Raw genomic sequence first — 47,617 nt, 5'->3', positions numbered from 1 at the left:
GCTTTAACTTTCCCTCTCACGGGAGGGGGCGGGCCGGAGGGGCCGGTTGTGTGGACGTAAAGCGTCAGCAGTCCACACAACCGGCCCCGGAGGCCCGTCACCGCACCCGACAACAACCCAGCCCGCCGCAGGCGCAACGGCGAACAACACCCGCGGCGGGACAGACAGGTACGTGGGAGGCGCCGCAAAGCGCACAACGGCGAGCGAGCCCCGCGGCGGGAAAGCCGGGTACGTGGGCGGCACCGCAAAGCGCAGCGGAATGTTCGCCGCCCCGAAAGATCCACGTGGCTCGCTCCACGCACGGTGCGTCGACAACAGCCGTATGCGTGTCGTCATCGTCACCGAATCCTTCCCGCCCGATGTCAACGGCGTCGCCCACTGCGCCCTGGAAACCGCCCGCCACCTCGTCCGCCGCGGGCACGACCCGCTCGTCGTCGCGCCGCTCGGTGGCGCCGCGCCCGGAGCCGGTACGCACGACAGCCCCTGCCCCGTCGTACGGGTGCCGTCGATGCCGCTGCCCGGTTACCCGCAGGTGCGGATCGCGCTCCCCGGACGAAGGCTGTCCGCGGCGCTGGCCGGTCACCGGCCCGATCTGGTGCACCTCGCCAGCCCCTTCGTCCTCGGCGCCCGCGGCATGGCCGCCGCGGCCCGTCTGCGGGTGCCCGCGATCGCCGTCTACCAGACGGACCTGGGCCGCTACGCCCGCACCTACCTCGGCGGCGGCACCGCCACCGCCTGGCGGCGGCTGCGCGCCGTGCACGGGGCCGCCGACCGCACCCTCGCGCCCTCCAGCGCCGCGCTGCTCGACCTGACCGAGCACGGCGTGCCCCGCGTCCACCTCTGGCCGCGCGGCGTGGACTCCACCCGCTTCCACCCCGGGCGCCGCGACGCGGTGCTGCGCAGCTCGCTCACCGCCGGACGGGAGCTGCTGGTGGGGTACGTGGGGCGGCTCGCGCCGGAGAAGGACGTCCGGCTGCTGGCCGAGACCTCCCGGCTGCCGGGCGTCCGCACCGTCGTCATCGGCGAGGGCCCCAGCGCCGCCGGACTGCGCGCCGCCCTCCCGGAGGTCCGCTTCCTCGGCCGCCGCACCGGTGACGAACTCGCCCGGCTCTACGCCTCCCTGGACGTCTTCGTGCACACCGGGCCCTACGAGACCTTCTGCCAGACCGTGCAGGAGGCGATGGCCTCGGGCGTGCCCGTCGTCGCGCCGCGGGCCGGCGGACCGGTCGATCTGGTCGACCACGGCCGTACCGGGCTCCTGGTCACCCCCGGCGACGGCGGCGCGTTCCGGGACGCGGTGCGCTTGCTGGCGGGCAGTGCCGAACTGCGCGTGCGGTACGGCGCCGCGGCCCGCCGGGCCGTCGCGGACCGCACCTGGGAAGCGGTCGGCGACCAGCTTCTGGGCCACTACGAGGACGTGCTCGCCGACCGGACGGCGGTGGCGGTGTGAACCGGCGGCCGGCCCGCACGACGGGCCTGCGGATCGTACGGATCGCCAACTTCGTCACCCCGGCCTCCGGCGGGCTGCGCACCGCGCTCGCCGCGCTCGGCGCCGGCTACCGGGCCGCCGGGCACGAACCGGTGCTCATCGTGCCCGGGCCGCCCGGCGACGACCGGGCGCACGAGGAACTCACCGCGCAGGGGCGGGTGTTCACCCTGCCCGGGACCGCGCTGCCCGGCAGCGGCGGCTACCGGATGCTGACCGACCGCCGCCGGGTGCAGCGGCTGCTGGCGGCGCTGGCCCCCGACCGGCTGGAGGTCTCGGACCGTACGACGCTGCGCTGGACGGGCGAGTGGGCCCGCCGGGCCCGGGTCCCCGCGGTGATGGTCTCGCACGAGAGCGTGGACGGGGTGCTGCACACCTGGGGCGTGCCGCGGCCGCTCGCCCGGGCCGCCGCGGACCGGCTCAACCGCCGTACCGCGTACGCCTACAGCCGGGTGGTGTGCACCACCGAGTGGGCGGCCGCGGAGTTCACCCGGGCCGGCGCGCGCAACGTCGTACGCGCCCCGCTCGGGGTCGATCTGGCCGCCTGGCACCCGGACTGCGGCAGCGCCGAGCTGCGCCGCCGATGCGCGGGCCGGGCTGGGGTGCTGCTGCTGATGTGCTCCCGGCTCTCCCAGGAGAAGCGGCCCGGGCGGGCCCTGGACGCGCTCGCCGAGCTGCGCCGGCGCGGCATCGACGCGGCGCTGGTGGTGGTCGGTGACGGGCCGCTGCGGGCCCGGCTGGCCGCCCGCGCGCGGGCCGAACGGCTGCCCGCGGCGTTCCTGGGCCACCTCGCCGACCGCGACCGGCTGGCCGCCCTGCAGGCCAGTGCCGATCTCGCGCTGGCGCCCGGGCCCGCCGAGACGTTCGGGCTGGCCGCTCTGGAGGCGCTGGCCTGCGGCACCCCGGTGGTCGCCAGCGCGGCCTCGGCGCTGGCCGGGCTCGTCGGCGGCGGGGGCGACACCGCGCTCGACGACGGGCCGTCCTTCGCCGACGCCGTCCAGCGGGTACTGGCCCGGCCCGAGGCGGCCCGGCGCGCCGCGGCCCGCCGGCAGGCCGAGGGCTACGGCTGGCAGCCGGCCGTGGACGCCTTCCTGGCGGCGCACGACGCCGACGTGCCGCTGGCCCGGCCCGCCACCGCCGTACCGGCCGCGCCGCATCCGGCGGGCCCCCGGGGCGGGTGGTGACGGTGCGGTCCACCACGGGGCCGATGCCCGGGCAGCCGCCCACCGGGAGGCCGTCCGCGGCACAGCCGCGAGCGGCCCTGGGCGGGGAACCCGTCCGCTTCGTCGCGCTCGGCGATTCGCTGACCGAGGGGCTGGGCGATCCCCTGCCGGGCGGGGGCTGGCGCGGCTGGGCGGTGCTGCTCGCCGCGGCGCTGGGGGAGCGGCCGGAGAGCGTGGAGCTGGTGAACCTGGCGGTCAGCGGAGCGCTGGCGGCGGACGTGGCCGAACGGCAGCTGCCCGCCGCGCGGGCGCACCGGCCGCGGTTCGCGTCGCTGGTCGTCGGCGCCAACGACACCCTGCGCGCCGCCTTCGCCATCGAGCGGGTCGCGGCCGCACTGGACCGGGCGTACGGCGCGCTGAGCGGCGACGGGACCGTGGTCCTGACGGCCTGTCTGCCCGATCCGGGCCGGATGCTGGGCCTGCCCGCGCCGCTGGCCCGGCCACTGGCCCGGCGGATGCGGGCGGTCAACGCCGTCGTCCACGCGCTCGCCGTCCGCCACGGGGGCGTGCACCTGCATCTGGCCGAGCACCCCTGGGTGACCGACCGCGCCTCCTGGAGCGTGGACCGGCTGCACCCCAGCGAACGCGGCCACCGGTTGCTGGCCCGCGGCTTCCACGCGCAGCTCGCCGCCGCCGGCCTGCCCGTGGGCCCGCCGCCCGCGCTCACCCTCGACGGCCGGGCGCCGACCCGTACCGGCTCCGCCCTGTGGATGGCCACCAAGGGCACCCGCTGGGTCGTCGCCCGCTGCACCGACCTGCTGCCCGGTCTGCTCGCCCTCGCGGCCCGGGAGTACCGGCACTCCCTCGCGGGCACCGGGCGCCTCCTGGACGCCGCGGCCGACCGGACCACGCGGGCCGCGCTCGCCGCCCTCCCCGGGCCGAAAGCCGCCGCGACCGCGCACGGCGCTGCGACAATGACGGGATGACGACCGGACGCTGGGAGTTCTGGATCGACCGGGGTGGCACCTTCACGGACGTCGTCGGCAGACGCCCGGACGGGCGGCTGGTCACCGGGAAACTGCTCTCGCACCACCCCGAGCGCTACCGGGACGCCGCGGTGGCCGGCATCCGGATGATGCTCGGCCTGGGCCCGGACGAACCGGTGCCCGCCGAGCGGGTCTCCGTCGTCAAGATGGGCACCACCGTCGCCACCAACGCCCTCCTGGAGCGCAAGGGCGAACCGACCGTGCTGCTCATCACCGAGGGCTTCCGCGACGCGCTGCGGATCGCCTACCAGAACCGCCCGCGGATCTTCGACCGCCGGATCGTTCTGCCCGAGGCGCTCTACGACCGGGTGATCGAGGTGCCGGAGCGGATCGGGGCGCACGGCGACGTGGTCCGGCCGCTGGAGGCCGGCCGGGTCCGCGAGGCGCTGCGGGAGGCCCGCGCCGACGGGCTGAGCAGCGCCGCCGTCGTCCTCATGCACGGCTACCGCCACCCCGACCACGAGCAGGCCGTCGCCGAGCTGGCCCGGGAGGCCGGCTTCCCCCAGGTCAGCTGCTCGCACGAGGTCAGCCCGCTGATGAAGCTGGTGCCGCGCGGCGACACCACCGTCGTCGACGCCTACCTCTCGCCGATCCTGGCCCGTTACGTCGACGAGATCGCCGCCCAGCTCCCGGGCATCCGGCTGATGTTCATGCAGTCCAACGGCGGGCTGCGCCAGGCCGCGCACTTCCGCGGGAAGGACGCGGTGCTCTCCGGCCCCGCGGGCGGCGTGGTCGGCATGGTCCGTACGGCCGCCGAGGCCGGTGACGGCCACGACCGGGTGATCGGCTTCGACATGGGCGGCACCTCCACCGATGTGTCGCACTACGCCGGTGAGTTCGAGCGGGTCTTCGGCAACGAGGTCGCCGGCGTCCGGATGCGCGCCCCGATGATGAACATCCACACCGTCGCGGCCGGCGGCGGCTCCGTGCTGCACTTCGACGGGCGCCGCTACCGGGTCGGCCCCGACTCGGCCGGCGCCGACCCGGGACCGGCCTGCTACCGGCGCGGCGGCCCGCTGACCGTCACCGACGCCAATGTGATGCTCGGCCGCATCCAGCCGGCCCACTTCCCCGCGGTGTTCGGCACCGACGGCGACCGGCCGCTGGACGACGAGGCGGTCCGGGAGCGCTTCACGGAGCTGGCCGCCCGGGCCGCCGCCGAGACCGGGGACGACCGCGGCCCCGAGGAGGTCGCCGCCGGGTTCCTGGACATCGCCGTGCTCAACATGGCCAACGCGGTCAAGAAGATCTCCGTCCAGCGCGGCCACGACGTCACCCGCTACGCCCTCACCAGTTTCGGCGGCGCCGGCGGCCAGCACGCCTGCGCGGTCGCCGACGCCCTGGGCATCAACACGGTCCTCGTCCCGCCGCTGGCCGGCGTGCTCTCGGCGTACGGCATCGGGGTCGCGGACGCCACCGCGATGCGCGAACAGGCCGTCGAGGCGGAGTTCTCCGACCCCGCCGCGCTCGACCACGTCCACGAGGTGTGCGCCGCGCTCGCCGACCAGACCCGCCGAGAACTCCTCGACGACGGGGTGCCGGACGCGTCGATCACCACCCGTGCCCGGGTGCTGGTCCGCTACGCCGGGACCGACTCCCCCCTCGGCGTCCCGCTCGGCGACGCCGCGGCGATGGCCGAGGAGTTCGTCCGGGCGCACCGCGAGCGGTACGCCTTCACCATGGACAAGCCGCTGGTTGCCGAGGCGGTGTCGGTCGAGGCGCGCGGGGAGTCCGGCGGCGCCCGCGGCTACGAGGCACGAACCGGCGGCCGGGAAGGGGAGTTGGCGCCCGCGGCGACGGTGCGGATGTACGCCGGCGGACGCTGGCGGGACACCGGCCTGTACCGGCGGACCGAACTGCGGCCCGGTGACGTCCTCACCGGCCCGGCGATCGTCGCCGAGGCCGACGCCACCACCGTCGTCGACCCCGACTGGCAGGCGGAGATGGGCGACCGCGGGCACCTGCTGCTGACCCGTACCCGCCCGCGCGGCGACCGGGTCGCGGTCGGCACCGAGGCCGACCCGGTGATGCTGGAGGTCTTCAACAGCCTCTTCATGGCCATCGCCGAGCAGATGGGCGTCCGGCTGGAGAACACCGCGCACTCCGTCAACATCAAGGAGCGGCTGGACTTCTCCTGCGCGCTGTTCGACGCCGAGGGCAATCTGATCGCCAACGCCCCGCACATCCCCGTGCATCTGGGCTCGATGGGGGAGTCCATCAAGGAGGTGCTCCGGCGGCGCCGGGGCGATCTGCGACCGGGCGACGTCTACGCGATCAACGACCCGTACCACGGCGGCACCCACCTGCCGGACGTCACGGTCGTCACGCCCGTCTTCGACGCCGACGGCGACGACCTGCTGTTCCTGGTGGCCTCCCGCGGCCACCACGCCGAGATCGGCGGCATCACCCCCGGCTCGATGCCGGCGTTCAGCACCACCATCCACGAGGAGGGCATCCTCTTCGACAACTGGCTGCTGGTGCGGGACGGGACGCTGCGCGAGCGCGAGACCCGTGAGCTGCTCACCTCCGGCCCGTACCCGTCCCGTTCGCCGGACGCCAACCTCGCCGATCTGCGCGCCCAGATCGCCGCGAACGAGAAGGGCATCCAGGAACTCCGCAGGATGACCGACCAGTTCGGCCTGGATGTCGTACGGGCCTACATGGGCCACGTCCAGGACAACGCCGAGGAATCGGTCCGCCGGATCATCGCCCGGCTGTCGGACGGCAGCTACCGCTACGAGACCGACAGCGGCGCGGAGATCCGGGTCGCGCTGACCGTCGACCGGGACGCCCGCAGCGCCGTGCTGGACTTCGCCGGCACCTCGCCCCAGCAGCCCGGCAACGCCAACGCGCCCACCTCGGTGGTGATGGCCGCGGTGCTGTACGTCTTCCGCACCCTGGTCGCCGAGGACATCCCGCTCAACAGCGGCTGCCTCAAGCCCGTCGAGGTCCGCATCCCCGAGGGCTCGATGCTGGCCCCCGTCTTCCCGGCGGCCACCGTCGCGGGCAACGTGGAGACCTCCCAGGCGGTCACCGGCGCGCTCTACGCCGCGCTGGGCATCCAGGCCGAGGGCTCCGGCACGATGAACAACCTCACCTTCGGCAACGACCGGGTGCAGTACTACGAGACCGTGGCCAGCGGTTCGGGCGCCGGCGACGGCTTCCACGGCGCGGACGCCGTGCAGACCCACATGACCAACTCCCGGCTGACCGACCCCGAGGTCCTGGAGTGGCGCTACCCGGTCCGGGTCGACGCCTTCGCGATCCGCGACGGCAGCGGCGGCCGCGGACGCTGGCACGGCGGCTGCGGTGTCGAGCGCCGGCTGCGCTTCCTGGAACCGGTCACCCTCGCCCTGCTCACCCACCACCGCCGCGTCCCGCCGTACGGCATGGCGGGCGGCGCCCCGGGCGCGCTGGGCGCCAACCTCATCGAACGTGCCGATGGCAGCTGCGAGGAGCTCCGGGGCTGCGACGCGGCGGACGCCGGGGTGGACGACGTACTGGTGCTGCGGACGCCCGGTGGCGGGGGCTACGGGGAGCCGTGACACGTGCCGGCCGTGGACACCGGGGTGCCCACGGCCGGCACGTGCGCCGGTTCGGCCGGCCGCTACTCCTCCTCCGCCGCGCGGCGGCACGCCTCGAAGGCGACCACCGCGGGGACGTAGTCGCGCCGCAGCTCGAAGTAGCAGGCCCGCGCGGCCTCGGGGCCGCCCTCGGCCCCGAGGTGACAGGCCCGCTCCACGACCTCGGGGTTCGCGCCGGGGTGCTGTTCCAGGACGGTGTAGAAGCAGGCCTGCGGGGTCGCGTGGGCGGCCGGGGCGACGGCCACGACGCCGCCGAGGGCGAGGGCGAGACCGCTGAGCGCGGCGGCGAGGCGCGGGACGAGACGCATGGTGGTGACGGTTCCTTCCGTGCGGAAGCCCGAGTCGGTCACTCGGTGCGGTTGATCCGCTACGGAACGTGCCCAGCGGTGTCCCCGGCAACGCGGGCGGAGGCGGGGCACCGGGCGCGAACGGCCGGCGCACCGTGCCCACTTCGGGTGGCGGTGTGCGCCGGCGTCACCCGGAGTGCGCCGCCCGGGCCGGCCGCCGGCCGAGGCGCACGAACCGGACCGGGGTGCCCGGCACCGCCTGCGCCGCCGGGGCCAGGAAACGCTCGGGCACCACGCCGATGACGGGGTATCCGCCGGTCGTGGGGTGGTCGTGCAGGAAGAGCACCGGCAGGCCGTTCGGCGGGACCTGCAGGGCGCCCAACGGCATGCCCTCGCTGGGGAGTTCACCGGTCCGGGCGCGTTCCAGCGGCGGGCCCTCGGTGCGCAGCCCGATGCGGTTGCTGGCCGCCGAGACCGTGAAGCGCCCGGTGGTCAGGGTGCGCAGCCCGGCCCGGGTGAACCAGGCGTCGCGCGGGCCGGGCAGGAACGGCAGGACCAGTTCGCTCACCGGGCCCGGGTGCGGGACGGCGTCCGCGGCGGCGGGCGGGCCGTACGGGGCGCCCAGCGGGAGCACCGCGCCGTCGGTGAGCGGATCGGGGCCGAGGCCGGAGAGCAGGTCGGCGGCGCGGCTGCCGAGCACCTCCTCGGTGTCGATCCCGCCCGCGAAGGCGAGGTGGGAGCGCAGCCCGTGCACGGCCGGTCCGGCGTCCAGGACGGCGCCCGCCGGGACGCGCACCGGGGCGCCCCAGGGGGCGGGACGGCCGTCGACGGTCACCGGGCAGGGCGCGCCGGTGACCGCGACCGTGGTGGCCGTCCGCACCCGTACGGCACAGCCGGTCAGCGTCGTCTCCAGGGTGGCGGCCGTCTCGGGGTTGCCGACCAGGCGGTTGGCGAGGCGGTGCGCGGGCGCGTCCAGGGCGCCGGCCCGCGGCACCCCGAGGTGGGCGTGACCGGGGCGGCCGAGGTCCTGCACGGTGGTGAGCGCACCGGCCCGGACCACCGCGAGGGCACGGTCGGTCATCGGGCGGTCTCCAGCGGGACGAAGCGGACGCGGGTGCCGGGGGTGAGCAGCGCGGCCGGTTCCCGGCGCGCGTCCCACAGCACGGCGTCGGTGGTGCCGATCAGCTGCCAGCCGCCGGGGGAGGAGCGCGGATAGACCCCGGTGTACGGGCCGGCCAGGGCGACCGAGCCGACCGGGACCTTGGTCCGGGGGGTGTCCCGGCGCGGCACGTGCAGCGGCTCGGGCAGCCCGGTCAGATAGCCGAAGCCGGGCGCGAAGCCGCAGAAGGCGACGTGGAAGGTCGTGCCGGAGTGCCGGCGGACGACCTCGTCGGGGGTGGTGTCCCACAGGGCGGCGACGTCGGCGAGGTCGGGGCCGTCGTAGCGGACCGGGATCTCGACGGCCGGGCGGTCGTCGGCGGGGCGCGGCGGGACGTCCCAGGTGGCGAGTTCGGCGATCAGTCCGCGGGGGTCGGCCAGGCCGTCGAGGAAGACCGTGCGGGCGGCCGGCACGATCTCTCCGACCGGTGGCAGGGTGCCGTCGGCGGCCCGGCGCAGCAGCTCTGCGTGGAGCGCGCCGACCTCCTCGGCGCTGTCCAGCTCGATCAGCAGGCCGTGTTCGCCGACCGGCAGCGGCCTCATACGAAGCTCCGGACGCGCACCCCGGCCGCGGCCAGCTCGGACCGGACGCGCCGGGCCAGGCCGGCGGCACCCGGGGTGTCGCCGTGCAGGCACAGCGAGCGGGCGGTGATCTCCACCCGGTGGCCGTCGATCGCGGTGACCGCGCGGTCCCGGGCCATGCCCAGGGCGCGCTTGACGACCTCGTCGGGGTCGTGGACGACCGCGCCCGGCTCGCGGCGCGGGACGAGGGTGCCGGCGGCGGTGTAGGCGCGGTCCGCGAACGCCTCGCCGACCACCGGCAGTCCGGCCTGCCGGGCGGCCTCGTGCAGCCGGGAGCCGGGCAGTCCGAGGACCGGCAGCCCGCCGCCCGCGGTCCGGATTCCGGCGATCACCGCACCGGCCTGCTCCGCGTCGTGGACGCAGCGGTTGTAGAGCGCGCCGTGCGGCTTGACGTAGCCGACCCGGGCGCCGGCCGCCCGCGCGAAGACCTCCAGGGCGCCGATCTGGTAGGCGATCTCGTCGGCGAGTTCGTCCGGCGGGACGTCCATCGCGCGGCGGCCGAAGCCGGCCAGGTCGCGGTAGGAGACCTGGGCGCCGATGACCACCCCGCGCTCGGCGGCCAGCGCGCAGACCCGGCGCATCGTGGCCGGGTCGCCGGCGTGGAAGCCGCAGGCGACGTTGGCGCTGGTCACCACGGAGAGCAGGGCCTCGTCGTCGGTGAGCTGCCAGCGGCCGAAGCCCTCGCCGAGGTCGGCGTTGAGGTCGATGACGGGGGCGTCGCCGGGGGTGTCCGCCGCGTCGCTCATGTCGCTCCGTTCCAGGGTGCTCGGTGCCGGCCGGGCGGGCCGGGGGCGGCCCGGTTGCGGGCGGGGGAGGGACGGCAGGGGCGAACCGGTCGGCCCGTATCCGTAGTGACTCTCCCCCGAGGGCACTCGAGCCGACCGGCATCGGGGGACAACGTAGAGGATCGTTGAACGATCCGACAAGAGGTGTGCGGGCTCCGGAAGAGGTTCCGTTGTCTTGTCCCCGGATCTGGGATTGACTTCCGTCCACACGACGCCCGGACGGCCCGGACGGCCACCGGGCACGGCACGAGAGCGGGGAGCCAGATGGCCGGCGGAGTGGCGAAGAACGATCAGCGGCGGCTCGCCGAGGTCGCGGGGCTGGAACGGGACCGGGCCCTGCTGGGCCGCGCCAGTACGGCGGAGCGGGTCGCCGACATCCTGCGCGACCGGATCACCGAGGGGTACTTCCCGCCCGGCGCCCGGCTGTCGGAGGAGAGCATCGGCGGCGCGCTGGGCGTCTCCCGCAACACCCTGCGCGAGGCCTTCCGGCTGCTGACGCACGAGCGGCTGCTGGTGCACGAGCTCAACCGGGGGGTGTTCGTGCGGGTGGTGACGGTCGAGGACCTGGACGACATCTACCGGGTGCGCACGCTCGTCGAGTGCGCGGCGGTACGCAGCCTGGGGGAGGGGCCCCACGACGAACGGACGACCGCGGCCGTCGCCGCGATCGAGGCGGCCGTGCGGGCCGGTGAGGCCGCCTCCCACGACCGCGCGTGGCAGGACCTGTCGACCGCCAACATCCGCTTCCACCAGGGCATCGTGGCGCTGGCCGGCAGCCCGCGCACCGACGAGCTGATGCGCGGCGTGCTGGCCGAACTGCGGCTGGTCTTCCACGTCATGGCCGATCCCCGGCGGTTCCACGCGCCCTATCTGACCCGGAACCGGCAGATCGTGGAAGCCCTGCAGGCCGGCGACGCGGCCGAGGCCGAACGGCTGCTGCTGTCCTACCTGGAGGACTCGCGCAGCCAGTTGTCGGGCGCGTACGCCCAGCACATCGCCCGGGACTGACCCGCGATCCGAGGTTCGCCCGCGCAGACCCCTTGTCGGATCGTTGAACAATCGCCTAGCCTCCGCTGCAATCTCTTCACCCCTCTCCCGGACCCCTCGTGGTCCCGTACGCGGAAGGCGGATCCATGATCGTGCTCCTCGGCGTGCTCGTGGTCGTGATCGGCTTCGCCACGAAACGCAATCCGCTCCTGGTCGTCGCGGTGGCCGGCATCGCCACCGGCCTCCTGGGCGGACTGTCCCCCGGCAAGGTCCTCGCCGCCTTCGGCGAGGGCTTCGCCGGCAGCCGGGCGGTGACCATCTTCGCGATCACCCTCCCGGTCATCGGCCTCCTGGAGCGCTACGGCCTCCAGGAACGCGCCCGCACCCTCATCGCCCGCTTCGGCCGGCTCACCACCGGCCGGTTCCTCGCGCTCTACCTGGGCCTGCGGCAGATCGGCGCCGCCGTCGGACTGACCAACGTCTTCGGACACGCCCAGACCGTCCGCCCGCTCGCCGTCCCGATGGCCGAGGGCGCCGCCGAGCGCAAGTACGGCGGGCTGCCCGAACGGACCCGGGAGAAGGTCCGGTCGTTCTCCGCCAGCGCGGACAACGTCGGCCTGTTCTTCGGCGAGGACGTCTTCCTCGCGGTCGGCTCGATCCTGCTGATCACCGGCTTCGTCAACACCACCTACGGCACCCACCTCGAACCGCTGCAGCTCGCGCTGTGGGCCATCCCCACCGCGGTGTGCGCCTTCCTGGTCCACGGCTGGCGACTGCTGCGCCTGGACCGCCAGTTGGAGCGCGAACTCGGCACCGCCCCCGTCCCGTCCGGCACCGCAGTGGAGGCAGCCCAGTGATCAAGGCGGAGTGGTTCTACTGGCTGGTCGGCCTCAGCTTCCTGGTGATGGCCGCCCAGATGCTCACCGACCGCAGCAACCCCAAGCGGTACGGCACCGGCGCCTTCTGGGGCCTGATCGGCGCCGGCTTCGTCTACAGCAGCTGGGTCGTCACCAAGCAGGCGCCCGCCGAGCCGCTCGGCGTCGCCGTCCTCGTGATGGCCTGCCTGGCCGGCTTCGGCTTCACCGGACGCGGCACCCCGCGCACCACCACCCCCGAGGAGCGCACGGCCAGCGCGGCCCGGCTCGGCAACAAGCTCTTCGTCCCCGCGCTCACCATCCCGGCCGTCGCCATGGCCTGCGCCATCGGCGTCAAGCACCTCTCCATAGGCGGCGAACCGGTCCTCCAGGAGGGCAGCGAAACCATCCTGGGCCTGGGCATCGGCGCCGTCGCCGCCCTCGTCGTCGGCATGGTGATGCTGCGCGAGAAGCGGATCACGGTGCCCGTCCAGGCCGGCCGCTCCATGCTGGAGGCGATGGGCTGGGCGATGCTGCTGCCGCAGATGCTGGCCACACTCGGCGCGATCTTCCAGGTCTCCGGCGTCGGCGACCGGGTCGGCGAACTCACCACCTCCGTCCTGCCCAAGGACTCCCTGTACCTCGCCATCGCCCTGTACTGCGTGGGCATGTTCGCCTTCACCATCGTCATGGGCAACGCCTTCGCCGCCTTCCCCGTGATGACCGCGGCCGTCGGCTGGCCCGTGCTCATCGGGCACTTCCACGGCAATCCCGCCGCCGTCCTGGCCATCGGTATGCTCGCCGGCTTCTGCGGCACGCTCGTGACGCCCATGGCCGCCAACTTCAACATCGTCCCGGCCGCCCTGCTGGAACTGAAGGACCAGTACGGGCCCATCAAGGCCCAACTGCCCACCGCCGGCGTCCTGCTCGGCTGCAACATCGTGATCATGGCCCTGTTCGCCTTCTGAACCGGCCCGCCCCCGCCGCGGCACGGCGCCCCCACCGCCGTGCCCGCGCCGTCCCCCCTCCGACCATCCGCACCGAGGACGACCGTATGACCCGGGTACTGCTGACCGGATTCGCCCCCTTCGACGGGGAGACCGTCAACCCCTCCTGGCAGGCGGTACGCGCCGCCGCGGCCGAACCGCCGCCCGGAATCGAGGCCTCCGCCGTCGAACTGCCCTGCGTCTACGGGGCGTCGGTGGCCGTGCTGCGCGCCGCGATCGACGAGACCCGCCCCGAGATAGTCCTCTGCGTCGGCCAGGCCGGCGGCCGCCCCGACATCACCGTCGAACGCGTCGCCCTCAACGTCGACGACGCCCGCATCCCCGACGCCACCGGCGCCGAACCCGTCGACGAACCGGTGGTGCCCGGCGGCCCCGCCGCCTACTTCTCCACCCTGCCCATCAAGGCCTGCGTGGAGGCGGTACGCGCCGCCGGCCTGCCCGCCTCGGTCTCCAACACGGCCGGCACCTTCGTCTGCAACCACGTCTTCTACGGCCTCGCCCACCTCATCGCCACCGAACTCACCGGCGTGCGCGGCGGATTCGTGCACGTCCCCTACGCCCCCGAGCAGGTCACCGACCGCGCCCAGCCGTCCCTCCCGGTCGACGCGGTCGCCCGGGCGCTGCGGGAGATCACCGCCACCGCGGCCCGCACCCGCACCGACCTCCGCATCGCCGGCGGAGCCACCCATTGAGCACCGCCACCGGCACCCACGCCACCGAACTCGCCGCCCACGCCGAGCGGTTCGCCGATCTGGCCCGGGCCAACGTGACCCGCGCCTACCCGAACGCCCCGATGCACCTGCTCACCGGCCCCGAGGACCTGGTGCCGCCCCGCACCCACCACCCCGCCTTCCACGGCTCGTACGACTGGCACTCCGCGGTCCACATGCACTGGCTGCTGGTCCGGCTGCTGCGCCGCTGCCCCCGGCGCGTCCCCCGCGCGGCGGTGACCGACGTCCTCGACGCCCACCTCACCCCCGCCCACCTCGCCGCGGAAGCCGCCTATCTGCGCGCCCACCCGTCCTTCGAGCGGCCTACGGCTGGGCCTGGCTGCTGGCCCTCACCGCCGAATGCCGGGCGCTCGGCGGCGCCGAGGGAGAACGCTGGGCCGCCGCACTGGCGCCCGCGGCCGAAACCGTCGACGCCCTGCTGCGCGCCTGGCTGCCGCGCGCCACCTACCCCGTCCGCCACGGCACCCACACCAACAGCGCCTTCGCGCTCGGCCTGGTCCTGGACAGCGCCGCCGCGGCCGGCCGCCCCGCGCTGGCCGGGCCGGTCGCCCGTACGCTCCGCCGCTGGTTCACCGACGACCACACCGCGCCCGCCCACTGGGAGCCCTCCGGACAGGACTTCCTCTCCCCGGCGTTCAGCGAGGCCGAGGCGATGGCCCGGGTCCTGCCGGGCCCGGAATTCGCCGCCTGGCTGGGCCGCTTCCTGCCCGGCCTCGACCGGCGCGCCCCGGCCGCGCTGCTCGGCCCGCCCACCGTCTCCGACCCCGCCGACCCCCAGATCGGCCACCTCATCGGCCTCTCGCTGAGCCGGGCGGCCGCACTGCGCCGGATCGCCGCCGCGCTGCCCGACGGTGATCCGCGCCGCCCGGTCCTCACCGCCGCGGCCCGCGACCACCTGGTCGCCGGCCTCCCGCACACCGTCACCGGAGACTTCACCGCCGACCACTGGCTCGCCACCTTCGCCGTCCTCGCCCTGGACGGACCGCCGGCCGGTGACGGACCTTTCGGGACGTGACCGGCAAAGGGACCTGACGCCCGGCCGCGGCCGGGCACGCCGTAAACTGGCCGACCGGCCGAAGCACCGCCCGCCCGCGGTCCGTCAAGGGATCCGGCAGCCGTTCCACCCATGAGCGGATCCGCGCCGTTTCGTCCGTTGTCAGTGCGAGCGCCTACTCTGTGCGACGTGACTTTTCCCGCCCAGGGGCCCGCTGCGCCCCAGCTCAACGGGGTGAACCGCCCCGCGCCGGGCCCGGCCGCCGACGAAGGCCTGGCCCGCCGGCTGCGTGCCCTGGCCTGCACCGCGCCGCTGCACGACCTCGACGCGCGCAAGGCCAACCTCGCGGGCGAGTACGGCGTCTACGCCATGGCGGAGGTGGCGCTCGCCGTCATCGACCTGGTCACGCTCAACATGGACTTCGACACCGGCGCCGACCACGAGGAAATAGTGGCCAAGGTGCTCCCCAGGGTCGCCGCCCAGACCCCCGGCCGCCCCACCGCCGAACACGAGCGGGTGGCCCGCTGGGTGCTGGAGAACCTCATCAACGTCGGCAGCGTCGACCGCGGTTTCCGCGCCGTCTACGGCACCTTCACCACCGACGGTGAGTACATCCGCCGTGACTACGACTTCAAGCTCATCGAAGAGGTCCCCGGCGCCGGCGGCACCGTCTACCTCCGCGCCACCGACGAAGCGGTCAACGTCCTGGTCGGCGCGCTCGACACCGATGTCACCAGCGCCCAGATCGCCGCCGAGGTCAAGCTGGAGGTGCTGATCAGCCGCGGCCGGCTGGCCGACGCCCAGCTCGCCGCCGAACAGGCCCGCTACCGCACCGTCCAGTACGCCGAGACCCTCCGCCGGACCCTGGACGCCACCCGGCGCAACGTCCGCGCGGTCGACTGGCTGGAAACCGTCCCCGACATGATCAACGAGGCGCTCGACCACGTCGCGGACCGCTACCGCCACGAGAACGCCATCCTCACCAACATCCGCAAGGCCCGCGACGAGACCGAGGAGCCCGAGCACAAGCGGCGCGCCGCCGAGCTGGTCGACATCGTCAAGGACTGCATCCGCCGCCACACCCAGCTCCAGTCGCGGCTGCTGGAGGCCGGCCCGCTCTTCCGCGCCGAACAGGACCGGCAGGCGTTCGCCACCCCCGTCGCCCGGGCCGGCCTCGACCTGTACGGCCAGCTCGTCGCCCCCGTCCTGCCGCTCCCCGTCGAGCAGGCCACCCGCGTCACCGACGCCTTCTTCGCGCACGGCACCGGCCTGCGCACCCCCGCCGCCGTCCGCGTCGGCGACCTCGTCGAGGTGCTGCTCACCCCGCCCGTCGAACGCGAGCACCTCGGCGCCGAGATGCCCGAGCCCGACCTGGTGGCCACGCCCGACGACAGCCGCTTCAGCGAGGCCCAGCTCGATGCCGCGATGGCCCTGCTCGACCTGCCGCCGGACGCGCCCCGCCGGCTCTCCGGCCTGCTCGCCGAGGCCCGCCGCGGCGACCCCGAACTCCCCTACCTCGTCGCCCTGCTGGCGGTGCACGCCGCCAGCCCCCCGGTCGGCACCGCCTACCGCCAGGGCGAACAGCAGCTGCTGTTCGCCGTCGACGACGGCACCGAGCTGGCCGACCCCGAGTTCGGCGGCGCCGACCTCATCGTCGGCACGGCCCTGCTGGACGCCGCGGGCATGGCCGCCGACCGCTCGGAGGTCGCCTGATGACGCCCGCGACCCCGCCCGCACCGCCCCCGACCGTCCCCCGCAAGGAGCTTGTCCCGTGACCCCGTACGACGCCGACGAGACGCCGCAGCCGGACCTGGCGTCCCCGCCCGGCGACCCGGACCGGGGCGCGCCCGCCGCCGACGGCGCACCGGCCGGGCAGACCACCGGCCACGCCCCCGTCACCCCGGCCGACGCCGCGGACGCCGCGCGGCTGGTCTCCTTCGGACTCCAGCCCAAGCTGCTGCCCGCCCGCGACGCCGACTACGGCGAACTCCTGCGCCGCTACCGCGACGACCCCGCCTTCGCCCGGCTCGCCGACGCCGTCGCCACCGGCCTCGGCCTGGTCGTCCTGGAGGTCTCCACCCGCGCCGGCATGGCCGTCACCGCCGCCGAGGACTCCGTCTTCGCGGTCCGCATGGGCGACTACGCCCGCCGCGCCTCCGCCGACTCCGCCGACCGCTTCCTGCACGGCCTGGCCCACCTCGCGGTCGCCGCGCTCGCCTTCCCGCGCCCCGAGGACCTCGCCGCCGACGGCTACATCGGCCGGATCACCGTCAACGGCGTCGACGCCTTCGTCCGGCAGGCCTGCCGCCGCCTGGAGGAGCGCGCCGAGCAGCAGGGGGAGAACACCGACCCGGCCACCGACGCCCCCGGCCTGGAATCCGCCTGGCGGATCTACGCGCGGCGCAGCGCCACCGGCGCCACCAAGGACGCCCGGCGGCTGGCCGGTTCGACCACCGGCATCATCGCCAAGGCCGTCACCTTCCTCGTCGACTCCGGCTTCCTGCAGCGCACCGGCGACGACGCCGGCGGCGCCTACCGCACCACCGCCCGCTATCAGCTCCAGGTCCGCGACATGGCCGGCAGCGCCGCCATGGCCGAGCTCCTGGACCTGGGCATCGTCCCGGTCGCCGACGGCAGCGCCTCGCTGCTGCCCGGCGAGGACACCGACGCCCTCGACCTGGTCGCGGACGCCGGCCTGCCGTTCCACTCCGGCTGACCGACCGCCCCGCCCGCCCCCGCCGCCTCCCGCCACGACAACGAAAGTCCGCCATGTACGAGCTGTCCCGGGTCCGTCTCTACTCCATCGGGCCCGCCGGTGCGCGCTACGCCGACACCGTGCTGGACCTGCGCGGAGTCGGCGCGCCCGTGCCCCGACCGGCCCCGGCCCAGGCGGACTTCTTCGAGGACGAGCCGGTCGGCCCGCCGCGCCGGCCGGCCCCCGCGGGCGTGCTCTTCCTGGAGAACGGCGGCGGCAAGTCCGTCCTGCTCAAGCTGATCTTCTCGGTGATGCTGCCCGGCCACCGCAACACCCTCGGCGGCGCCAGCTCCGGCGTGCTGCGCAAGTTCCTGCTCGCCGACGACTGCGGCCACGTCGCCCTGGAGTGGCAGCACGTCCTCACCGGCGAGTCCGTCGTCGTCGGCAAGGTCAGCGAATGGCGCGGCCGGCAGGTCTCCAACGACCCCCGCAAGTTCGCCGAGGCGTGGTACAGCTTCCGGCCCGGCCCCGGCATGAGCCTGGACTCGCTGCCGGTCGCCGAGGCCACCGTCGTCCGGCCCCGCCAGGAGGGCGCCGAGGGCAGCTCCGGCGCCCAGGGCCGCCGCCGCACGATGAAGGGCTTCCGCGACGTCCTCACCGAGGCCGGGAAGAACTACCCCAATCTGGACGTGGTCTGGGAGGAGGTCCACGAGCGCTGGAACGAACACCTCGGCGAGCTGGGCCTGGACCCGGAACTCTTCCGCTACCAGCGCGAGATGAACGCCGACGAGGGCGAGGCGGCCGGCCTCTTCGCGGTGAAGAACGACTCCGACTTCACCGACCTGCTGCTGCGCGCGGTCACCGACACCCGGGACACCGACGGCCTCGCCGACCTCGTGCACGGCTTCGCCCACAAGCTCGGCCGGCGCGCCGAGCTCACCGCCGAACGCGACTTCACCGCCGGCTCCCTCGACCTCCTCTCCCGCATCGCCGACGCCGCCGAACAGCGCGAACGCGCCCGCGAGGTACACGCCGGCGCCGAGCGCCGCACCCGTGCCCTGGCCCAGCGGCTGCACGCCCGCGGCACCGAGGAGCGCGGCCGCGCCGCCGAGCTGGCCGAGCAGGTCGCCACCGCGGCGCACCGCGTCACCGACGCCGAGCGGGTCCGCGAGCGCCGCGCCCTGGTCTCCGCCGAACTCGCCTACCGGCACGCCTCGCTGGCGCTGGCCGCCGCCGAGAAGGGCGCCGCCGCCCAGCGCCGCGAGCTCAACGACGCCCGTACGCTGCACAGCGCCTGGCAGGCCGCCGAGACCGCGCTGCGGCACCGCGCCGCCGCCGACCGCTCCGCCCGGGTCGCCGCCGCCATCCGCGAGGCCGAGCGGGACGCCGCGCCCGCGCTCGCCGCCCGCGCCACCGCCGCCGCCGACCTCGTGCGCGCCCTGCACGCCGCGGCCGAGGCCGGCGAGCGGGTCGCCAACGAGGAGGAGGAGCGCTCCGCCGCCCTCCAGGAGGCCGGCGAGTCCGCGCACCGCGACGCGACCGCCGCCGCCACCCACGCCCAGCGTGCCCGCAGCGAGGCCGACCACCTCCGGCAGCGGCTCGCCGAGGTCGCCGAGGAGACCGCGGAGGCCGTCCGGGCCGGCTGGCTGGACGACGCGGCCCCGGACGCCGACCCGGCCCGCGCCGCGCTCGCCGCCTCGGACGCCGAGAAGGCCGCCGTCGAGTCCTGGGACGTGGCCCGGGAGGCGGCCGGCCAGGCCACCGACCGGGCCCGCGAGGCGACCGCCCGGCACTCCGCCGCCGAACTCGCCGCGGCCCGCGCCGAGGACGCCGCCGAGGCCGCCGAGCGCGCCTTCGACGCCGAGCGCCGGGCCGCCGAGTCGATCGGCGCCGAACCGCGGCTGGCCGACCTGCTCGGACTCCCGTCGGCCGAGGGCCGCACCGCCGGCGTGCCCGGGCCCCGTACGGCCGGTGGCGCCGCCGAGCCGGGCACCCCGCGCCGCCCGGCCGGCACCGGCCCGCTGACCGCCGAGGAGCTGGACCGCAACGCCGACGCGCTCCAGGAACTGCTGGAGGGCGGCGTCGCCGCCGCCGAGCGGCAGCTGTTCGAGCTGCGGACCGCCGCCGCCGACGACGCCCGCATCCTCGGCGCCCTCGGTGACGGGGGCCTGCTGCCGCCCGGACCGGACGTGCTGGCCACCGTCGAGTACCTCGGCGAACACGGCGTGCCCGCGCTGCCCGGCTGGCGCTACCTCGCCCAGGCCGTCGACCCGGCCGACCACGCCCGGGTGCTGGCCGCCCGCCCCGAGCTCGTCGACGGCGTGATCATCACGGACCCGGATTCGCACGCCCGGGCCCGCGAGGTGCTCGGCCAGGCCGCGCTGCTGCCCCGCTCCGCCGTCGCGGTCGGCACCGCCGCCGCGCTGCTCGCCCCCACCCCCGCCGACGACGAGCGGGACCCGGCCGTCCACAGCGTCTTCCTCGTCACACCGAACCCGGCGATGCACGACGAGTCCGCCGCCGACGAGGAGCGGCAGGCGCTGCGGGCCCGCGCCATAGAGCGCGACGAGGAGATCCGGGCGCTGGCCGCCCGGCTCGCCGGCGACCGCGCGCTCGCCGCCCGGCTCGGCTCCTGGCGCACCGGCTGCCCGGCCGGCCGGCTCGCCGAGCTCGCCGACGCCGCGGAGCAGACCCGCGCGGCCGCCGAGGCGGCCGCCGCCGAGCTGGCCGAGGCCCGTACGGCCCGGGCCGAGGCCGACGAGACGGCCGCCGAGGCCACCCGGGTGCGGGACGAGCGGCAGGACGACGCGCAGCGCGCCCGCCGCGCCGCCGATCTGCTGGCCGGGCTCGCCCACCGGCTGCGCGAGCGCGCCTCCTGGCAGTCCCGGCTGCGCGAACTCGCCGACGAGGCCGCGGAGTTCGAGGCCCGCGCCGAGGAGTGCGTGGACCGCGCCCGGGCCGCCGACGAGGACCGCCGGGCCGCCCAGCGGGCCGCCGACGACGCCCGCCGGACGGCCCGTGCGCTGCGCGCCGAGCGCGCCGAGATCGCCGGCGTCCCGGACGACCTGGGCGAGGCGCCCGAGGCCCCGAGCACCTCGCTGCCCGCGCTGCGCGAGGCCTACCGCGCCGCCTCCCAGCTCTACGAGAAGGTCGGTGTCGGCGCGGACCTGCGCGCCGAGCAGGCCCGCGCCGAGGGCGACGAATCCGCCGCGCTGGCCGAGCTGAACCGCCTCACCAACAAGGTCCGTACCCGCGCCGAGGCGCTCCTGGAGAGCCCGGACGCCGCCGACGGCCCGTCCCGGCAGGCCGCCGCGGCCCGCGCCGAATCGTTGGTGCAGATGCTGGAGAGCCGTGCCTCGGCCGCCAGTGAGCAGCTCGGCCGGCTCCGCGGCGAGGCCGAGCGGCTCGCGCCGACGGACGGCGAGGCGCACACCGAACTCCCCGACGAGCTGGTGCCCGCCGACGCCGACCGCGCCAAGGAGCTGCTGCGCACCGCGTCCGGCGAACTGGCCACCGCCACCGATGCGCTGGCCACCGCCCGGACCGAGCACGAGGACCTGCTGCGGTCCCACCGCGCCGCCGAGGACGCGGCCGGCGGCTTCGACGAGACCGCCGCCCTGCTGCGCGATCTGCTGCGGGACCACCAGGACACCGAGGAGGGGGCACCGGCGCCGATCGAGCCGTACGCCGGCTCCCTCGACGCCGCCCGGCAGGCCGCCGCCGAGTCCCGCCGCTCGCTGCGCGGCTGCGCCGCCGATCTGTCCGCCGCGGAGTCCGCGGTCCGCGAGGCCGCCGACATCCTCGTCCGGCACGCCAACTCCACCCGCTACGAACAGGTCCGCACCCCGGCCCGGCAGCAGATCCGCGAACTGCCCGCCGCGGCCCTGCCGGACCACGCCGCCAAATGGGCCGAGGCGTTCGCGCCCCGGCTGCGGGTGCTCACCGACGAGCTGGCCCAGCTGGAGCGCAACCGCGACTCCATCGTCGACCGGCTGCGCGGGCTGGTCGAGTCCTCGCTCACCACGCTCCGTTCGGCCCAGCGGCTGTCCCGGCTCCCGGAGGGGCTGGGGGAGTGGTCCGGCCAGGAGTTCCTGCGGATCCGCTTCGAGGACCCCGACCAGGCCACCCTCACCGAGCGGCTGGGCGAGGTCATCGACGAGGCGACCCGCGCGGCCGTGAAGAAGAACAGCGATCTGCGCCGGGACGGGATGTCCCTGCTGCTGCGCGGGGTGAGCGCCGCGCTGCAGCCGCGCGGGGTCGCGGTGGAGATCCTCAAGCCGGACGCGGTGCTGCGCGCCGAGCGGGTGCCGGTCGGGCAGATGGGCGACGTCTTCTCCGGCGGCCAGCTGCTGACCGCCGCGATCGCCCTGTACTGCACGATGGCGGCGCTGCGCAGCAACGACCGGGGACGGGACAAGCAGCGGCACGCCGGCACGCTGTTCCTGGACAACCCCATCGGTCGCGCCAACGCCACCTATCTGCTGGAGCTGCAGCGGGCGGTCGCCGATGCGCTGGGCGTCCAGCTGCTGTACACCACCGGTCTGTTCGACACCACCGCGCTCGCCGAGTTCCCGCTGGTCATCCGGTTGCGCAACGACGCGGACCTGCGGGCGGGGCTGAAGTACATCAGCGTCGAGGAGCATCTGCGGCCGGGCCTGCCGCAGCCCGACCCGTCGGGCGAGGTGGTGCACGGCCAGATCACGGCGACGCGGATGTACCGCCGCCCGGAGGAGCCGGCCGCCGAGGAGGGCGCGGACGCCGGGTGACCGGCGGGGGCTGCGGTCGGTGCGCCACGGTCACGGCACCGCCACCGGCCGCGGTACCTCCCCGCGCCGTATCCCACCGACCGCCGCTCTGAGGCCGTCGAGGGCCCGGTTCACCCCGGGTAGCCCATGCGCCGGGAGAGTTCGACGGCCGCCTTCACGGACCGCTCGGCCAGCTCCGGCAGCAGCCCGCGCGCCATCCGGTACGCCGGGCCGGAGACGCCGATCGCGCCGATCACCGCGCCGTCGTGCGCCCGCACCGGCGCCGCCACCGCGTTCAGCCCGATCTCCAACTCCTCGCCGGTGCAGGCGAAGCCGTCCTCCCGCGCGGCCGTCAGCTGTGCGCGCAGGGCGGCCGCGGTGGTGAGCGTGTGCTCGGTGAAGCGCGGCAGCTTCCGGGTCACCAGGCTCTCCCGGCGCTCGCTCGGCAGATGTGCCAGCAGCACCTTGCCGCTCGCGGTGGCGTGCAACGGGGTGCGGCGGCCCAGCCAGTTGTACGCGGTGACCGCTGCCGCGCCCCTGGCCTGCATGATGTTGACCGCGGCATCGCCGTCCAGCACCGCGATGTTGGCGGTCTCCCCGGTGTCGTCGGCCAGTGCCCGGCACACCGGCTGGCCCTCCTGCGAGATGTCCAGCCGGATCGCGGCGGCGCCGGCCAGCCGCAGCACCCCGGACCCGAGGTAGTACTTGCCGCGTTCCTTCTCCTGCTCCACCAGCCCGCGGCCCTCCAGCACCCCGAGGATCCGGAAGGCGGTCGACTTGTGGACGCCCAGCTCCTCGGCGATCTCGGTCACCCCGGCCTCGCCGAGCTTGGCGAGGATCTCCAGCACGCTCACCGCACGTTCCACGGACTGGACGGAACCCGCCCCGCCGCGCCGCTCCTCGGACCGTTCGTCCGAGGTCCCGCTCGTATTCGACATGGGTCTTCGTTCACCACCCGGTGGCCCCCGAGGGGTCGCGCGAGGGCATCTTCCGAGAAGCCCTTGACGGCCCGCTCCACGCCTTGGATTCTGTTGCGCATCGCGCTCTGCGATGCGTTATTCAGAACACATGATACCGATCAGCGCGAGGGGGGCCAGATGATTCCCGTCTGCCGCACCGAGGACCTGCCCGAGGGCGAATCCGTACGGATCGAGATCGACGAGACCACGCCGGCCATCGCGGTCTTCCACACCGAGGAAGGCTTCTACGCCGTCGACGACACCTGCAGCCACCAGGACGCGTCGCTCTCCGAGGGCTGGGCCGAGGGCTGCTTCGTCGAATGCCCGCTGCACGCCGCGCTGTTCGACCTGCGCACCGGCGCCCCGACCTGCCTGCCGGCCCGTCACCCGGTACGCACCCACGAGGTCGGCGTCATCGACGGGATGATCCACGTCCGGCCGGCCGTCAGGGAAGAGGCGGTGGCATAACGGCCTCGCGGGCCGGCCGGGCCGCGGCGCTCGCTCAGGCGGCCGCCCGGTCCGCCGGCGCCGGCCGCTCCCGCCGCTGCCGGCGGCGCGCCTGCCGCCGCTCGCGCCGCAGTTCCCGGGCCGTACTGCTCGGCTGCGACCGCACGCCGTGGCGCTGCACCCAGACCTGACGGGTCACCCAGACGTCCAGCACCGCCCAGGTGGCGACCACCGTGCCGGCGACCGTGCCGAGGACCGCGGGGAACGCCAGCCAGGACCCCGACAGCGTGCACAGGAACGCCACCATGGCCTGGATCAGGGTGACCGCCACGATGATGACGGCGCGCACCGCGGCGGTCCGCACCGGCTCCGCCATCCGGGGCCGGGCCGCCGGCTCCTCCTGCCACAACGGCTCCCTGCCGGTGTCCATGACCGTGTCACACTCCCCGCATTCACCCCGCGCGTCCGCTCCTTGCCGAGTGCCCGGGTTCCACCGGAAGATTCCCCGCTGCCGGACCCGTCCACCCCCATGGTGCACGCACGGAAGCACCGCGGGGTTCCCCGGGGTAGAGCAAAACCGGCCAACCGCCCCACCGTGCCCTCCGGTGCCGGTACGCGCTCCCGGCTCACAAATACGGGCGGGTTGTCCGGGAATCGGCGGACAACTCGGGACGACCCTGCCGTGGGCCGCGCCACGGGGCCTGGAGAGCCCTTCGGGTTGGTCCCCCGACAGTAGTAGGCTCGCGCCGTTTGTTGACGGAACACCACCCCCGTGCGCCGGGGTTGACGTAGGGGAGGCCATGCGCTTTCGCGGGAAGTCGGTCCGCCGGAAGATCGTGGCGTTGCTGCTCGTACCGCTGGTGTCCCTGACGACGATGTGGGCGGTCACCACCTATGTCACCGGCCGCTCGGCCAACCAGCTGCTGGACGTCGGCAACGTCGTGAAGAACCTGGGCTATCCCGTCGAGGACGTCATCCAGGCCCTGCAGCGCGAGCGCCGGCAGAGCCTGCTCTACCTCGCCGACCGCCGCGGCGCCGACGCGCTGAGTGAACTCCACACCCGGACCCGGGTCACCGACGTCCTGGTCGCCCGGCTCCGCCACGACGCCGCCGGCCGCGATGTCCGCGAGGACCTGAACGCCGGCGTCGGCGACCGGATGACCACCCTCCTCAAGGGCCTGTCCTCGCTCCGCTCGCTGCGCACCCAGGTCGAGGACAACACCGTCACCCGCGACGAGGCCATGGAGTCCTACGACGCCCTGGTCGATCCCGGTTACGACTTCCTCGCCGCGGTGCACGCCCTGGACAACGTCGAGATGGACAAGCAGGGCCGGGCCCTGGTCAACGTCACCCGCGCCCGCGAGGCCCTGGCCCGCGAGGACGCCCTGATGTCCGCGGTGCTCGCCTCCGGCAGCATGAGCCGGCGCGATGTGCGCGAGCTGTCCGACCGGGTCGCCGAGCGCCGGGTCCTCTACGGCACCAACCTGCCCCTGCTGCCCTCCCGGGACCGCGGCCTCTACGAGGACTACTGGCGCTCCGCCACCGCCCGTGAACTCACCTCCTACGAGGACCGGGTGATCGCCGCCGGCGACCGGGCCGGGCCGGACGCGGTCAACGCCGAACGCTGGAACACCACCGCCCGGAAGGTGCTCGGCGACCTCGCCAGGATGGGCAAGGAGGCCGGCGACCGCTACCAGGAGCGGGTCGCGCCGGCCGCCACCAGCATCGTGGTCAAGGCGGTCGCCGCCGGCGTCCTCGGCTTCGTCGCCCTGCTGGTCTCGGTCATCGTCTCCTTCCGCATCGGTCGCCGGCACGTCCGGGACCTGACCCGGCTGCGCAAGACCGCCCACGAGGTGTCCGGCGTGCGGCTGCCGAGCGTGATGCGCCGGCTGGCCGCCGGGGAACAGGTCGACGTGGAGACCGAGGCACCCCGGCTCGAATTCGGCCCGGACGAGACCGGTCAGGTCGGGCAGGCGCTCAACACCCTGCAGCGGGCCGCCATCGAGGCCGCCGTCAAACAGGCCGAGATGCGCCGCGGGGTCTCCGAGGTGTTCGTCAACCTCGCCCGCCGCAGCCAGGTGCTGCTGCACCGCCAGCTGACGCTGCTGGACGCCATGGAGCGGCGCACCGAGGACACCGACGAGCTCGCCGACCTCTTCCGGCTCGACCACCTCACCACCCGTATGCGGCGGCACGCCGAGGGCCTGGTGATCCTCTCCGGTGCGGCACCCTCCCGGCAGTGGCGCAAACCGATCCAGCTGATGGACGTGGTGCGCGCGGCGGTCGCCGAGGTGGAGGACTACGAGCGCGTCGAGGTGCGCCGGCTGCCCCGGCTCGCGGTGGACGGCCCGGCCGTCTCCGACCTCACCCACCTGATAGCCGAACTCCTGGAGAACGCCACCGTCTTCTCACCGCCGCACACCGCCGTCCAGGTGCTCGGCGAGCGGGTCGCCAACGGCTACACCCTGGAGATCCACGACCGCGGTCTGGGCATGCCCCCCGACCAGCTGCTGGAGGCCAACCTCCGGCTCGCCGAGACCCCCGAGTTCGAGCTGTCCGACACCGACCGGCTCGGCCTGTTCGTGGTCAGCCGGCTCGCCCAGCGCCAGGACGTCCGGGTCACCCTGCAGCCCTCGCCGTACGGCGGCACCACGGCCGTGGTCTTCCTCCCCGGCGCGATCCTCACGGAGACCGGGGACGCGGGCGGCGGCCGGGAGGGCGGCGGACCGCTCGCCGGCGTCCCGGTGGACGACGAACTCGACCACGCCGCGGGGAAGTTGGCCGCCCTCTCACAGGTGCCGGTGCCGCTCCCCCCGAGGGACCGGCGGGGCCTCGTCGACGGGCCGGTCGAACTGGAACCGCCGCTGCGACCGGAGGAGCTCGGCCCGCTCGACGACGAGGACGCCCTCTTCGGCGGCCCGCGCCGGGGCCGCGAGCGCGGACCGCGCGCCGGGATCGCCCCCGTACCGCCGGTCCCCGACGGCGAGCAGCACCAGCAGACCCGCGACCAGGCGCCCGGCGGCGGGCTCGCCCCGCTGCCGCGCCGCCCCCGCCCGCCGGTGCTGGTCTCCGACCACGGCAGAACGGTCGACGACCGGGACCGGGACCGGGAGCGCGAGCGCGACCGGGACGAGGACCGGGATCGGGAGCGGCACCGCGACCGGGGCCGGGACGAGCGGCCCGCCGCCCGGGGCTCCGCCGAGGAATCCGCGGACGGCCCCGACGACGCCGCGCCGCCCGGCGAGGCACCCCCGGCCACCACGTCCACCGGGCTGCCCCGCCGGGTGCGGCAGGCCAGCCTCGCCCCGCAGCTCAAGGCCGACGGGGGCGGCCGGCCCGGACCGGAGCGGCCGGCCACGCCGGCCGCGGACGACGACCGCGACGCCGAGGCGGTACGCGCCCGGATGGCCTCGCTCCAGCGCGGCTGGCAGCGCGGCCGCCGCCACAACAGCGAGGAGGACGAGGCCCGCGCGGAGGGCACACCCCACGACGCGCACGACCCCGGCGGGACACCGGCCGCCGCGGACACCACAGATCCGGATGCCCAGGACGGCGCCCCGCAGGACGGCACCGGCCCGGGCACCACAGCACCACCAGGAACCACATCGGGAGGGGACGGTCCATGACCGAACCGCAGGCAGCAGCGTTCACCACACCGGGCTCGGCGAAGGGATCCGGCGAGCTGAACTGGCTCCTGGACGACCTGGTCGAGCGGGTCGGCGCGATCCGCAAGGCACTCGTCCTCTCCAGCGACGGGCTCGCCACCGGGGCCTCGAAGGACCTCACGCGGGAGGACGGCGAGCACCTGGCCGCGGTCGCCTCCGGCTTCCACAGCCTCGCCAAGGGCGTCGGCCGGCACTTCGGCGCGGGACACGTCCGGCAGACCATGGTCGAACTGGACGAGGCGTTCCTGTTCGTCAGCGCGGCCGGCGACGGCAGCTGTCTGGCCGTCCTGGCCGACGCGGACTCCGACGTCGGGCTGATCGCCTACGAGATGACCCTGCTGGTCAAGCGCGTGGGTACGCACCTGGGCACGCTGCCCCGGTCCGGTCCGGCCAGCTGAGCCAGACGACGGTGACACCATGAGCGATCAGGACGGCCGGGCGGCGCGCGACCGGGAGGCGGCCCGCTGGTTCGACGACGAAGCGGGTCCCGTCGTCCGGCCGTACGCCATGACCCGCGGGCGCACCCGGACCGCCGCGGAGGGGCGCCTCGACCTGATCGCGCAGGTGATCGCCGAGAGCCGCGCGGCGGAGACGGTCGAGGACCAGACGCTGTCGCCGGAGCACGTCGAGATCGTCGAGTGGTGCCGCGACGCGCCGCTGTCGGTCGCCGAACTCGCGGCCGAGCTCGACCTGCCGGTCGGTGTCGTCCGGGTGCTGATCGGCGATCTGCTCGACGCCGCCCTGGTCCGGGTCAGCCGGCCGGTGCCGCCGGCCGAACTGCCGGACGAGCAGGTGCTGCGCGAGGTGATCGACGGTCTGCGGGCGCTGTGACCGGCCGGGACGTCAGCCGTCGCCGTCGCCCTGCTCCGTGTGGCGCGGCGGCGGCCACTGCTCACCGGCCCGGCCCGGCTCCAGCCGGGCGAGCGCCTCGGTCAGCTGGGCGACCACCTGCTGGATCTGCCGGTGGGTGGTGCTCCGCTCGGTGACGACCGCGGCGAGCAGCAGCGCGGTCAGCGCGGTGATCCCGTTGAACGCCTGCAGGGTGACCATGTTCGTGAACAGGTCGTGGTGCGCGAACGGCCCCGAGCCCTCGGCGGCCGCCACGATCGCCACCGTCGAGACCAGCAGCGCGCACGGCGCCGCACCGGCCCGCTCGAAGCGGAACGCGGCCCAGATCAGGCACGGCGAGACGAGGAAGAGCAGGTTCATCGAGCTGCTCACGGCGAACTCGGTGACGGCGAAGGTGCAGACCCCGAGCAGCACCCCCTCCGCCCACCGGTAGGGGCGGAAGCGGCCCCGGGGCGGCCACCGGAGCGTGCTCAACAGCAGCAGCACCGGCGTGACCACCAGCACCCCCATCGCGTCGCCGGTCCACCACACCGCCCAGGTGGGCCAGAAGTTCGCGCCGGTCAGCGCCCCGGAGAGGACCAGGACCCCGCTGCCGACGGTGGCGCTCACCAGCATCCCGGTCAGCGCGCCGAGGCCCACCAGCGACACCGCGTCGCGCAGCCGGTCCATCCGGGTGTGGAAATCCACCCGGCGCAGCAGCCGATGGGCGAGCAGCGGACCGAGCGTGTTGCCCGCCACGATGGCGCACACGACGAGGAACGACGGCCCCAGAGACACATTGACCAGGAACGCGCCCAGGGCGATGCCCGGCCACACCCGCGGCCCGAACAGCAGCAGCGCGGTCAGGGCGATCCCGGTCGGCGGCCACAGCGGGGTGACCTGCCCGCGGACCAGTTCCTGCAGCAGACCGAGCCGGGCACCGCCGTAGTAGACCCCCGCGGTGGCCAGGATCTGCACGGCGAGCGCCCGGTGCCCCGCCCCGGCCGCGAGCATCCGCCCGGCCACGCTGCCGGGTCCGCTCGGCGTCCGCCCGTCCACCGCGCCCGCTTACCCGTAGGGGCCGCCGTCGTGACGGAGCACCAGTACGGCGGCGTCGTCGGTGTGGCCGGTCAGATCGGCGACCGCGACCACCTGGGCGGCGAGGTCGTCGGCCGCGGCCCCGTACGCCGCTCCGACGATGCCGGTCACCCGGGCCAGCCCCTGCTCGATCGGAAACCTCGGGCCCTCCACCACCCCGTCGGTGAGCAGGACGAACGCCCCGGGCCGGTCCAGCCGGCGGCGGGTGACCGGGTAGCGCTCGTCGGGGAAGACCCCCAGCGGCAGCCCGCCCGGGTCGGTGAGCACCTCCGCACCGGCGGCGGTGCCCCAGATCGCGGGCAGATGCCCGGCCCGGGCGCCGGCGAGCTCGCCGCACGTCGGCTCGAACCGCAGGAAGGCGCAGGTCGCCAGGAGGTCGGAGCTCATCGACAGCAACAGGTTGTTGGCCCGCTCCAGGACGTCGCCGGGGTCGGTGGTGGCGCCCGCGACCGCGCGCAGGCCGGTGCGGACCTGGCCCATGAAGGCGGCGGCCTCCACGTCGTGGCCCTGGACGTCGCCGATGACGAAGCCGAGCGAGCCGTCCGGCAGGGCGAACGCGTCGTACCAGTCCCCGCCGATGTCCAGCCCGGTCTGCGCCGGCACGTAGCGGGCCGCGGTGGTCAGCCCCCGCAGGCCCGGGAGCTCCGGCGGGAGCATGTGCCGTTGCAGCTCCACGGCCAGTGCCACCCGTGCCTGCTGCAGCTTGATCCGTTCCATGACCTGGCCGGTGAGCCGGCCGAGGAGGCCCAGCAGTTCCTCGGGCGACGGCCCGGTGCCGCGGCGTCGGTTCATCGCGCACTCCGCTCCGGACGCGGCTCGCGTCTGTTCTCACCCTACGCCCGGCCCGCCGGGCACCGCCGAGCCTTGTTGAGCAATGGTCAACAGCGGGTTAGGCTCGGTGATCAGTTGTTCCGTTGCCATCGCGGCCGTGCTCAGCCGTCACCGCAGCCGGCCGCCACCGGACGAGAGGCACCGCCATGGCCACCGACGCCACCCCGGCCCCGGCCCCCTTCGAGCGCCTGGAGATCCAGGTCGGGCCGCACACCCATGACGCCCTGGCCTGCGGGCCCGCCGACGGGGACCTCGTCCTGCTGCTGCACGGCTGGCCGGAGTTCGCCGACTCCTGGAGCGAGGTGCTGCCCGCTCTCGGCGCGGCCGGCTACCGGGCCGTCGCCGTCGACCAGCGCGGCTACGCCCCCGGCGCCCGCCCGCCCCGGATCGCCGACTACGCCGTCCCCGAACTCGTCGCCGACGCCCTCGCGTTCGCCGACTCCCAGGGCGCCGGCCGCTTCCACCTGGTCTCCCACGACTGGGGCGGCATGGTCGCCTGGGCGCTGGCCGGCGCCCACCCCGAGCGGCTGAAGTCCCTCAGCGTGCTGGCCACCCCGCACCCGGAGGCCCTCAACCGGGCCGCCGCCGAGGACCCGACACAGCATCACCGGCTCGACTACGTCCGCTTCTTCCGCCGCGACGACGGCGCCGCCGAGGCCGCCCTGCTCGCCGACGACGCGGCCCGGCTGCGCGCCGTCTACGGCGGCAAGGTCCCCGAGGCGCTCGTCGACGGCAACGTCCGCCGGCTCTCCGCACCGGGCGCGCTCACCGCCACCCTCAACTGGTACCGCGCCCCGGAGACCGTCATCTCGGTGCCGGCCGGCCGGATCGCCGTGCCCACCCTCTTCCTGTGGGGCAGCGAGGACGTCGCCCTGGGCCGGGGCGCGGCCGAGTCGACGGGGGAGTGGGTGGACGGCCCCTACCGCTTCGAGGCCCTTCAGGGCGCCAGCCACTGGCTCCCCGAAGAGGTCCCCGGGCTCGTCACCCCCGCGATCCTCGACCACCTCGCCCGGCACGCCTGACGGCGGGCCGGGCCGCCGCGGCCACGCGGACCCGGCCCGGCACCGCCGTACACTGCGGGCATGTCCGGCAAGCGAGGCACCCGACTCACCCCCGACCAGCGCCGGGAGCAACTGGTCGGCATCGGGCTGGAGATGCTCGCCGACCGGGCCCTGGACGAACTGTCCACCGACGAGGTCGCCCGGCGCGCCGGCATCTCCCGCGGGCTGCTCTTCCACTACTTCGACTCCAAGCGCGACTTCTACCGCGCCGTGGTCCGCGCCGAGTGCGACCGCTTCACCGCCGCCACCGAACCGGACGCCGGCCTGGAGCCGGTCGCCTGGATGCGCGCCTTCATCGCCGGCTTCGTGTCCTACGTCCTGGAGCACCGGCAGGTCTACCTCGCCCTGGTCCGCGGCGCGGCGGGCAGCCATCCCGCGGTCGCCGACCTCGTCGACGGGACCCGCGCCACCATCGCCCGCCGGGTCCGCGACGGGCAGCGGCGGCTCGGCCTGCCCCAGGCCCCGCGGCTGGAGGTCGCCACCCGCGCCTGGATGGCGTTCGCCGAAGAGGCCGCCATCACCTGGCAGATGGCGGAGCACGGCACCGAGGAGGAGCTCTGCGCCTTCATCGAGGCCGGCCATGTGAGCCTGCTGGGCCTCCTCGACCGGCCGCAGACCCTCGCCCCGCGCTGAACGGCCGCGCCGGCGGCCGTGTCCCAAGCGTGACGGATCTCAAGTGGGCGCCGCGCCGAGCACGTTGTACGGTGCCTGTGCGCCTGCTGCCCGCTCCCCACCACGCCCGGGGGCACAGACGTGAGCACCGCCCGCACACCCGGCAATTCAGGAGAAGGTACCCATGGTCTTCGGGCGTTCCGACCGTCGTCAGCAGACCGCCGCCGCCGATCCGGTGACGCTCAAGATCCTGGTGGCGGGCGGCTTCGGGGTCGGCAAGACCACACTGGTCGGCGCCGTCAGCGAGATCAAACCGCTGCGCACCGAGGAGCGGCTGACCGAGGCCGGCCGCCCGGTCGACGACCTCCACGGGGTGGAGGCCAAGAGCACCACCACCGTCGCCATGGACTTCGGGCGGATCACCGTCAACGACCAGCTGGTGCTCTACCTCTTCGGCACCCCCGGACAGGACCGCTTCTGGTTCCTCTGGGACGAACTCGCCCGCGGTGCGCTGGGCGCGGTCGTCCTCGCCGACACCCGCCGGCTCGCCGACAGCTTCGCCGCGATCGACTACTTCGAGCGCCGCGGACTGCCCTTCACCGTCGCCGTCAACTGCTTCGACGGCGCCGACCGCTACCCGCCCGAGGCGGTCCGCGACGCCCTGGACCTCGATCCCGACGTGCCGGTGATGCTCTGCGACGCCCGGGAGCGGGACTCGGCCCGGGACGTGCTGATCGCCGTCGTCGAGCACGCGATGCGGACCCGCGGCCGGCGCCCGGAGCCCGCACTGCCCTGACCGGGGAGCCAGGGCACGGGTACGGCCCGCACCCCGCCGTCCGGGGCCCGGGCCGTACGTCCGCCGCCCGCCGCTACGACGCCGCCGAGCCGTCCTCGGTCAGCCAGCCGAAGCTCCGCTCCACCGCCCGCCGCCAGTTGGCGTACTCGCGGTCCCGGACCGCACCGTCCATCCGCGGCACCCACTCGGTGTCGCGCTTCCAGTGGCTCCGCAGCTCGTCCAGGTCCTGCCAGACACCGGTGGCCAGGCCCGCCGCGTAGGCCGCGCCCAGACAGGTGGTCTCCGAGATCACCGGCCGGATCACCGGCACGCCCAGCACATCCGCCTGATGCTGCATCAGCAGCTTGTTGGCGGTCATCCCGCCGTCCACCTTCAGCTGGGTGATCCGCACCCCGGAGTCCTGGAACATCGCGTCCACCACCTCCCGGGTCTGCCAGCTGGTCGCCTCCAGGACGGCGCGGGCCAGATGCGCCTTGGTGACGAAACCGGTCAGACCCGTGATCACCCCGCGGGCGTCGGAGCGCCAATACGGCGCGAAGAGACCGGAGAACGCCGGCACGATGTACGCCCCGCCGTTGTCCGGGACGCTCGCCGCCAGCGACTCGATCTCCTCGGCCGAGGAGATGATGCCGAGCTGGTCGCGGAACCACTGCACCAGCGCGCCCGTGATGGCGATGGACCCCTCCAGGCAGTAGACCGGGTCCTCACCGCCCAGCTGGTAGCCCATGGTCGTCAGCAGCCCGCTCTTGGACGCCACCGGGCGGTTGCCCGTGTTGAGCAGCAGGAACGAGCCGGTGCCGTAGGTGTTCTTGGCCTCGCCGACGCCGTAGCAGGTCTGCCCGAAGACCGCCGCCTGCTGGTCGCCCAGCGCGGACGCCACCGGCACCCCCTGGAGCTGGCCCACCGCGGAGCCGTACACCTCCGCCGAGGACCGGATCTCCGGCAGCATCGCGGCGGGCACGTTCATCGCCGACAGGATCGCCGGATCCCACTGCAGGGTCGCCAGGTTCATCAGCATCGTGCGGCCCGCGTTGGTCACGTCCGTGACGTGCACCCCGCCGTCGATGCCGCCGGTCAGGTTCCAGATCAGCCAGGAGTCGATGGTGCCGAACGCGATCTCGCCGCGCTCGGCACGCGCCCGCAGCCCCGGCACCTCGTCCAGCAGCCAGGCCGCCTTCGGCCCGGAGAAGTAGCTCGCCAGCGGCAGACCGGTGGCCTCGCGGAAGCGGTCCTGGCCGTCCGCGCCGCCCAGTTCCGCGCACAGCTGCGAGGTCCGGGTGTCCTGCCAGACGATCGCGTGGTGCACCGGCCGGCCGGTGGCCCGGTCCCACAGCACCGTGGTCTCCCGCTGGTTGGTGATGCCCAGCGCACTGAGCTGGTCGGCGCGCAGCCCCGCCTTGGTGAGCGCACCCGCCACCACGGCCTGCACCTTCGTCCAGATCTCCGTCGCGTCGTGCTCCACCCAGCCGGGCCGGGGGAAGATCTGCCGGTGCTCGCGCTGGTCCACGGCGACGATCGACCCGTCGTGGTCGAAGATGATGCAGCGGCTCGACGTGGTGCCCTGATCGATCGCGGCGACGTACTTCTCGGTGTGCTGGTTCATGCCGTCAGGCCTCCTGGCTCCGAGTGGGTACCCGGGTCGCACCCGTGGTGCGCCCGCCTTCGTGCGGCCGCACCGGTCAGAATGCCGCCCGGTAGACCAGTCCGGAGAGCACCGCGCCGATCAGCGGCCCGGCCACCGGTATCCAGGCGTAACCCCAGTCCGACGACCCCTTGTTGGGGATCGGCAGCAGGGCGTGCACCACGCGCGGACCGAGGTCCCGCGCCGGGTTGATCGCGTAACCGGTCGGCCCGCCCAGCGACAGCCCGATCCCGACCACGAGCAGCGCGACCAGCAGCACATTGATGCCCGAGCCGTAGACCCCGGCCCGCTCGCCGGGCACCTGCCCGATCCCGATGCCCCTGTTCTCGCCGAAGAACAGCAGCGGCAGCACCAGGCCGACGGTGGCGATGACCTCGGTGACGAGGTTGGCCGCCGGCTTGCGGATCTCCGGGGCGGTGGAGAAGACCCCCAGCGTCGGCTGCGCCTTGTCCCGGTCGGCGTTCGCGGCGAACTGGGCGTAGTACAGCGCCCAGGCCAGCACCGCCCCGATCGCCGCGCCCACCATCTGCGCCAGCACGTACACCGGCACCTTCGACCACGGCGTCCCGCCCGCGACCGCCGAGCCGAGCGTCACCGCCGGGTTGAGGTGCCCGCCGGACAGCGGCGCCGCGGTGTACGCCCCGGCCAGGACGCCCATGCCCCAGCCGAAGGCGATCACGACCCAGCCGGCCGCCCGCGCCTTGGAGTGGTGCAGCGTGACCGCGGCGCACACCCCCGCACCGAAGAGAATCAGGATCGCGGTACCGATCACTTCACCGACGACGATGTCCCCATTGGAATACATGGCGGCTCCTTGTCCCTGGCCCGGGGACGTCCCCCGGTCCTCCGTGCAGGGTGCGTTGCCACCGGCGGGCAGCGGGCAGCCGCTGCCACCCGGCCGGGGTGCCTGAGTGCGGCGGTGCCGACTTGGCACGGGGAAGTGTTCACCCGGGCTGAGGGGGCGTCAAGGTCGCCCACAGCAGCGGATGTTGACCCCGGGCAACGGCCTTCCCCGCGCCGCCCGACCGCCGTCAGCCCCGCGCCCGCAGCCCCTCCGGCCCGGCCGGATCCGGCACCCGGGCCACCCCCCGGCGCACCTCCGTACACGCCGAACCCGGTCGGCCCACCACCCAGCTCGCCCCCGGCAGCGCCTTGGCCTCCTTCTTGAGCGGGGCGAGCGCCGCCGCGGCCTCGTGGTGCCCGCCGACGCTGCCGGGCGGGCACACCACCGTCGCCAGCGACAGCGTCACCGGCCGTCCGCCGGCCTCCCAGACCACGTCCAGCAGCGCGGCCGCGAACGGCGCCAGCCCGTCCGGCTCGGCCAGCACCAGGAAGTCGTCACCCCCGATGTGGCCCACCCGGCAGGACGGCTCGGCCGCCGCGACCCCCGCGAGCGTCCGCCCCACCGACCGGATCAGCTCATCGCCCGCCGCGAACCCGGCACCGTCGTTGACCTGCTTGAATCCGTCCACGTCCAGCCAGCTCAGGGCGAACGCCCGCCCCTCGGCGATCCGCCGGTCCACCTCCGCGTTGACCTCGTCCGAACCGGGCAGCCGGGTCAGCGGATTGAGCCGGGCCGCCTCCTCCACCCGGCTCTCCGCCAACGCCCGCAGGATGTCCGCGAGGTGCACCACGCCCATGCACCGGCCCCGCTCGTCCACCACCGCCACGTCGTCCCCGGTACGGTCCCGGTCGCCCTCCGCGATCACGTCGAGCACCTGCCAGGCGGTGGCGTCCGCACCGACCGTCCGCGGCCGGTCCGCCAGCCGCAGCGCCGGCCGGTCCGCGTACAGCGCGTGCCCGTACCGCCCGGACAGCGACAGCAGGAACCGGTCCCGGTCGATCGCCCGGACCGGCACCCCGTCGGTGTCCACCAGCAGCACCCCCGACACCTCGGGGAAACCGGTGAGATGGCTGCGCACCGCGCCCGCCGACGCCGTCATCGGCAACAGCGCGGCCGGCTGCAGGAACTGCGCCACCGGCGGCCCGGACGGCGGGCGGTACGTCGCCGCGGCCGGCCCGCTCACCACCGGGGACACCGGCGGCGGCAGATACACGTCGGTGGCCGGCCGCCGCGCCGGCGGGGCGAACAGATGGCCCTGCGCCAGCTGCACCCCGGCGTCCCGGACCGCCGCGTACTGCCGCTCGGTCTCCACCCCCTCGATGGCCAGCAGCCCGCCGGTCCGCTCGCACAGCTCCCGCATCGCGGCCACCACCGCCTGCCGCCCCCGGTCGGCGTCGAGCCCCGCGCACAGCGAGGCGTCGAGCTTGACCAGGTCCGGGGCGAGCGCGCCGAGCAGCCGCAGCGGCAGATCGCCGTCCCCGACCCCGTCCGCACAGATCCGGAAGCCCTCGTCGCGCAGCACCGCCACCGACTCCAGCAGCGCCGCACCCGGTACGTGGAGGAACGGCCCGCCGATGTCGAGGGTGACCTCCCAGGGCCGCCGGCCCACCTCGTGCACGGCCTTGGTCAGCGACGTCAGCCGGGGCAGCTCGGCGACCGTGCCGGCGAAGACGTTGACGTGCAGCGGCAGCAGGGTCTCCTGGTGCGACGCCGCCCGCACCGCGAGCGCGGCCAGTTCGGCGTCCAGGTCCGGACAGCGCCGCGCGGACGTCAGGACGTCGGCCGCACCCGGCTCGGGGCGGGCGAGTATCTCCAGCGCCGCGACCGAACCGGTCGAGAGGTTCACCACGGGCTGGAAGGCGAAGCGAAGCTGGTCCGTCCACGCAGGCACGGGCAGCAGCATGCCCCTCCGCGACCCAGCGGGATGTCTGATTAACGCACTGTTCACGCATCCTTCCGGAGCGTACGGACGGCGGCCCCCGCGATGCACACACGGCGTTCGACCGGGCCCGGTACGTGCGATGCGCCGGGAACCGGCTGGACCGGTCCCGCGGCCGGTTGCTATGTTGTTCTCGTTCCGAGAAAGACTCAGGGTGAGAATAACCAGCGGGGGAGGGGGACAGTCATGGCCGGAAAGGACCGGCACGCCAAGGAAGTTGGCGCCGGGGGCGACGACAGCGCCTTCCTGGCCGCCTACGACCCCCGGGACTTCCCCGCCATCGCCGTGACCGTCGACATCGTCGCGCTCACCCTGCGCGGCGGCGCGCTGCACGTCCTGCTCGTCGAACGCGGCGGCCGACCGTTCCGCGGCGCCTGGGCCCTGCCCGGCGGCTTCGTCCGCGCCGGACGGGAGTCCCTCGACGCGGCAGCGGCCCGCGAACTCGCCGAGGAAACCGGCCTGGACGCCGCCCACCTGGAACGCGTCCACCTCGAACAGCTCGGCTCCTACGGCGAGCCGGCACGCGACCCGAGGATGCCGGTCGTCACCGTCGCCTACCTCGCCTTCGCCCCCGACCTCCCCGAGGCCCGGGGCGGCGGCGACGCGACCGCCGCAGCCTGGATCCCGGTCTCCCGGCTCGACCTCGGCGCGCGCCGGGACGGCCGTACGGACCGGGCGGCGGCCCCGGGAAGCGCGGCCGGGGACCGGGACCGTACGGCACGGACCGCCGGCGAACCGGACGCGGCCCGCCCGCGTCCCTCAGAACAGGGTCCGGGGCACGGGATCGACGGGGGTGATTCCGTGCCCCGGACCCCCGCCGCCGCGCCGGGCCCGGAGGCACCGGCCCCGCTGCCGCTCGCCTTCGACCACGCCCGGATCGTCGCCGACGGCCTGGACCGGGCCCGCGCCAAGATCGAGTACACCCCGCTGGCCACCGCCTTCCTCGGCGAGGAATTCACCATCGCCGAACTCCGCGGCGTCTACGAGTCCGTCTGGGGCAGCCCGCTGCACGCCGGCAACTTCCACCGCAAGGTGCTCTCCGTCCCCGGATTCGTCGAGCCCACCGGCTCCACCGCGGCCCGCGGGGGAGCCCGCGGCGGGCCGCGGGCCCGCCTCTACCGCGCGGGCGGCGCCGCCCTGCTGCACCCGGCCCTGCTGCGCCCGGGCCGGGACGGTTCCTGAACGCCCCGCCCGGGCACGCCCGTTACCTCAGCCGCGCGGCCGGTGCCCGGTCAGCGACCGGCGGGACACCGGGAAGTCGAAATAGGTGTCCGGGAACGTCTCCGGGGTGAAGGTGTAGTGCCACCACTCGGCCGCGTAGTTGACGAACCCCGCCCGCTCCAGGCCGTCCTTGAGCAGCAGCCGGTTCGCCCGCTGCACGCCCGTGATCCGCGGGTCGAGGGTGTGCGCCAGGGTGTCGAAGCAGTCGAACCCGGTGCCCATGTCCAGCGAGTTGTCCGGGAAGCGGGCCGCCCGCGGCCCGTAACAGGGCGTCAGCGGCTCGCCCGGCACATACGGCCGGGTCGGCGGCGCCGGCAGCCGCACCAGCGTCAGATCGACCGTACTGCCCCGGCTGTGCCCGGACTTCTCGGCGATGTAGCCGTCCCGGAACAACATCGACTTGTCGACCAGCGGATAGAACTCGCCCTTCATCCGCTGGTCGCCGAGGTCCTTGGCCCACGCCACGAAGTGGTTGACGGCGCGCTGCGGCCGGTAGCAGTCGTACACCTTGAGGGAGTAGCCGCGGCGCAGGAACGAGCGCTGCGCCCGGTGCAGTGCCCGCGCCGCGTCCCTGGTCAGCAGGCATATCGGTGCCCGGTAGCCGGTCACCGGGACGCCCATGAAGTTGTGCGGGGTGATGTAGCGCATCTCCTGGAGGACGGTCGGATCGACGTCCCGCAGGGCGACGAACTCCTCGGGCGCCTTGGGGTCGTGGGCCGGCGTCGACGGCGGAGCGGGCCGGGCGGCCGGGGCCGCCGCGGCGGGGGAGAGCGCGGTGACGGCCAGCAGGGCGGCGGCAGCGGCGACGGTGGCGGCGCCGCGCAGCGCGGCAGCGAGTATCGGTCTCGGCATGGCCCCCGTCTATCAGGAGCGGCGGCTCCGCGGAAGACCCCGCCCACCGGTCCGCGGCCCCGGCACGGGAATTGACCTCCCGTCACCCGTCCGCCCCCGCCGGCACCTCCTCCGCCAGCCCCCGCACCCGTACGCGATACCCCACCGCGCCACCGTCCCGCCGCTCGACGACCACCCGGCCGTCCGCCTCCCGCCGCGTCACGAAGCGCTCCACCGTCGGCCGCTGCCAGCTGTCCCCGGCGTCCGGAACCACCAGCCCGCCGCCCTCCCGGCCGGCCACCGGGGCCCACACCTCCAGCTGTGTCCCGCCGTCCCCGTCCGCCACCGGAAGCACCGCCCCGGCCCGCGCCAGCACCGGGATCCGCGACAGCGGCGCGTCCACCCACACCTGCCCGGGACCCTCGTACGCCCGCCCGGTCGCGGTGTCGTACCACCGCCCGCGCGGCAGCCGCACCGCCCGCCGGGTCACCCCCGCCTGCAGCACCGGCGCCACCAGCAGCGCATCCCCCAGCAGAAACGCGTCCCCGCAGTCCCGCAGCGCCCGGTCGCGCGGCGAACTCCACCACACCGGCCGCACATACGGCGCCCCCGCCAGCCGCGCCAACTGGCCCAGCGTCACGAAGTACGGCAGCAGCCGCTGCCGCTCCCGCAGCGCCGCCCGGGCGTGCCCGAGCGCGGCTATGCCGAACTCCCACGGTTCCCTGCGGCCCGCCCACACCGCCGAATGCGTCCGGAACAGCGGCAGATACGCGCCCAGTTGGAACCACCGCACATACAGCTCCGGCGACGGTGACCCGGAGAACCCGCCGACGTCCGGGCCGCTGTACGGCACCCCGCACAGCCCCAGCCCCAGGACCAGCGACAGCGAGGCCCTGAGCCCCTCCCAACCCGTCGCCACATCCCCCGACCAGGTGCCCCCGTACCTCTGGAGCCCCGCCCAGCCGGCCCGCGAGAACAGGAACGGCCGCTCCTCGGGCCGCAGTTCACACAGCCCCTCGAACCCCGCCCGGGCCATCGCCAGCCCGTAGACGTTGTGCGCCTCCCGGTGGTCCCCGCCCCGCCCCTCCAGCGCGTGCCGGGACGAACGCGGCAGCGTCTGCTCCCCGAACGGGGCGAACGACACCGGCTCGTTCATGTCGTGCCAGAAGCCCGAGAACCCCTGCGCCAGCCGCTCGGCGTACAGCGCGCCCCACCACTTGCGCACCCGCGCATCGGTGAAGTCCGGGTACACCGACTCGCCCGGCCACACCACCCCGCGCACCTCCCGCCCCCGCGCGTCCCGTACGAAGGCGTCGGCCGCCGCCCCGCCCTCGTAGACCGCGTCCCCCGGCTCCGCCTTCACCGCCGGATCCACGATCGACACCAGCCGCACCCCGTCGGCCCGCAACTCCCGCGCCAGGCCCGGCAGATCCGGATAGCGCGCACGGTCCACGGTGAACACCCGGTGCCGGTCGAAGTGGTCGATGTCCAGATGGACGGCCGACAGCGGAAGCTCCCGCTCCTTGTAGCCGGCCACGATCCGGCGCACCTCGTCCTGGCCGCCGAACCCCCAACGGGCGTGCTGGTACCCCAGCGCCCACCGGGGCGGCAGCGCGGGCGCACCGGTCAGCGCCGTCCACATCTGCAGCACCCGGGCCGGGGTCCCGGCCAGCACCCAGTAGCGCAGCGGCCCGCCGTCCATCCGCACCTCACACGTGCCCGGCCGGTCGTGCCCGGAACCGGCGCCCTCCGCCCCCTCGCGCAAGTGCACCCGGCCGTCCCATGAATTGTCGTGAAAAACCAGATGTGTTCCGGCGTCCGCCACCACCAACTGCACCGGCATCGTCAGCGACAGCGGATCGTCCCCCGGCACGAACGCGCCGCCCGGATCGGTGTTCCACAACCGGTAGGCGCCGTCCCGCAGCCGCGGCCCGTGCGCCCGGCCGCCCAGCCCGAAGAACCGCGCATCGGCCGCCACCTCCGACCGCTGCACCCACCGCGACCCGTCGCCGCCCTCCGGCCGCCCGGCCCGCTCACCCGCCCCGTCCGGCCCCGCCGTACGGTCCCACCAGCGCGGCGGCAGCTCCCGCCGCAGCACCGCCCCGCCCGGCGTGCGCACCTCCACCGCGCCGTGCCGGGACACCGCCACCAGCACCCGCTCGGACACCACCCGCCAGCCGCCCTCCGTATCGGGCTCCAGCACCGCCCGCGCGTCCACCTCGGGACACGCCCCGGCCAGCGCGTACGACGGCTCCGGCCCGGCACCGTCCCAGCCGCAGAACACCGCACCACCAATCGCCACCCGCACCCGCAGCGACGACCGCGCGAAATGGATCACCCCGCCGCCCGGCTGCGGCTCCGCCCCCGTGGCCGCCCCCGGCACCCGCGCCCGCTCCGGCGCCCGCGCCGGCAGCGCCACCGCATCCGCCCGCCGCGCCCGCCACGCCGCGCGCACGGAGCGGAGCCCCTGCGCCGGCCCGACCGCCCTGACCACCCGTACCGATCGCACCAGATCACGCCCGTCCATGCCGGTCAGCCTGCCATTGACGCCCGGGTGGGCGGGCATCGTTCAACTGCCGTTCACCTGCACGGGGTCACGCTCGGCCACGCCGAGGCCCGGGGTGGGACGGCCCGTGGCCGGAATACGCCCGCGCCGCCCCCCACGTGTGCACACCACATCCCCCACCCCCCGAATATGGGCGGTCGACCCTGGTGCACAAGACGATCACATGGCATCGTCCAGACAAGCCGTGTCACGCGCACACGTCAGGCCGGGAGACCCCCACCAAGGTGCGCGCCCGGCGCATACGCCGCGTACCACCCGGGAGCCGCCTCATGACCACCGCACCGCACTCCGCCCACCGGCCGGAACCCCTCTGGCAGCCCGGCCCGGACCGGATCGCCGGCGCACAGGTCACCCGCTTCCACACCTGGGCCGCCGCCCACCACGGCGCCCCCGCCCCCACCCCGGGCGACCCCGCCGCGAGCTACGCCGACCTGCACCGCTGGTCCGTCGACGACCTCCCCGCCTTCTGGCGCGCCGTCGCCGCCTGGTTCGACGTCCGCTTCGCCACCCCCTACGAGACCGTGCTCGCCGACCGTGCGATGCCCGGCGCCCGCTGGTTCCCCGGCGCCACCCTCAACTACGCCGCACACGCCCTGCGCGCCGCCGAGGACCCGGCCCGCGCCGACGAGCCCGCGCTGCTGTACGTCGACGAGACCCACGAACCGACCCCCGTCACCTGGCGCCGGCTGCGCGCCCAGGTCGGCTCGCTGGCCGCCGAACTCCGCCGCCTCGGCGTCCGCCCCGGCGACCGCGTCAGCGGCTACCTCCCCAACGTCCCCGAGGCCGTCGTCGCCCTGCTCGCCACCGCGGCGGTCGGCGGCGTCTGGACGTCCTGCGCCCCCGACTTCGGCGCCCGCAGCGTCCTGGACCGCTTCCAACAGATCGAACCGGTCGTCCTGTTCACCGTCGACGGCTACCGCTACGGCGGCAAGGAACACGACCGCCGCGACACCGTCACCGAACTCCGCGCCGAACTCCCCACCCTGCGCGCCGTCGTCCACATCCCCCTGCTCGGCACCCCCGCCCCCGAAGGCGCCCTCAACTGGTCGGACCTGACCGGAAACGACACCGAACCGGTCTACGAACAGGTCCCCTTCGACCACCCCCTCTGGGTGCTCTACTCCTCCGGCACCACCGGGCTCCCCAAGGCCATCGTCCAGTCCCAGGGCGGCATCCTCCTCGAACACCTCAAGCAGACCGGCCTGCACTGCGACCTCGGCCCCGACGACCGGTTCTTCTGGTACACCTCCACCGGTTGGATGATGTGGAACTTCCTCGTCGCCGGCCTCCTGGTGGGCTCCACGATCGTCCTCTACGACGGCAGCCCCGGCCACCCCGACATCGCCGCCCAGTGGCGGGTCGCCGAGGCCACCCGCGCCACCGTCTTCGGCACCTCCGCCGCGTACGTCATGGCCTGCCGCAAGGCCGGCATCCACCCCGCCCGCGACCTCGACCTCTCCGCCGTCACCTGCGTCGCCACCACCGGCTCCCCGCTTCCCCCGGACGGCTTCCGCTGGCTGCACGACTCCTTCGCGGAGAGCGGCGCCGACCTGTGGACCGCCTCCGTCAGCGGTGGCACCGACGTCTGCAGCTGCTTCGCCGGCGCCGTCCCCACCCTCCCGGTCCACATCGGCGAACTCCAGGCCCCCTGCCTCGGCACCGACCTGCAGGCCTGGGACCCCCAGGGCAAGCCCGTCATCGACGAGGTCGGCGAACTCGTCGTCACCAACCCCATGCCGTCCATGCCCACCCGCTTCTGGAACGACCCCGACGGCACCCGCTACCACGACAGCTACTTCGACATGTACCCCGGCGTCTGGCGGCACGGCGACTGGATCACCGTCACCTCCCGCGGCAGCGTCATCATCCACGGACGCTCCGACTCCACCCTCAACCGCCAGGGCGTGCGGATGGGCTCCGCCGACATCTACGAAGCCGTCGAACGCCTCCCCGAGATCCGCGAGTCCCTCGTCATCGGCCTGGAGCTCCCCGACGGCGGCTACTGGATGCCGCTCTTCGTCCACCTCGCACCGGGCAGCACCCTCGACGACGCGCTCCGCGACCGCATCAAGCGCACCATCCGCGAACAGCTCTCCCCGCGCCACGTCCCCGACGACATCATCGAGGCCCCCGGCGTCCCGCACACCCTCACCGGCAAGCGCATCGAAGTCCCCGTCAAACGCCTCCTCCAGGGCACCCCGCTCGACAAGGCCGTCAACCCCGGCTCGGTCGACAACCTCGAACTCCTCCACTTCTACGAGCAGGTGGCCCGCGACCGCGCCCAGTAGAACCACCGGTCAGCGCCGGACCGCGAACCGCCGACCCGGCCCCGGGCCCGGCGCCGGACCGCCGTTGTCAGACCCTCCGATTACTCTCGGTGACGAGTGAACGCCGGGCCGTGCACCGCCCGGCCCGGCGTCCACCGCGCACACCGAGACACCGAGGGGGAACCATGACCACCACATCCCGGCCCACCGACCCGGCCGCCGCCCGCCGCAGCCTGCGGCGGGAAATCCCGAGCGCCGCCGCCGTCCTCGCCGACGAGCGCGACTTCACCGCCATGCGCCGGTACGCCAGCTTCCCGTTCGACGACCACGCCGGCTACCTCCGCCAGATGGAGATCCTGCTGCGCACCCTCGCCGGCCAGGGCGTCCTCACCACCGTCGGCCTCTTCGACCCGGCCGCCTACGCGCAGTACTGCGCCGACCGCTCCCTGGACCCCGACCGGCCCGACAGCCGCAGCCGCTACACCGCCGAAGTGGCCCGCACCGGCGCCACCGTCACCTACGACGGCGAACCGCTGACCCAGCTCCTCCCGTTACTGGTCGCCGAGGCAGACCGCCAGGCGACCTGGGACCGCGCCACCGCCCTGCTCACCCGTGCCGGCCGCTGCGAGACCTGCGGCGCCGACCTCGCGCACGCCGCCTTCACCCGCGCCGGCCAGGCCGTCCAGGGCCTCCTCGACGCCCTCGGCGACGGCACCCACCACCTCGTCTGCTCCATCGCCGCCGGCGATCCGCCCCTGCTCGCCGTCCTGCACGCCGGCCGCGGCCCCGGCGCCCGCCCCCGACTGGACGAACACCAGGCCCTGATCTTCTGCACGGTCCTCGCCGCCGGCCTCGCCCTGCGCACCCCCGGCGGCATCGTCTCCCGCACCACACCCGACCCCGGCGAGACCGCCCACGACCCGGCCACCGCCGCATCCCGGGGCGCACCCCCACCCCGCGACACGGTCCGCGGCTGGTCCCTGCGCGACGCCTGGCCGCACGCCCTCAGCGCCGGCGAGGTCTTCACCGCCTACTGCACCGACGCCGACAGCGGCGAGCCCGTGCCACCCGAACCAGGCGTCAGCTACGCCCCCGGCCTGCCCGTGACACCCCCGCCCGACCACCCCTGCCACCCCTGACCGGCCACCGGGCACCACAACACACCGGCCCCGACAACACGAACGGCCGCCCCGCCACGAGGGCGGGACGGCCGTCAGGCCCGTGCGGCGCCACGCGCCGCCCGGCCTCACTCCCCGGAGAGCACCGCCTGCGCGGCCGCCCGCGCGTCCTCGGCGGTGTCCGCCGCGCGCGCCGCGGCCGCCGCACGCTCGCACTGCGCCAGCGTGTGCTTGGCCAGCGTCGCCCGCACATAGGGAAGGGACGCCGCACCCATCGAAAGGCTGGTGACACCAAGACCCGTCAGCACACACGCCAGCAGCGGGTCCGAGGCCGCCTCACCACAGACACCGCAGCTCTTGCCCTCGGCCTTGGCGGCCTCGGCCGACAGCGCCACGAGATCCAGCAGCGCCGGCTGCCACGGATCCTGCAGCCGCGACACCGCGCCCACCTGACGGTCCGCCGCGAAGGTGTACTGCGCCAGGTCATTGGTCCCCAGCGAAAGGAACTCCACCTCCTGCAGGATCGACCGCGCCCGCAGAGCCGCCGACGGAATCTCCACCATCGCCCCGAACTTCGCCCGCAGCCCCGCCTCACGGCAGGCGTCCGCGAACGCCTTGGCGTCGATCCGGTCCGCCACCATCGGCGCCATGACCTCGAGGTAGACCGGCAGCCCCTCGGCGGCCTTCGCCAGCGCCGAGAGCTGCGTCCGCAGCACCTCGGGGTGGTCGAGCAGGGTGCGCAGACCCCGCACGCCCAGCGCCGGGTTCGGCTCGTCGGCCGGCGTCAGGAAGTCCAGCGGCTTGTCGGCACCGGCGTCCAGCACGCGCACGACCACGCGCCCCTCCGGGAAGGCCTCCAGCACCTTCCGGTACGCCTCGACCTGCTTCTCCTCGGACGGCGCCTGCTTGCTGTCGTCCAGGAACAGGAACTCCGTACGGAAGAGCCCGACGCCCTCCGCACCGGCCTCGACCGCGGCGTCCACATCACCCGGACCGCCGACGTTCGCCAGCAGCGGCACCTTGTGCCCGTCGGAGGTGGCCCCCGGACCGGACGACGCGGCCAGCGCCGCCTTCCGCTCCGCCGCGGCCCGCTCCAGCTCCGCCCGCTTCTCCGGGCTCGGCTCCACGAAGATCTCACCGGTGCTGCCGTCGACGGCGATCACCGTGCCCTCGACCAGCTCACCGGCGCCCGGCAGCGCGACGACGGCCGGCACCCCCAGCGCCCGCGCGAGGATCGCGCTGTGACTGGTCGGCCCGCCCTCCTCGGTCACGAAACCGAGCACCAGCGACGGGTCCAGCAGCGCCGTGTCGGCCGGCGCCAGATCGCGAGCGATCAGCACGTACGGCTCGTCACTGTCCGGCACACCCGGCATCGGCACGCCCAGCAGCCGCGCGACGATACGGTTCCGCACGTCATCGAGGTCGGCCACCCGGCCCGCGAGGTACTCACCGGCACCGGCGAGCAGCGCCCGGTAGGCCGCGAACGCGTCGTAGACCGCACGCTCGGCGGTGCTGCCCACGGCGACCCGCCGCTCGACGTCCGCCATCAGCTCCGGGTCCTGCGCCATCAGCGCCTGGGCCTCCAGCACCGCCTGCGCCTCACCACCGGCCAGGTTCCCGCGCGCTATCAGGTCGGCGGCCACGGCCTCGACGGCCTGGCGGGCGCGCCCCTGTTCGCGCTCCGCCTCCTCCGCCGGGATCTGCTTGGCCGGCGGCTCCAGCACCGCCGTGCCCATGTGCCGCACCTCGCCTATGGCCACACCGTGGCTCACCCCGACGCCCCGCAGCGTTGTCTCCATTGCACCCGTCTCCGGTTGTGATGCGACGGCCCGGCCGCCGCGATGAATGTCGTACCTGCCGTCCGCGACGGCACCTGGCCTACTGCCAGGAGAAGAGCTGGTCGCCGGCCTTCACATCGCCGTCCTCGCGCACGTCACCGAGCGCGTCGGCGGTGGCCTCCAGCGCGACGACCGGGCACACCGGGGACTTGCCGGCCTCCTCGACCGCGGCGGGGTCCCAGCGCACGATCTCCTGACCGCGGGTCACGTTGTCGCCCTTGTTCACGAGCAGCTCGAAGCCCTCGCCGTTGAGCTGAACGGTGTCGATACCGAGGTGCGTGAGCACGCCGTGGCCCTCGGGGTCCACGACGACGAAGGCGTGCGGGTGCAGAGAGACGACGACACCGTCCACGGGGGAGACGGCGGCGGACGGCTCACGGACGGGGTCGATGGCGGTACCGGGGCCCACCATCGCTCCGGAGAACACCGGGTCGGGCACGGCCGCGAGTCCGATGGCGCGTCCTGCGAGCGGGGACGTCACGGTGGTCATGGGAAGCCTCCCAGGGGTGGAGATTCATCAGGCCGCCGTCACTACCTGTCCTGGACGGCGCACCGTTCAGAGCGTAAGTCATAAGAATCGACGGTTCCGCATGAGAGACACCGGTTGCACCCCGCGAGTCCCGCTGAATCGATTTGCCTCGCCCACAGCAGAGCTGTACTGTCTGAGACCTGCCCCGGACAGCCAGCCGCAGTCAACTGCGGCCCGGTTGAGGTGGGCGGCACTCCTCAGCGTCTTGATCGCGACTCAAGAATTGCGCGCTTCTGCATGCCTGCAGAAAAGCGGCGGTTCGAAAGCCCGAAAAGGCCTGATAGAGTGTGAAACACCGAAGGGAAGCGCCCGGAGAGCCTGGTGAAACAGGCACAAAGGAAGCGTCCGTTCCTTGAGAACTCAACAGCGTGCCAAAAGTCAACGCCAGATATGTTGATACCCCGTCTACCGGACCGGATGG

36 protein-coding genes and 1 pseudogene are annotated in these 47,617 nt (G+C 74.8%); 22 read left to right on the top strand and 15 right to left on the bottom strand.

The features are described from left to right. Positions 1 to 322: 322 nt before the first annotated feature. The 4 genes from V2J85_RS37910 to V2J85_RS37895 are packed head-to-tail and all read left to right on the top strand — an operon-like array spanning position 323 to position 7,240. Positions 323 to 1,450, top strand: coding sequence for a glycosyltransferase family 4 protein (locus V2J85_RS37910; protein ID WP_330824116.1), 1,128 nt, complete (start codon positions 323 to 325; stop codon positions 1,448 to 1,450). After that, positions 1,447 to 2,670, top strand: coding sequence for a glycosyltransferase (locus V2J85_RS37905; RefSeq protein ID WP_330824115.1), 1,224 nt, complete (start codon positions 1,447 to 1,449; stop codon positions 2,668 to 2,670). Before V2J85_RS37910 ends, V2J85_RS37905 begins: the two co-directional genes overlap by 4 nt. 23 nt (positions 2,671 to 2,693) lie before the next feature. Further along, positions 2,694 to 3,635: an SGNH/GDSL hydrolase family protein gene (locus V2J85_RS37900; protein ID WP_330824114.1), complete on the top strand. Its 942-nt coding sequence runs from the start codon at positions 2,694 to 2,696 to the stop codon at positions 3,633 to 3,635. Next, positions 3,632 to 7,240, top strand: a complete 3,609-nt coding sequence (locus V2J85_RS37895) for a hydantoinase B/oxoprolinase family protein (protein ID WP_330824113.1) — start codon at positions 3,632 to 3,634, stop codon at positions 7,238 to 7,240. Before V2J85_RS37900 ends, V2J85_RS37895 begins: the two co-directional genes overlap by 4 nt. Positions 7,241 to 7,302: 62 nt before the next feature. Here the strand turns inward: V2J85_RS37895 and V2J85_RS37890 are convergent, their stop codons facing one another. The 4 genes from V2J85_RS37890 to V2J85_RS37875 all read right to left on the bottom strand — a co-directional run bounded on the left by V2J85_RS37890 (position 7,303) and on the right by V2J85_RS37875 (position 10,052). Next, complete coding sequence (locus V2J85_RS37890; RefSeq protein WP_261952814.1) at positions 7,303 to 7,587, bottom strand: hypothetical protein; 285 nt, start codon at positions 7,585 to 7,587, stop codon at positions 7,303 to 7,305. A 166-nt stretch (positions 7,588 to 7,753) separates the two neighbouring features. Further along, on the bottom strand, positions 7,754 to 8,647 hold the full coding sequence (locus tag V2J85_RS37885; RefSeq protein ID WP_330824112.1) for a 5-oxoprolinase subunit C family protein: 894 nt from the start codon (positions 8,645 to 8,647) through the stop codon (positions 7,754 to 7,756). Next, on the bottom strand, positions 8,644 to 9,267 hold the full coding sequence (gene pxpB, locus V2J85_RS37880; RefSeq protein ID WP_261952816.1) for a 5-oxoprolinase subunit PxpB: 624 nt from the start codon (positions 9,265 to 9,267) through the stop codon (positions 8,644 to 8,646). Before pxpB ends, V2J85_RS37885 begins: the two co-directional genes overlap by 4 nt. Next, positions 9,264 to 10,052: a LamB/YcsF family protein gene (locus V2J85_RS37875; protein WP_261952817.1), complete on the bottom strand. Its 789-nt coding sequence runs from the start codon at positions 10,050 to 10,052 to the stop codon at positions 9,264 to 9,266. The genes pxpB and V2J85_RS37875 overlap by 4 nt, the downstream gene beginning before the upstream one ends. 303 nt (positions 10,053 to 10,355) lie before the next feature. Between V2J85_RS37875 and V2J85_RS37870 the strand changes: the two genes are divergently transcribed. From V2J85_RS37870 to V2J85_RS37835, 8 genes and pseudogenes are all read left to right on the top strand, one after another. Then, positions 10,356 to 11,099, top strand: a complete 744-nt coding sequence (locus tag V2J85_RS37870) for a GntR family transcriptional regulator (RefSeq protein ID WP_261952818.1) — start codon at positions 10,356 to 10,358, stop codon at positions 11,097 to 11,099. A 125-nt stretch (positions 11,100 to 11,224) separates the two neighbouring features. Next, entirely contained in the window at positions 11,225 to 11,935 is a 711-nt protein-coding gene (locus tag V2J85_RS37865) for a DUF969 domain-containing protein (RefSeq protein WP_261952819.1), read from the top strand. Continuing rightward, positions 11,932 to 12,900: a DUF979 domain-containing protein gene (locus V2J85_RS37860; RefSeq protein WP_261952820.1), complete on the top strand. Its 969-nt coding sequence runs from the start codon at positions 11,932 to 11,934 to the stop codon at positions 12,898 to 12,900. The genes V2J85_RS37865 and V2J85_RS37860 overlap by 4 nt, the downstream gene beginning before the upstream one ends. Positions 12,901 to 12,986: 86 nt before the next feature. Continuing rightward, positions 12,987 to 13,631: a pyroglutamyl-peptidase I gene (gene pcp, locus V2J85_RS37855; protein WP_261952821.1), complete on the top strand. Its 645-nt coding sequence runs from the start codon at positions 12,987 to 12,989 to the stop codon at positions 13,629 to 13,631. Further along, positions 13,628 to 14,685, top strand: a pseudogene (locus V2J85_RS37850) (DUF2891 domain-containing protein). The gene pcp and the pseudogene V2J85_RS37850 overlap by 4 nt, the downstream one beginning before the upstream one ends. 168 nt (positions 14,686 to 14,853) lie before the next feature. Continuing rightward, positions 14,854 to 16,377 (top strand): hypothetical protein, encoded by a 1,524-nt coding sequence (locus V2J85_RS37845; protein ID WP_261952823.1) that lies wholly within the window; start codon positions 14,854 to 14,856, stop codon positions 16,375 to 16,377. Positions 16,378 to 16,435: 58 nt separating this feature from the next. Further along, on the top strand, positions 16,436 to 17,380 hold the full coding sequence (locus V2J85_RS37840) for a hypothetical protein (protein WP_330824111.1): 945 nt from the start codon (positions 16,436 to 16,438) through the stop codon (positions 17,378 to 17,380). Positions 17,381 to 17,433: 53 nt separating this feature from the next. Continuing rightward, a complete protein-coding gene (locus tag V2J85_RS37835) occupies positions 17,434 to 22,125 on the top strand; it encodes a coiled-coil domain-containing protein (RefSeq protein WP_330824110.1) in 4,692 nt (1,563 codons plus the stop codon). A gap of 110 nt (positions 22,126 to 22,235) precedes the next feature. Here the strand turns inward: V2J85_RS37835 and V2J85_RS37830 are convergent, their stop codons facing one another. Next, entirely contained in the window at positions 22,236 to 23,042 is an 807-nt protein-coding gene (locus V2J85_RS37830) for an IclR family transcriptional regulator (protein ID WP_261952826.1), read from the bottom strand. A 159-nt stretch (positions 23,043 to 23,201) separates the two neighbouring features. Here V2J85_RS37830 and V2J85_RS37825 point away from each other — a divergent pair, with 159 nt between their 5' ends. Next, positions 23,202 to 23,531, top strand: a complete 330-nt coding sequence (locus V2J85_RS37825; RefSeq protein WP_261952827.1) for a bifunctional 3-phenylpropionate/cinnamic acid dioxygenase ferredoxin subunit — start codon at positions 23,202 to 23,204, stop codon at positions 23,529 to 23,531. A gap of 34 nt (positions 23,532 to 23,565) precedes the next feature. On the opposite strand, the gene V2J85_RS37820 is transcribed toward V2J85_RS37825, so the two are convergent. After that, a complete protein-coding gene (locus V2J85_RS37820; protein ID WP_410011181.1) occupies positions 23,566 to 24,048 on the bottom strand; it encodes a hypothetical protein in 483 nt (160 codons plus the stop codon). 262 nt (positions 24,049 to 24,310) lie between these two features. Between V2J85_RS37820 and V2J85_RS37815 the strand changes: the two genes are divergently transcribed. The 3 genes from V2J85_RS37815 to V2J85_RS37805 are packed head-to-tail and all read left to right on the top strand — an operon-like array spanning position 24,311 to position 28,006. Beyond that, positions 24,311 to 27,136, top strand: a complete 2,826-nt coding sequence (locus V2J85_RS37815) for a sensor histidine kinase (RefSeq protein ID WP_330824109.1) — start codon at positions 24,311 to 24,313, stop codon at positions 27,134 to 27,136. Next, positions 27,133 to 27,573, top strand: coding sequence for a roadblock/LC7 domain-containing protein (locus tag V2J85_RS37810; protein WP_261952830.1), 441 nt, complete (start codon positions 27,133 to 27,135; stop codon positions 27,571 to 27,573). The genes V2J85_RS37815 and V2J85_RS37810 overlap by 4 nt, the downstream gene beginning before the upstream one ends. Before the next feature lie 19 nt (positions 27,574 to 27,592). Beyond that, positions 27,593 to 28,006: a DUF742 domain-containing protein gene (locus V2J85_RS37805; protein WP_261952831.1), complete on the top strand. Its 414-nt coding sequence runs from the start codon at positions 27,593 to 27,595 to the stop codon at positions 28,004 to 28,006. A gap of 12 nt (positions 28,007 to 28,018) precedes the next feature. Here the strand turns inward: V2J85_RS37805 and V2J85_RS37800 are convergent, their stop codons facing one another. Together V2J85_RS37800 and V2J85_RS37795 are read right to left on the bottom strand one after the other, a co-directional pair. Next, positions 28,019 to 29,017 (bottom strand): MASE1 domain-containing protein, encoded by a 999-nt coding sequence (locus V2J85_RS37800; RefSeq protein WP_261957226.1) that lies wholly within the window; start codon positions 29,015 to 29,017, stop codon positions 28,019 to 28,021. A gap of 54 nt (positions 29,018 to 29,071) precedes the next feature. Further along, complete coding sequence (locus V2J85_RS37795; protein ID WP_261952832.1) at positions 29,072 to 29,893, bottom strand: PP2C family protein-serine/threonine phosphatase; 822 nt, start codon at positions 29,891 to 29,893, stop codon at positions 29,072 to 29,074. A 185-nt stretch (positions 29,894 to 30,078) separates the two neighbouring features. On the opposite strand from V2J85_RS37795, the gene V2J85_RS37790 reads away from it, so the two are divergent. From V2J85_RS37790 to V2J85_RS37780, 3 genes are all read left to right on the top strand, one after another. Further along, a complete protein-coding gene (locus tag V2J85_RS37790; protein ID WP_261952833.1) occupies positions 30,079 to 30,954 on the top strand; it encodes an alpha/beta fold hydrolase in 876 nt (291 codons plus the stop codon). 60 nt (positions 30,955 to 31,014) lie between these two features. Further along, positions 31,015 to 31,626 (top strand): TetR/AcrR family transcriptional regulator, encoded by a 612-nt coding sequence (locus tag V2J85_RS37785; RefSeq protein WP_261952834.1) that lies wholly within the window; start codon positions 31,015 to 31,017, stop codon positions 31,624 to 31,626. Between the two features lie 163 nt (positions 31,627 to 31,789). Continuing rightward, positions 31,790 to 32,401 carry a GTP-binding protein gene (locus V2J85_RS37780; RefSeq protein WP_261952835.1) on the top strand — a complete coding sequence of 204 codons (612 nt, stop codon included), beginning with the start codon at positions 31,790 to 31,792 and terminating at the stop codon, positions 32,399 to 32,401. Positions 32,402 to 32,474: 73 nt separating this feature from the next. Here the strand turns inward: V2J85_RS37780 and glpK are convergent, their stop codons facing one another. The 3 genes from glpK to V2J85_RS37765 form a co-directional block, all read right to left on the bottom strand. Then, complete coding sequence (glpK, locus tag V2J85_RS37775; protein WP_265363784.1) at positions 32,475 to 34,004, bottom strand: glycerol kinase GlpK; 1,530 nt, start codon at positions 34,002 to 34,004, stop codon at positions 32,475 to 32,477. 76 nt (positions 34,005 to 34,080) lie between these two features. Beyond that, positions 34,081 to 34,848: an MIP/aquaporin family protein gene (locus V2J85_RS37770; RefSeq protein ID WP_330824108.1), complete on the bottom strand. Its 768-nt coding sequence runs from the start codon at positions 34,846 to 34,848 to the stop codon at positions 34,081 to 34,083. Between the two features lie 226 nt (positions 34,849 to 35,074). Beyond that, the gene (locus V2J85_RS37765) at positions 35,075 to 36,778 is read right to left on the bottom strand and encodes a GGDEF domain-containing protein (protein WP_261952838.1); all 1,704 of its coding nucleotides are present in this window, start codon (positions 36,776 to 36,778) and stop codon (positions 35,075 to 35,077) included. Between the two features lie 294 nt (positions 36,779 to 37,072). Between V2J85_RS37765 and V2J85_RS37760 the strand changes: the two genes are divergently transcribed. Continuing rightward, entirely contained in the window at positions 37,073 to 38,008 is a 936-nt protein-coding gene (locus tag V2J85_RS37760; RefSeq protein WP_330824117.1) for an NUDIX hydrolase, read from the top strand. 27 nt (positions 38,009 to 38,035) lie between these two features. Here V2J85_RS37760 and V2J85_RS37755 read toward each other — a convergent pair whose 3' ends face one another. Next, a complete protein-coding gene (locus tag V2J85_RS37755; RefSeq protein ID WP_330824107.1) occupies positions 38,036 to 38,899 on the bottom strand; it encodes a M15 family metallopeptidase in 864 nt (287 codons plus the stop codon). An 82-nt stretch (positions 38,900 to 38,981) separates the two neighbouring features. Further along, the gene (locus tag V2J85_RS37750; protein ID WP_330824106.1) at positions 38,982 to 41,405 is read right to left on the bottom strand and encodes a glycoside hydrolase family 31 protein; all 2,424 of its coding nucleotides are present in this window, start codon (positions 41,403 to 41,405) and stop codon (positions 38,982 to 38,984) included. A gap of 308 nt (positions 41,406 to 41,713) precedes the next feature. Between V2J85_RS37750 and V2J85_RS37745 the strand changes: the two genes are divergently transcribed. Together V2J85_RS37745 and V2J85_RS37740 are read left to right on the top strand one after the other, a co-directional pair. Then, complete coding sequence (locus V2J85_RS37745; protein WP_330824105.1) at positions 41,714 to 43,732, top strand: acetoacetate--CoA ligase; 2,019 nt, start codon at positions 41,714 to 41,716, stop codon at positions 43,730 to 43,732. 164 nt (positions 43,733 to 43,896) lie between these two features. Next, positions 43,897 to 44,850, top strand: coding sequence for a hypothetical protein (locus V2J85_RS37740; RefSeq protein ID WP_261952842.1), 954 nt, complete (start codon positions 43,897 to 43,899; stop codon positions 44,848 to 44,850). 107 nt (positions 44,851 to 44,957) lie between these two features. On the opposite strand, the gene ptsP is transcribed toward V2J85_RS37740, so the two are convergent. Both ptsP and V2J85_RS37730 read right to left on the bottom strand, forming a co-directional pair. Then, on the bottom strand, positions 44,958 to 46,628 hold the full coding sequence (gene ptsP / locus V2J85_RS37735; protein WP_261952843.1) for a phosphoenolpyruvate--protein phosphotransferase: 1,671 nt from the start codon (positions 46,626 to 46,628) through the stop codon (positions 44,958 to 44,960). Between the two features lie 79 nt (positions 46,629 to 46,707). Next, positions 46,708 to 47,157 carry a PTS sugar transporter subunit IIA gene (locus V2J85_RS37730; RefSeq protein ID WP_261952844.1) on the bottom strand — a complete coding sequence of 150 codons (450 nt, stop codon included), beginning with the start codon at positions 47,155 to 47,157 and terminating at the stop codon, positions 46,708 to 46,710. Positions 47,158 to 47,617 lie beyond the last annotated feature (460 nt).

This window comes from Streptomyces bugieae, from assembly GCF_036352915.1.
Lineage (GTDB): Bacteria > Actinomycetota > Actinomycetes > Streptomycetales > Streptomycetaceae > Streptomyces > Streptomyces endophytica.
This window is presented reverse-complemented; position numbering and strand designations above follow the sequence as displayed.

Excerpts from the sequence above, each read along its gene's own strand:
- V2J85_RS37910 (WP_330824116.1), top strand. The coding sequence starts at position 323 with ATGCGTGTCGTCATCGTCACCGAATCCTTCCCGCCCGATGTCAACGGC.
- V2J85_RS37900 (WP_330824114.1), top strand. The coding sequence starts at position 2,694 with ATGCCCGGGCAGCCGCCCACCGGGAGGCCGTCCGCGGCACAGCCGCGA.
- V2J85_RS37895 (WP_330824113.1), top strand. The coding sequence starts at position 3,632 with ATGACGACCGGACGCTGGGAGTTCTGGATCGACCGGGGTGGCACCTTC.
- V2J85_RS37890 (WP_261952814.1), bottom strand. The coding sequence starts at position 7,587 with ATGCGTCTCGTCCCGCGCCTCGCCGCCGCGCTCAGCGGTCTCGCCCTC.
- V2J85_RS37885 (WP_330824112.1), bottom strand. The coding sequence starts at position 8,647 with ATGACCGACCGTGCCCTCGCGGTGGTCCGGGCCGGTGCGCTCACCACC.
- pxpB (WP_261952816.1), bottom strand. The coding sequence starts at position 9,267 with ATGAGGCCGCTGCCGGTCGGCGAACACGGCCTGCTGATCGAGCTGGAC.
- V2J85_RS37875 (WP_261952817.1), bottom strand. The coding sequence starts at position 10,052 with ATGAGCGACGCGGCGGACACCCCCGGCGACGCCCCCGTCATCGACCTC.
- V2J85_RS37870 (WP_261952818.1), top strand. The coding sequence starts at position 10,356 with ATGGCCGGCGGAGTGGCGAAGAACGATCAGCGGCGGCTCGCCGAGGTC.
- V2J85_RS37865 (WP_261952819.1), top strand. The coding sequence starts at position 11,225 with ATGATCGTGCTCCTCGGCGTGCTCGTGGTCGTGATCGGCTTCGCCACG.
- pcp (WP_261952821.1), top strand. The coding sequence starts at position 12,987 with ATGACCCGGGTACTGCTGACCGGATTCGCCCCCTTCGACGGGGAGACC.
- V2J85_RS37835 (WP_330824110.1), top strand. The coding sequence starts at position 17,434 with ATGTACGAGCTGTCCCGGGTCCGTCTCTACTCCATCGGGCCCGCCGGT.
- V2J85_RS37830 (WP_261952826.1), bottom strand. The coding sequence starts at position 23,042 with ATGTCGAATACGAGCGGGACCTCGGACGAACGGTCCGAGGAGCGGCGC.
- V2J85_RS37825 (WP_261952827.1), top strand. The coding sequence starts at position 23,202 with ATGATTCCCGTCTGCCGCACCGAGGACCTGCCCGAGGGCGAATCCGTA.
- V2J85_RS37815 (WP_330824109.1), top strand. The coding sequence starts at position 24,311 with ATGCGCTTTCGCGGGAAGTCGGTCCGCCGGAAGATCGTGGCGTTGCTG.
- V2J85_RS37810 (WP_261952830.1), top strand. The coding sequence starts at position 27,133 with ATGACCGAACCGCAGGCAGCAGCGTTCACCACACCGGGCTCGGCGAAG.
- V2J85_RS37805 (WP_261952831.1), top strand. The coding sequence starts at position 27,593 with ATGAGCGATCAGGACGGCCGGGCGGCGCGCGACCGGGAGGCGGCCCGC.
- V2J85_RS37800 (WP_261957226.1), bottom strand. The coding sequence starts at position 29,017 with ATGCTCGCGGCCGGGGCGGGGCACCGGGCGCTCGCCGTGCAGATCCTG.
- V2J85_RS37795 (WP_261952832.1), bottom strand. The coding sequence starts at position 29,893 with ATGAACCGACGCCGCGGCACCGGGCCGTCGCCCGAGGAACTGCTGGGC.
- V2J85_RS37790 (WP_261952833.1), top strand. The coding sequence starts at position 30,079 with ATGGCCACCGACGCCACCCCGGCCCCGGCCCCCTTCGAGCGCCTGGAG.
- V2J85_RS37785 (WP_261952834.1), top strand. The coding sequence starts at position 31,015 with ATGTCCGGCAAGCGAGGCACCCGACTCACCCCCGACCAGCGCCGGGAG.
- V2J85_RS37780 (WP_261952835.1), top strand. The coding sequence starts at position 31,790 with ATGGTCTTCGGGCGTTCCGACCGTCGTCAGCAGACCGCCGCCGCCGAT.
- glpK (WP_265363784.1), bottom strand. The coding sequence starts at position 34,004 with ATGAACCAGCACACCGAGAAGTACGTCGCCGCGATCGATCAGGGCACC.
- V2J85_RS37770 (WP_330824108.1), bottom strand. The coding sequence starts at position 34,848 with ATGTATTCCAATGGGGACATCGTCGTCGGTGAAGTGATCGGTACCGCG.
- V2J85_RS37755 (WP_330824107.1), bottom strand. The coding sequence starts at position 38,899 with ATGCCGAGACCGATACTCGCTGCCGCGCTGCGCGGCGCCGCCACCGTC.
- V2J85_RS37750 (WP_330824106.1), bottom strand. The coding sequence starts at position 41,405 with ATGGACGGGCGTGATCTGGTGCGATCGGTACGGGTGGTCAGGGCGGTC.
- V2J85_RS37745 (WP_330824105.1), top strand. The coding sequence starts at position 41,714 with ATGACCACCGCACCGCACTCCGCCCACCGGCCGGAACCCCTCTGGCAG.
- V2J85_RS37740 (WP_261952842.1), top strand. The coding sequence starts at position 43,897 with ATGACCACCACATCCCGGCCCACCGACCCGGCCGCCGCCCGCCGCAGC.
- ptsP (WP_261952843.1), bottom strand. The coding sequence starts at position 46,628 with ATGGAGACAACGCTGCGGGGCGTCGGGGTGAGCCACGGTGTGGCCATA.
- V2J85_RS37730 (WP_261952844.1), bottom strand. The coding sequence starts at position 47,157 with ATGACCACCGTGACGTCCCCGCTCGCAGGACGCGCCATCGGACTCGCG.